The 53,028-nt window shown below is 67.2% G+C and carries 48 protein-coding genes (1 of these 48 cut by a window edge); 29 read left to right on the forward strand and 19 right to left on the reverse strand.

Annotation, left to right across the window (positions count from 1 at the left end):
* The 3 genes from E0T84_RS07365 to E0T84_RS07375 form a co-directional block, all read left to right on the forward strand.
* Positions 1–199 carry the final stretch of a YqjF family protein gene (locus tag E0T84_RS07365; RefSeq protein ID WP_138744123.1) on the forward strand. It extends 545 nt beyond the left edge of the window, so only the last 199 of its 744 coding nucleotides appear in the window; its start codon lies beyond the left edge, outside the window; its stop codon occupies positions 197–199.
* Positions 200–334: 135 nt separating this feature from the next.
* Positions 335–1,330 carry a nitrilase-related carbon-nitrogen hydrolase gene (locus E0T84_RS07370; RefSeq protein ID WP_138744124.1) on the forward strand — a complete coding sequence of 332 codons (996 nt, stop codon included), beginning with the start codon at positions 335–337 and terminating at the stop codon, positions 1,328–1,330.
* On the forward strand, positions 1,327–2,358 hold the full coding sequence (locus E0T84_RS07375) for an agmatine/peptidylarginine deiminase (protein WP_138744125.1): 1,032 nt from the start codon (positions 1,327–1,329) through the stop codon (positions 2,356–2,358). Before E0T84_RS07370 ends, E0T84_RS07375 begins: the two co-directional genes overlap by 4 nt.
* 52 nt (positions 2,359–2,410) lie before the next feature.
* Here E0T84_RS07375 and E0T84_RS07380 read toward each other — a convergent pair whose 3' ends face one another.
* Entirely contained in the window at positions 2,411–2,680 is a 270-nt protein-coding gene (locus tag E0T84_RS07380; protein WP_249383588.1) for a hypothetical protein, read from the reverse strand.
* A gap of 345 nt (positions 2,681–3,025) precedes the next feature.
* Between E0T84_RS07380 and pafA the strand changes: the two genes are divergently transcribed.
* From pafA to E0T84_RS07415, 7 genes are all read left to right on the forward strand, one after another.
* On the forward strand, positions 3,026–4,384 hold the full coding sequence (gene pafA / locus E0T84_RS07385) for a Pup--protein ligase (protein WP_138744126.1): 1,359 nt from the start codon (positions 3,026–3,028) through the stop codon (positions 4,382–4,384).
* An 18-nt stretch (positions 4,385–4,402) separates the two neighbouring features.
* Complete coding sequence (locus E0T84_RS07390; RefSeq protein WP_138744127.1) at positions 4,403–5,392, forward strand: YafY family protein; 990 nt, start codon at positions 4,403–4,405, stop codon at positions 5,390–5,392.
* The gene (locus E0T84_RS07395) at positions 5,389–6,345 is read left to right on the forward strand and encodes a YafY family protein (protein ID WP_138744128.1); all 957 of its coding nucleotides are present in this window, start codon (positions 5,389–5,391) and stop codon (positions 6,343–6,345) included. Before E0T84_RS07390 ends, E0T84_RS07395 begins: the two co-directional genes overlap by 4 nt.
* Positions 6,346–6,375: 30 nt before the next feature.
* The gene (gene tatA, locus E0T84_RS07400) at positions 6,376–6,621 is read left to right on the forward strand and encodes a Sec-independent protein translocase subunit TatA (RefSeq protein ID WP_070188734.1); all 246 of its coding nucleotides are present in this window, start codon (positions 6,376–6,378) and stop codon (positions 6,619–6,621) included.
* Positions 6,622–6,697: 76 nt separating this feature from the next.
* Entirely contained in the window at positions 6,698–7,654 is a 957-nt protein-coding gene (gene tatC / locus E0T84_RS07405; protein ID WP_138744129.1) for a twin-arginine translocase subunit TatC, read from the forward strand.
* Positions 7,644–10,448, forward strand: a complete 2,805-nt coding sequence (locus E0T84_RS07410; RefSeq protein WP_138744130.1) for an RNA helicase — start codon at positions 7,644–7,646, stop codon at positions 10,446–10,448. The genes tatC and E0T84_RS07410 overlap by 11 nt, the downstream gene beginning before the upstream one ends.
* Before the next feature lie 39 nt (positions 10,449–10,487).
* The gene (locus tag E0T84_RS07415; protein WP_138744131.1) at positions 10,488–11,279 is read left to right on the forward strand and encodes a DUF4333 domain-containing protein; all 792 of its coding nucleotides are present in this window, start codon (positions 10,488–10,490) and stop codon (positions 11,277–11,279) included.
* Positions 11,280–11,300: 21 nt separating this feature from the next.
* Here the strand turns inward: E0T84_RS07415 and E0T84_RS07420 are convergent, their stop codons facing one another.
* Together E0T84_RS07420 and E0T84_RS07425 are read right to left on the reverse strand one after the other, a co-directional pair.
* Positions 11,301–12,263: a 5'-3' exonuclease gene (locus tag E0T84_RS07420; RefSeq protein WP_138744132.1), complete on the reverse strand. Its 963-nt coding sequence runs from the start codon at positions 12,261–12,263 to the stop codon at positions 11,301–11,303.
* Complete coding sequence (locus tag E0T84_RS07425; protein WP_138744133.1) at positions 12,260–13,111, reverse strand: hypothetical protein; 852 nt, start codon at positions 13,109–13,111, stop codon at positions 12,260–12,262. The genes E0T84_RS07420 and E0T84_RS07425 overlap by 4 nt, the downstream gene beginning before the upstream one ends.
* Before the next feature lie 42 nt (positions 13,112–13,153).
* On the opposite strand from E0T84_RS07425, the gene E0T84_RS07430 reads away from it, so the two are divergent.
* Positions 13,154–14,281 carry a Xaa-Pro peptidase family protein gene (locus E0T84_RS07430; RefSeq protein WP_138744134.1) on the forward strand — a complete coding sequence of 376 codons (1,128 nt, stop codon included), beginning with the start codon at positions 13,154–13,156 and terminating at the stop codon, positions 14,279–14,281.
* Here the strand turns inward: E0T84_RS07430 and E0T84_RS07435 are convergent.
* Positions 14,278–14,703, reverse strand: a complete 426-nt coding sequence (locus E0T84_RS07435; protein ID WP_070188740.1) for a F420-dependent biliverdin reductase — start codon at positions 14,701–14,703, stop codon at positions 14,278–14,280. The two genes, E0T84_RS07430 and E0T84_RS07435, sit on opposite strands and share 4 nt — an antisense overlap.
* Positions 14,704–14,738: 35 nt before the next feature.
* Here E0T84_RS07435 and E0T84_RS07440 point away from each other — a divergent pair, with 35 nt between their 5' ends.
* The 4 genes from E0T84_RS07440 to E0T84_RS07455 are packed head-to-tail and all read left to right on the forward strand — an operon-like array spanning position 14,739 to position 18,179.
* Positions 14,739–15,497 (forward strand): SDR family NAD(P)-dependent oxidoreductase, encoded by a 759-nt coding sequence (locus E0T84_RS07440; RefSeq protein WP_138744135.1) that lies wholly within the window; start codon positions 14,739–14,741, stop codon positions 15,495–15,497.
* Between the two features lie 29 nt (positions 15,498–15,526).
* On the forward strand, positions 15,527–16,708 hold the full coding sequence (cbiE, locus tag E0T84_RS07445; protein WP_138744166.1) for a precorrin-6y C5,15-methyltransferase (decarboxylating) subunit CbiE: 1,182 nt from the start codon (positions 15,527–15,529) through the stop codon (positions 16,706–16,708).
* On the forward strand, positions 16,705–17,460 hold the full coding sequence (gene cobM / locus E0T84_RS07450; protein WP_138744136.1) for a precorrin-4 C(11)-methyltransferase: 756 nt from the start codon (positions 16,705–16,707) through the stop codon (positions 17,458–17,460). Before cbiE ends, cobM begins: the two co-directional genes overlap by 4 nt.
* Complete coding sequence (locus E0T84_RS07455; protein ID WP_138744137.1) at positions 17,460–18,179, forward strand: cobalt-precorrin-6A reductase; 720 nt, start codon at positions 17,460–17,462, stop codon at positions 18,177–18,179. Before cobM ends, E0T84_RS07455 begins: the two co-directional genes overlap by 1 nt.
* Here E0T84_RS07455 and E0T84_RS07460 read toward each other — a convergent pair.
* From E0T84_RS07460 to cobG, 5 genes are all read right to left on the reverse strand, one after another.
* Positions 18,169–19,242: a phosphotransferase family protein gene (locus tag E0T84_RS07460; protein WP_070188744.1), complete on the reverse strand. Its 1,074-nt coding sequence runs from the start codon at positions 19,240–19,242 to the stop codon at positions 18,169–18,171. The two genes, E0T84_RS07455 and E0T84_RS07460, sit on opposite strands and share 11 nt — an antisense overlap.
* Positions 19,239–19,877, reverse strand: coding sequence for a TetR/AcrR family transcriptional regulator (locus E0T84_RS07465; RefSeq protein ID WP_070188771.1), 639 nt, complete (start codon positions 19,875–19,877; stop codon positions 19,239–19,241). The genes E0T84_RS07460 and E0T84_RS07465 overlap by 4 nt, the downstream gene beginning before the upstream one ends.
* Before the next feature lie 100 nt (positions 19,878–19,977).
* Complete coding sequence (locus tag E0T84_RS07470; RefSeq protein WP_138744167.1) at positions 19,978–21,489, reverse strand: precorrin-2 C(20)-methyltransferase; 1,512 nt, start codon at positions 21,487–21,489, stop codon at positions 19,978–19,980.
* A gap of 11 nt (positions 21,490–21,500) precedes the next feature.
* Positions 21,501–22,127, reverse strand: a complete 627-nt coding sequence (locus E0T84_RS07475) for a precorrin-8X methylmutase (RefSeq protein WP_070188772.1) — start codon at positions 22,125–22,127, stop codon at positions 21,501–21,503.
* Between the two features lie 9 nt (positions 22,128–22,136).
* Positions 22,137–23,255 (reverse strand): precorrin-3B synthase, encoded by a 1,119-nt coding sequence (gene cobG / locus E0T84_RS07480; RefSeq protein ID WP_138744138.1) that lies wholly within the window; start codon positions 23,253–23,255, stop codon positions 22,137–22,139.
* 355 nt (positions 23,256–23,610) lie between these two features.
* On the opposite strand from cobG, the gene cobN reads away from it, so the two are divergent.
* The 7 genes from cobN to E0T84_RS07515 are packed head-to-tail and all read left to right on the forward strand — an operon-like array spanning position 23,611 to position 32,897.
* On the forward strand, positions 23,611–27,246 hold the full coding sequence (cobN, locus tag E0T84_RS07485; protein ID WP_171054936.1) for a cobaltochelatase subunit CobN: 3,636 nt from the start codon (positions 23,611–23,613) through the stop codon (positions 27,244–27,246).
* Positions 27,247–27,274: 28 nt separating this feature from the next.
* Positions 27,275–27,658 (forward strand): PPOX class F420-dependent oxidoreductase, encoded by a 384-nt coding sequence (locus E0T84_RS07490; RefSeq protein ID WP_138744140.1) that lies wholly within the window; start codon positions 27,275–27,277, stop codon positions 27,656–27,658.
* Positions 27,659–27,663: 5 nt separating this feature from the next.
* Positions 27,664–28,089, forward strand: coding sequence for a PPOX class F420-dependent oxidoreductase (locus E0T84_RS07495; RefSeq protein WP_138744141.1), 426 nt, complete (start codon positions 27,664–27,666; stop codon positions 28,087–28,089).
* A 6-nt stretch (positions 28,090–28,095) separates the two neighbouring features.
* Entirely contained in the window at positions 28,096–28,590 is a 495-nt protein-coding gene (locus tag E0T84_RS07500; protein ID WP_138744142.1) for an FxsA family protein, read from the forward strand.
* A 17-nt stretch (positions 28,591–28,607) separates the two neighbouring features.
* The gene (locus tag E0T84_RS07505) at positions 28,608–30,203 is read left to right on the forward strand and encodes an amidohydrolase (protein WP_138744143.1); all 1,596 of its coding nucleotides are present in this window, start codon (positions 28,608–28,610) and stop codon (positions 30,201–30,203) included.
* Complete coding sequence (gene lnt, locus E0T84_RS07510) at positions 30,193–32,115, forward strand: apolipoprotein N-acyltransferase (protein WP_249383589.1); 1,923 nt, start codon at positions 30,193–30,195, stop codon at positions 32,113–32,115. Before E0T84_RS07505 ends, lnt begins: the two co-directional genes overlap by 11 nt.
* Positions 32,112–32,897, forward strand: coding sequence for a polyprenol monophosphomannose synthase (locus tag E0T84_RS07515; RefSeq protein WP_070188750.1), 786 nt, complete (start codon positions 32,112–32,114; stop codon positions 32,895–32,897). The genes lnt and E0T84_RS07515 overlap by 4 nt, the downstream gene beginning before the upstream one ends.
* Before the next feature lie 56 nt (positions 32,898–32,953).
* Here the strand turns inward: E0T84_RS07515 and rbpA are convergent, their stop codons facing one another.
* The gene (gene rbpA, locus E0T84_RS07520; protein ID WP_070188776.1) at positions 32,954–33,292 is read right to left on the reverse strand and encodes an RNA polymerase-binding protein RbpA; all 339 of its coding nucleotides are present in this window, start codon (positions 33,290–33,292) and stop codon (positions 32,954–32,956) included.
* A gap of 123 nt (positions 33,293–33,415) precedes the next feature.
* On the opposite strand from rbpA, the gene E0T84_RS07525 reads away from it, so the two are divergent.
* On the forward strand, positions 33,416–33,754 hold the full coding sequence (locus E0T84_RS07525) for a hypothetical protein (RefSeq protein WP_070188751.1): 339 nt from the start codon (positions 33,416–33,418) through the stop codon (positions 33,752–33,754).
* Here E0T84_RS07525 and E0T84_RS07530 read toward each other — a convergent pair.
* Positions 33,751–34,467, reverse strand: a complete 717-nt coding sequence (locus E0T84_RS07530) for a hypothetical protein (protein ID WP_171054937.1) — start codon at positions 34,465–34,467, stop codon at positions 33,751–33,753. The genes E0T84_RS07525 and E0T84_RS07530 overlap by 4 nt on opposite strands.
* 76 nt (positions 34,468–34,543) lie before the next feature.
* Here E0T84_RS07530 and E0T84_RS07535 point away from each other — a divergent pair, with 76 nt between their 5' ends.
* The 3 genes from E0T84_RS07535 (at position 34,544) to E0T84_RS07545 (ending at position 40,107) form a co-directional block, all read left to right on the forward strand.
* A complete protein-coding gene (locus tag E0T84_RS07535) occupies positions 34,544–36,058 on the forward strand; it encodes a carboxylesterase/lipase family protein (RefSeq protein ID WP_138744144.1) in 1,515 nt (504 codons plus the stop codon).
* A gap of 65 nt (positions 36,059–36,123) precedes the next feature.
* The gene (locus E0T84_RS07540; RefSeq protein WP_138744145.1) at positions 36,124–38,061 is read left to right on the forward strand and encodes a primary-amine oxidase; all 1,938 of its coding nucleotides are present in this window, start codon (positions 36,124–36,126) and stop codon (positions 38,059–38,061) included.
* Positions 38,062–38,106: 45 nt separating this feature from the next.
* Positions 38,107–40,107 carry a phosphotransferase gene (locus E0T84_RS07545; RefSeq protein ID WP_138744146.1) on the forward strand — a complete coding sequence of 667 codons (2,001 nt, stop codon included), beginning with the start codon at positions 38,107–38,109 and terminating at the stop codon, positions 40,105–40,107.
* On the opposite strand, the gene E0T84_RS07550 is transcribed toward E0T84_RS07545, so the two are convergent.
* The 7 genes from E0T84_RS07550 to E0T84_RS32680 form a co-directional block, all read right to left on the reverse strand.
* Positions 40,100–40,321 (reverse strand): DUF167 domain-containing protein, encoded by a 222-nt coding sequence (locus tag E0T84_RS07550; protein WP_070188756.1) that lies wholly within the window; start codon positions 40,319–40,321, stop codon positions 40,100–40,102. The two genes, E0T84_RS07545 and E0T84_RS07550, sit on opposite strands and share 8 nt — an antisense overlap.
* Positions 40,322–40,391: 70 nt before the next feature.
* Positions 40,392–41,594, reverse strand: coding sequence for a lipid-transfer protein (locus E0T84_RS07555; RefSeq protein ID WP_070188757.1), 1,203 nt, complete (start codon positions 41,592–41,594; stop codon positions 40,392–40,394).
* Positions 41,591–42,028, reverse strand: a complete 438-nt coding sequence (locus E0T84_RS07560; RefSeq protein WP_070188758.1) for a Zn-ribbon domain-containing OB-fold protein — start codon at positions 42,026–42,028, stop codon at positions 41,591–41,593. The genes E0T84_RS07555 and E0T84_RS07560 overlap by 4 nt, the downstream gene beginning before the upstream one ends.
* Before the next feature lie 226 nt (positions 42,029–42,254).
* Positions 42,255–42,602: an FAD-dependent monooxygenase gene (locus tag E0T84_RS32635; protein WP_171054938.1), complete on the reverse strand. Its 348-nt coding sequence runs from the start codon at positions 42,600–42,602 to the stop codon at positions 42,255–42,257.
* Between the two features lie 190 nt (positions 42,603–42,792).
* Complete coding sequence (locus E0T84_RS07575; RefSeq protein ID WP_138744147.1) at positions 42,793–43,623, reverse strand: hypothetical protein; 831 nt, start codon at positions 43,621–43,623, stop codon at positions 42,793–42,795.
* Positions 43,610–44,485 carry a hypothetical protein gene (locus E0T84_RS07580; protein ID WP_138744148.1) on the reverse strand — a complete coding sequence of 292 codons (876 nt, stop codon included), beginning with the start codon at positions 44,483–44,485 and terminating at the stop codon, positions 43,610–43,612. The genes E0T84_RS07575 and E0T84_RS07580 overlap by 14 nt, the downstream gene beginning before the upstream one ends.
* A 490-nt stretch (positions 44,486–44,975) precedes the next feature.
* Complete coding sequence (locus E0T84_RS32680) at positions 44,976–45,527, reverse strand: SAV_915 family protein (RefSeq protein WP_371725700.1); 552 nt, start codon at positions 45,525–45,527, stop codon at positions 44,976–44,978.
* 568 nt (positions 45,528–46,095) lie between these two features.
* Between E0T84_RS32680 and polA the strand changes: the two genes are divergently transcribed.
* Positions 46,096–48,756, forward strand: coding sequence for a DNA polymerase I (polA, locus tag E0T84_RS07590; protein ID WP_171054947.1), 2,661 nt, complete (start codon positions 46,096–46,098; stop codon positions 48,754–48,756).
* Between the two features lie 7 nt (positions 48,757–48,763).
* Positions 48,764–49,981, forward strand: a complete 1,218-nt coding sequence (locus E0T84_RS07595) for a threonine/serine exporter ThrE family protein (RefSeq protein ID WP_138744150.1) — start codon at positions 48,764–48,766, stop codon at positions 49,979–49,981.
* A gap of 5 nt (positions 49,982–49,986) precedes the next feature.
* Here the strand turns inward: E0T84_RS07595 and E0T84_RS07600 are convergent, their stop codons facing one another.
* Positions 49,987–51,177, reverse strand: a complete 1,191-nt coding sequence (locus E0T84_RS07600; RefSeq protein WP_371725701.1) for a PrsW family intramembrane metalloprotease — start codon at positions 51,175–51,177, stop codon at positions 49,987–49,989.
* 239 nt (positions 51,178–51,416) lie between these two features.
* Here E0T84_RS07600 and rpsA point away from each other — a divergent pair, with 239 nt between their 5' ends.
* Positions 51,417–52,856: a 30S ribosomal protein S1 gene (rpsA, locus tag E0T84_RS07605; protein WP_070187137.1), complete on the forward strand. Its 1,440-nt coding sequence runs from the start codon at positions 51,417–51,419 to the stop codon at positions 52,854–52,856.
* Positions 52,857–53,028: the final 172 nt, after the last annotated feature.

Here is a 53,028-nt window from a genome sequence, read left to right on the forward strand (position 1 = left end):
CTGGTACGTGCCCAACGAGCACCCGGCCTGGTCGTTACGGTCTGCCGAGCTGCTGGGGTTCGATGAGTCCGGACTGTTCGCCTCGGTCGGCCTCGACGGGCTGTGCGACGGGCCGCCTGCGCACGTCGCGTTCAGCGACGGCGTGCCTGCCCAGTTCGGGTGGCCGCTGCGGGTCGGCACGCCCAACCGATCCCGTTGACCACGGTTTCGGCGGTGCCGCCAACACCGGCGTCGGCGCAGCGAACCGGGTCGACCGCCGCCTCACGTCGTGCTTTACAACGGATGTCAGCTGGGTCACAATAAAACGAACGCCATTCGTTTTAGGAGACGACAGATGATCACCCTGACTGCCGCCGCGCCGGAGTCGCTGTCCCGAAGCGCCGACTCGACGCGTCCCCTTCTGCGGGTCGGGCTGGTGCAGCACCGGTGGCGGCCCGATGCGGGCGAACTGGTCAAGGTGCTGCGGAACGGCATCGATCGCGCGGCCGGCGCCGGTGCCGCGCTCGTCTGCCTGCCGGAGATAACCCTGTTGCGGTACCCCGCGGATACCCCGGCCGCATCGAATCCCGGCGCATCGGCGGAGGATCTCACCGAAGGTCCGACCTTCGCCCTGGCCGCTGAGGCGGCCCGCGCCAACGGCGTCTTCGTGCACGCCTCTCTGTACGAAAAGGAGCCGGCCGAAGACGGATTGGGCTTCAACACGGCAATCCTGGTGACCCCGTCGGGGGAGTTGGCCGGGCACACCCGCAAGCTGCACATCCCGATCTCGGCCGGCTACTACGAAGACACCTATTTCCGTCCGGGTCCCGGACCGTCCACCGGCGAGGCCGCCCCCTATCCGGTGTACAACCCGGAGGGTCTTGGTGCCCGCGTCGGCCTGCCGACCTGCTGGGACGAATGGTTCCCGGAAGTGGCGCGCAGCTATTCACTCGGCGGTGCCGAGATTGTCGTCTACCCGACGGCCATCGGTTCGGAACCGGTGTTCCCGGCCTTCGACACCCAACCGCTGTGGCAGCACGTGATCGTCGCCAACGGCATCAGCAGCGGCCTGTTCATGGTGGTGCCCAACCGCACCGGTGACGAGGGCAAGGTCAGCTTCTACGGCTCGTCGTTCATCTCCGACCCGTTCGGCCGGGTGCTGGTACAGGCTCCTCGTGACGAAGAAGCTGTGCTGGTCGCCGATCTGGATCTGGATCAGCGCCGGGACTGGCTGGAGCTGTTCCCGTTTCTGCTCACCCGGCGGCCGGACACCTACGCCGCGCTGACCGCGCCCGTCGACGTGGCGCATCCGTATGGGCTCGGCCACGAAGCCACGGCGGTCGTGAAATGACCACCTACCGGATGCCGGCCGAGAGTGCACCGCAGGATCGGGTGTGGATGGCGTTCCCGTCCGCAGGCTATTCGCTCGGCGACAGCGCGGCCGAACATCACGAAGCGCGCAGCACCTGGGCGGCAGTCGCGCACGCGGTGCTGGAGTTCGAGCCGGTGACGATGGTGGTGGATCCCGCCGAGATGGCCGCGGCCCGGCGCTACCTGTCCGCTGCTGTCGACATCGTCGAGGCGCCGCTGAACGACGCCTGGATGCGCGACATCGGTCCCACCTTCGTGCATACCGGGGACGGCTCGGTGGCTGCGGTGGACTGGGTGTTCAACGGTTGGGGGGCCCAGGATTGGGCGCAGTGGGATCGGGACTCGAAAATCGGTGCCGCCGTGGCTGACTGGTCTGGCGTGCCGGTGGTCGATTCGCGCCTGGTGAATGAGGGCGGCGGAATCCAGGCCGACGGGCTGGGCAGCGTCCTGCTCACCGAAACCGTGCAACTGGATCCCGGCCGCAACCCCGGATCCACCAAGGCCGATGTGGAAGCCGAGTTGGCCCGCACCATCGGTGCCGACCACGCGGTCTGGCTGCCGCGCGGGCTGACCCGCGACTCGCAGCGCTTCGGCACCCGTGGGCACGTCGACATCGTGGCGGCGATCCCCGCGCCCGGGCGGTTGATGCTGCATACGCAACGCGCGGCCTCACATCCGGATCACCTGGTGTGCAAGGAAATTCGGGCAGCGATTGAGCAGACGCACGATGTCGCCGGGCGGCCGTGGGAGATCGTGGAGCTACCCGCTCCCGACCAGTTGACCGATGCCGGAGGGTTCGTCGACTACAGCTACATCAATCACCTGGTGGTCAACGGCGGGGTGATCGCCTGTGCGTTCGGCGATCCGAGGGACGCGGACGCAGCGGCGATACTGGCCGAACAATATCCGGGCCGCCGGGTCCTCAGCGTCGATGCCCGTCCGCTGTTCGAACGTGGCGGTGGCATTCACTGCATCACCCAGCATCAGCCTTCGCCCTTCCTGCGGTGATCAGATTGCCGGCCCGCCGGCGGTGACCAGATTGCCGGCCCGCCGGCGGTGATCACACGGTGACGGCGCTGACGTCCGGCGTGTGTTCGCGCCGCCGGCCGACGTAGGTCAGCCACAGGCCCATGGCGGTCAGCAGCGGGAAGAAGATGCGGGCAGCCATGGCCAGCCCGCGCAGCGCCACGAACCAACCGAACAGGGAGATGAGTGCCGCCGTGACGCGGTACCAGTACTGGTGGAACGCGATCACGATCAGACCCATCATCAGCATCACCGCGCAGGCTGTGGTCGCCGACGACAGCCTCGACGCAGTCGCCAGCTGCATGCCTATTTCGGCGCGTCGGCCGCCTGGAAGGCCGACAACCCGGAGATCGTGGCCGTCCTGGTCAACCTGTGGCGGGACGAGAACGCGCTGTTCCGTCAGAAGCCGGCCAAGGAATCCATGCGCACGCGGTCGCGGCCGAGGGCGACGGATCCAGTGGTGTCGAGGCCGGCGGTCCGCGCGCGCAGCGGGTGGTCGGCGCATAGCCGGTCACACCACGTCGGCCCGGCTCGGATCGGTGATGCCGGTGCCGATCAGCCCGAGCATCTGCGCGATGTGCAGATTTTGCCGCACGGTCACCGCGCGCTTGTCCACCGTTGCGGTGAACCACCCCGTAAGCTCGTTAGCGTGCAGCGACGAATCATGGGTATCGAGACGGAATTCGGTGTGACCTGCACGTTCCATGGCCATCGCCGGCTCAGCCCCGACGAGGTTGCCCGCTATCTGTTCCGGCGGGTGGTGTCGTGGGGCCGCAGTTCCAACGTGTTCCTGCGCAACGGTGCGCGGTTGTATCTCGACGTGGGCAGCCACCCCGAGTACGCGACCGCCGAATGCGACAACCTGACCCAGCTGGTCACCCACGATCGCGCCGGCGAGCGCGTCCTGGAAGACCTGCTGATCGATGCCGAGCAGCGGCTCGCCGACGAGGGCATCGGCGGGGACATCTACCTGTTCAAGAACAACACGGATTCGGCGGGCAACTCCTACGGCTGCCACGAGAACTACCTGATCGTGCGGGCCGGTGAGTTCTCCCGGATCTCCGATGTGCTGCTTCCGTTCCTGGTCACCCGCCAGCTCATCTGCGGTGCGGGCAAGGTGCTGCAGACGCCCAAGGCCGCCACCTACTGCCTGAGCCAGCGTGCCGAGCACATCTGGGAGGGCGTCTCCAGCGCGACGACCCGGTCACGTCCGATCATCAACACCCGCGACGAGCCGCACGCCGACGCCGAGAAATACCGTCGGCTGCACGTCATCGTCGGTGACTCGAACATGTGCGAGGCCACCACGATGCTCAAGGTGGGTACCGCCTCGCTGGTGCTGGAGATGATCGAGGCCGGCGTCCCGTTCCGCGACTTCTCCCTCGACAACCCGATCCGGGCCATCCGCGAGGTGAGCCACGACCTCACCGGGCGGCGCCCGGTCCGGCTGGCCGGCGGGCGGCAGGCCAGCGCACTGGATATCCAGCGCGAGTACTACAGCCGGGCCGTGGAGTATTTGCAGACCCGTGAGCCGAGCAGCCAGATAGAGCAGGTGGTCGATCTGTGGGGCCGCCAACTGGACGCGGTCGAGAGCCAGGACTTCGCCAAGGTCGACACCGAGATCGACTGGGTGATCAAGCGCAAGCTGTTCCAGCGCTACCAGGATCGCTACAACATGGAGCTGTCGGACCCGAAGATCAGCCAGCTGGATCTGGCCTACCACGACATCAAGCGTGGTCGCGGGGTCTTCGACCTGCTGCAGCGCAAAGGACTGGCCGCTCGCATCACCACCGACGAGGACATCGACGCCGCGGTCGACACCCCGCCGCAGACCACCCGAGCCAAGCTACGCGGCGAGTTCATCAGCGCCGCACAGGAAGCGGGCCGGGACTTCACCGTCGACTGGGTGCACCTCAAGCTCAACGATCAAGCCCAACGCACCGTGCTGTGCAAGGATCCGTTCCGGTCGGTCGATGAGCGGGTCAAGCGCCTGATCGCCAGCATGTGAGCTCTAAGCTTTCATCTCGTGGCGGTATCCAAAGTCGAGCGGTTGATGAACCTTGTCATCGCCCTGCTGTCCACCGATCGTTTTCTGCCGGCAGAAAAGATCCGCAAGATCGTCCAGGGCTACGACGACAGCGCCAGTGACGAGGCGTTCTCGCGAATGTTCGAGCGCGACAAGAACGAATTGCGCGATCTGGGAATTCCGCTGGAGACCGGCCGGGTGTCGAAGTTCGATCCCACCGAGGGGTATCGGATCAACCGCGAGGCGTACGCGCTTCCGGCCGTCGAGCTGACCACCGACGAGGCCGCTGCCGTCGCGGTGGCCACGCAGCTGTGGCAGTCACCGGAGTTGATCACCGCGACCCAGGGGGCGGTGCTCAAGTTGCGGGCGGCCGGTGTGGACGTCGAGGGTGGTGATCCGGCGGTCGCGATCACCACCACCGCGGTGTTACCCGGCATCCGGGGTTCGGAGAAGGTGCTGGGAACCTTGCTGTCGGCCATCGACACCGGCCGGGTGGTGCAGTTCGACCATCGCTATTCGCGCAGCGATCCCTACACCACGCGCACCGTCGAACCGTGGGGAGTGGTGACGCATCGGGGTCGTTGGTACCTCGTAGGTCATGACCGGCTCCGTGACGACACCCGTACCTTCCGGCTGTCCCGGCTCGGTGAGGCGGTCGCCGCGATCGGCGAGGCCGGTGCCGTGCAGAAACCCGACGGCGTCAACCTGCGCGAGGTCGTCGAGCGCGTCGTTGCCGAGTCGCCGACCGGGGAGCAGGCCCGGGTCTGGGTGGCTGACGGGCGGGCCACCGCCTTGCGGCGCCAGGCCACCGCGACCCAGGCGCGAACGCTGGCCGGTCGCACCGGGGAGGAGATCACCGTCGACGTCGGGGGATACGACAGATTGGCCAGAGAGATCGCGAGTTACGGGGCCGACGCCGTGGCGCTGGCACCGCAATCGCTGCGCGAGGACGTGTTGGTGCGGTTGCGGGCGCAGGCGGGCCGCGCATGAGCCAGGTGTCGACCCGGCTGGTCCGGATGCTGAACATGGTGCCGTACTTCCAGTCGAACCCGAAGGTCACGCGCGCGGAGGCGGCCGGGGCGCTGGGGGTGACCCCCAAGCAGCTCGACGACGACCTACGGCAGTTGTGGATGTGTGGGCTGCCCGGATACAGCCCCGGCGATCTCATCGACTTCGATTTCGAGGGTGACACCGTCGAAGTCACGTTCAGTGCCGGCGTGGATCGCCCGCTGCGGTTGACCTCTACCGAGGCCACCGGCATCTTGGTCGCGTTGCGGGCTTTGGTCGATGTGCCCGGCATGGTCGATCCGGAGGCCGCACGCAGCGCGATCGCCAAGATCGAATCCGCCGCCGGCAGCAAGCTGGCGGCCGTCGACGAGCCGGCGCCGTCCGAGAGCGTCGCCGCCGCTGCCGTGCGGGCTGCGGTGCGCGACGGGCGGGCGGTGACACTGGAGTACTACTCGGCGTCGCGGGACTCGTTGAGCCGTCGCACTGTCGATCCGATCCGGGTCGCACTCGTGGGCGACAACAGCTATCTGGAGGCGTGGTGCCGCACTGCCGAGGCGGTGCGGTTGTTCCGTTTCGACCGCATCGTCGACGCACAGGTGCTCGACGAGGCGTCGGAACCGCCGCCACCGGCGGTGCAGGCCGGCCCCGACACGTCATTGTTCGACGCCGATCCGGCGCTGCCGTCGGCCAGCCTGCTGGTTGATGCGACTGCGGCGTGGGTGTTCGACTATTACCCGCTGCGGGTGGTCAACGAACTGCCCGGCGGAGCCTTCGAAGCGGCGATGACCTACGCCTCCGACGAGTGGATGGCCAGGTTCGTCCTCGGTTTCGGCTCGGCGGTCACGGTGTTGGCCCCGCAGTCGTTGGCGCAGCGCGTGCGTGACGCGGCCGCTGAGGCGCTGCGTGTCTACGACGCCGACGACGCACGCGGGTAGACTCGGCACGGACGTCTGGAGGTAACCAAATTGGGTGGTCTACAACCCTGGCACTGGGTCATTGTCATCGCGGTGTTCGTGCTGCTTTTCGGCGCCAAGAAGCTGCCGGATGCCGCGCGGTCGCTGGGCAAGTCGATGAGGATCTTCAAGTCGGAGATCAAGGAGATGCAGTCGGATTCCTCCTCCTCGGCCGAGGCCCCGCCGGCCAAGCCGATCGCCTCCGAGCGGGTCGACGCTCCGGCTCCCGAGCAGTCTCCGGACCGCCACACGGCCTGACCGGTCCGGCACCTCATCGCGGCCATCGCCCGCGATGGACGTGCCGTGTCTACGACCAGGCCGCTAGAACACGCCCGTGACCTCCGGATTCATCAAGAAACTCGATCCCCGTCGCCGCCGTTCCCGGGTCAATCCCGACGGCACGATGTCGTTGGTCGACCACCTACACGAGCTGCGCAATCGTCTGTTGATCAGCGTGCTCGCCGTTGTCCTGACGACAATCTTCGGCTTCCTCTGGTACACCAACGGCTTTTTCGGCCTGAACAGTCTGGGGGAATGGCTGCGCGGCCCGTACTGCGCGCTACCTGACTCGGCGCGGGCGACCATCGCACCCGACGGTGAATGCCGACTACTGGCCACCGGCCCGTTCGACCAGTTCATGCTGCGCCTGAAGGTGGCGCTGGCCACCGGGTTGGTGCTGGCCTGCCCGGTATGGCTCTACCAGTTGTGGGCGTTCATCACCCCAGGCTTGTACAAGAAGGAACGCCGCTTCGCGATGGCGTTCGTCGGTGTCGGCGCGGTGCTGTTCATCGCGGGTGCCATCCTGGCCTACGTGGTCCTGGCGACCGCGCTGGGCTTCCTGCTCACGGTCGGCAGCGATGTGCAGGTCACCGCGCTGTCGGGTGAGCAATACTTCGGGTTCTTGATCAACCTGTTGCTGGTGTTCGGCATCAGCTTCGAGTTCCCACTTCTGATCATCATGCTCAACCTGGTCGGCATGCTCAGCTATGAGCGGCTCAAGGTCTGGCGCCGCGGACTGATCTTCGGCCTGTTCGTGTTCGCGGCGTTCGCCACGCCGGGCTCTGACCCGTTCACCATGCTGGCGCTGGCCTGCGCGCTCAGCCTCCTGCTCGAGTTCGCCATCCAGATCGCGCGGGTCAACGACAAACGCAAGGCCCGGCGCGCGGCGCTGGAGGTGCCCGAGGATGAGGCCGCGCCGATCCCGACGGCGGAATCGATTGGACGGCCCGAACCGGTGACAGAGCCGGATTTGGGGGCGGCAAGGATCGACATCGACGACGATGCCACCTGATTCGGGTGACCGACCCGGCGTTGAGCTGACCAGGTTCACCGCCGAATATCCGTTCGCCCTCGACGATTTCCAGCTGCGAGCGTGCCGCGCACTGGAAAACGGCCACGGCGTATTGGTGTGCGCACCGACCGGGGCCGGCAAGACGGTGGTCGGTGAGTTCGCGGTGCACCTGGCGCTGGCGGCGGGCGGCAAATGCTTCTACACCACACCGATCAAGGCGCTGAGCAACCAGAAGCACAACGATCTGGTGGCTCGCTACGGCGCGGAAAAGATCGGGCTGCTCACCGGCGACCAGTCGGTCAACGGTGACGCCGACATCGTGGTGATGACCACCGAAGTGCTGCGCAACATGTTGTATGCGAATTCGCCTGCACTGCAAGGACTTTCCTATGTGGTGATGGATGAGGTGCATTTCCTGGCCGACCGGATGCGCGGTGCGGTGTGGGAAGAGGTCATCCTGCACCTGCCCGAGGACGTGCTGCTGGTCAGCCTGTCGGCGACAGTCAGCAATGCCGAGGAGTTCGGCGGCTGGATCCAGACCGTCCGCGGCGACACCACCGTCGTCGTCGACGAACACCGGCCGGTGCCACTGTCGCAGCACATGCTGGTCGGCCGTCGGCTGTTCGACCTGTTCGAGGGCACCCACAGCTCGCTCGTCGACCCGGAGCTGTTGCGTCACATCAGCCATCGCCGCGAGGCCGATCGACTGGCCGACTGGCAACCGCGCGGGCGGGGCCGTGGACGTGGCACCGGAGGCCGCCCGCACCTGTACCGCCCGCCCAGCCGGCCCGACGTCATCGCCACCCTCGACGCCGCTGGGCTGCTGCCCGCCATCACTTTCGTGTTCTCGCGTGCCGGTTGCGATGCGGCGGTCCAACAGTGCCTGCGGGCGCCGCTGCGGCTGACCACCGACGAAGAGCGCGCCCGGATCGCCGATATCGTCGAGCGTCGCTGCGCCGACCTGGCCGAATCCGATCTCATCGTCCTCGATTACCACCAGTGGCGCGAAGGCCTGCTGCGCGGGCTGGCCGCCCACCACGCCGGCATGCTTCCGGTGTTCCGGCACACCGTGGAAGAGCTGTTCACCGCAGGCCTGGTCAAGGCGGTGTTCGCCACCGAGACCCTGGCACTCGGCATCAACATGCCCGCCCGCACCGTGGTACTCGAGCGGCTGGTGAAGTTCAACGGCGAGCAGCATGTCCCGTTGACGCCGGGGGAGTACACACAGCTGACCGGGCGCGCAGGCCGCCGCGGCATCGACGTCGAAGGTCATGCCGTGGTGCTGTGGCGGCCCGACGACAGCAACGCCGAACCCGCCGAGGTCGCCGGGCTGGCCTCCACCCGAACCTTTCCGCTGCGCAGCTCGTTCGCCCCGAGTTACAACATGACCATCAACCTGGTGCAGCAGATGGGTCCCGAACAGGCCCACAAACTGCTGGAGCGTTCCTTCGCCCAGTACCAGGCGGACCGGTCGGTGGTCGGGTTGGTGCGGGGGATCGCGCGCGGCGAGCGGATGATGGGCGAGCTGGCCGCCGAACTCGGTGGGGCCGACGAGCGCTCGCGCGAGGAGCCGTGGACTGAGCCGCCCATCCTTCAATACGTCCGGTTGCGGACCAAGATCGGTGAACGCGAACGCGCGCAGTCGCGGGCATCGAGGCTGCAGCGGCGCAGGGCCGCCACCGACGCCTTGGCCGCGTTGCGGCGCGGCGACATCATCACCATCACCCACGGCCGCCGCGGCGGACTGGCAGTGGTGCTGGAACCTGCCCAACGCGACAGCGACGATCCCCGGCCGCTGGTGCTCACCGAACATCGTTGGGCCGGCCGGATTTCGTCAGCCGACTACTCGGGGGCCTCGGCCCCGCTGGGAACGATGACCCTGCCCAAGCGCGTCGAACATCGGCAGCCCCGCGTACGCCGGGACCTGGCTTCGGCGTTGCGGTCGGCCGCCGCCGAACTTTCGGTGCCTTCCAAGCGCGCGACCCGGGGCGCCCCGGCCCCGGAACGAGATGTCGACCCCGAGCTTGCCGGACTGCGTGAACAGCTGCGCAGTCACCCGGCGCACCAACTACCGGACCGTGAGGCTCAGGCCAGGATCGCCGAACGCTATCTGCGCATCGAGCGCGACAACGCCCAGATCCAGCAGAAGGTGAACGCGGCGACGAACTCGCTGGCACGCACCTTCGACCGGATCGTGGCGCTGCTCAGCGAACGCGGCTTCGTCGGAGTGCACAACGAGGGCGAATCCAAGCCGGATCTCAAGGTCACCGATGCCGGCCGGTTGCTGGCCCGCATCTACAGCGAGAGCGACCTGTTGGTGGCCGAGTGTCTGCGTGCCGGGGTGTGGGACGGTTTGCAGCCCGCCGAACTGGCAGGCGTGCTGTCCGCTGTGCTCTTCGAATCGCGCGGGGACACCGCGGGCGGCACCGTGGGAGTCGACATTCCCACCGCGGGCCTGCGCCGCGCACTGGCCCAGACCCGGCGAGTGTCGGCGGACCTGCGAGGTGACGAACAGCGGCACCGGTTGGCTCCCGGCCGCGAACCCGACGAGGGTTTCGTCACCGCGGTCTATCGCTGGGCTACCACCGGTGACCTGGGCGCCGCGCTCGCGGCCTCCGATGTCGGCGGTTCAGGTTCGGCGCTGTCGGCCGGCGATTTCGTCCGGTGGTGCCGGCAGGTACTCGATCTGCTCGACCAGGTGCGCAACGCCGCGCCCACGCCCGCGCTGCGCAATACCGCGAAACGCGCCGTCAACGATGTTCGTCGCGGCGTTGTTGCTGTTGATGCGGGGTAGGGTGTTTTTGGCTACACCCGAACAGGATCAAGGAGAACCATGAGCGGACCGCAGGGACCTGACCAGGGACAGCAATGGCCCGGTCAGCAGCCTGAGCCCGGAGGGGACCAGGCGCAGGGTGCCGAGGCGTGGCAACCGCCCACCCCCGCATCCGAGGACCCCACGCCTCAAGCTCCGGCCTGGCAGCCGCCGGCATACACGCCGCAGCAGTATCCGTCGTACCAACCGCCTGCCCAAGGCGTGCAGCAGCCGGATTACTCGCAGCCCCAGCAGCCGCAGTACCCGGGAACCGAGCAGTACGGCCAGCAGGCGTACCCGGCTCCGGGCCAGCCGCAGTACGGCCAGGTTCCGGGCTACGGTCAGCAGCCGCAGTACGGCCAACCCGGCCAGCCCCCGCAGTTCGGTCAGCCGGGGCCATACGGCCAGCCGGGCCCGTACGGCACTCCCGGCCAGTTCGGGCAATACGGTATGCCGGGTGCCGAGGCGGGCTCCAAGCGCTCGCTGGCGATGGTCGGCGGCATCGTCGGCGGCCTGGTGGGTCTCTTGCTGGTCATCCTCGCGGTGACCGCGTTCTGGCTGCCGGGCTGGGCGATGACGACCAAGCTCGACATCAACAAGGCACAGAGCGGCGTCGAGCAGATCCTGACCGACAAGACCAATGGCTACGGCGCGACGAAGGTCACCGGCGTCAAGTGCAACGACGGTGAGAACCCGACGGTCAAGAAGGATTCGACCTTCGACTGCGAGGTCACCATCGACGGCACCAAGCGCAAGGTCACGGTGACGTTCAAGGACGACAAGGGCACCTACGAGGTCGGTCGACCCCGGTAGCCCTGCGGTCCCGCCGCCGGGCTAGGGGTTGGGCAGTAGGTCCAGGGCCGACTGCAACCGGCTGATCGAGGAGGCCACCCCGTACGCCGCGGCAAGTTCGGCGACCCGCGCCGGGTCCTTGGCGGCCAGCGGCAGCGCATCGGTCGCACCGGACAGTGTCACCGGCGCATCCGTGGCCACCCGGACCACCGGTTCGGCGGCGGCCACGTAGTCGGCGGCGGCCAGCAGTTTGGCCCGGTGCGCTTTGGACAGTGACGATTTCGGGTCCTCGGCGGCCGCCTGGATACCCCGCAGCGAGCCGTGTTGGGCCAGCAGCGTCGCGGCCGTCTTCTCGCCGATCCCGGGCACCCCGGGCAGTCCGTCGGACGGGTCACCGCGCAGCAGGGCCAGCTCGGCATATGCCGGCCCGGCCCGGTCGACGGGCACACCGTAGGTCTCGGAGACCTCCGCCGGGCCGAACTTCGTCGCCTTGGCCAGTCCACGGCCGATGTAGAGCACACGCACGGCAGGCGCCGGCTCGTCGCGCACCAGTTGCAGTAGGTCACGGTCCCCGCTGACGACCACCACCGGATCGTGCTGCTCGCGCGTGGCCAGCGTGCCGAGCACGTCGTCGGCTTCGAACCCGGGCGCCCCGGCGGTCACGATGCCGAACGCGTCGAGCAAATCCATGATCATCTCGACCTGGGGGGTGAGGTCGTCGGGAACCTCTTCGACATCGGGGAGTCCGTCAGGCTGGGGTTGCTCCACCCGATGTGCCTTGTACGACGGCACCAGGTCGACCCGCCACTGCGGCCGCCAGTCATCGTCGCGGCACACCACCAGCCGACGCGGCCGCTCCCGGGTGACCAACGTGGCGATCGAGTCCAGGAATCCGCGTACCGCGTTCACCGGTCTGCCGTCGGGTGCCTTGATCGACGACGGCACACCGAAGTACGAGCGGAACCACATGCTGGCACCGTCGAGCAGCAGAACCGGGTCGTTCACTGGATCCTCCCGAACACATATGAGGCAGCGGTGACGGCTTTGTTGCCGGCACCCTCGTCGTACAAGGTGGCCCGCACCGCCATGGTGCCGCTCGCACCAGCCAGCAGCTGCGTGTCGACACGGAACGGTCCGGCCTTGCCGCGCGCCAGAAACATTACGTGAGACGAAATACCTTGCAGCGCATCGGTATCAGAGGCGGCAACCGCTGCCTTCATTGCGGCAGTTTCCAGGATCACGAACTGCGGGCCGATGTGCAGCGCCGCGTCCGGCGAGGCCATTTCGACCGCCAGTTCCGGCAGCGCCCAATGCCCGTCAGATCGCTTCTGGCCGCCGAACACCTGCCACAACGACGGCAGGTCGGGCCCGTCGATGATGTCGATCGGGTCGACCGGCATCTTCTCCAGCCCTTCCGGGGGCGTGCCGATCGAGATGCCCTGCCCCTCGGTGAGCGCAATGACCCGCTCCGGGTTGTCGGCGTCGACGATCACCGACCGGCTGTAGGCCAGCTGCCTGCCTTGCTTGAGTACCTCGGTGTCGACCCGGATGCGCGCGACATCCGCGGCCGGGTCCAGCACCTGGCAGGAGTGGATGACCGGGTTGGGTACGGCCTCCAGATCGCTCACGCCACCGCTGTCCGGCGACGAGATGCCCAGCACGGCCAGCAGCACACCGCCTGCCGGGTTGCGCATGTCGCGGCGCAACGTCACCGTGTCGTCGACCGGACCCAGGTCCATGGAGGAATACGAGCGCCCGAGGTAGCGGTAACTCAACAGGCCGCCCCAACGCCTGCGCAGCTCAGCGGCATACGCCTCCGGATCGTCGGTGAGATCCCGGATATCGCGCAACATTCCAGCGACAGTAGTAGACGGGCACCGATTAGCCTCGATGCCATGACCGTCAGCCGATTCAGCACCGATGTCTACGCCCACCGACTTTCCGCAGCCGCCGCAGCCGCGGGTGAGGCCGGTTTGGCCGGGTTGGTCATCAGCCCCGGCTACGACCTGCGGTACCTGGTCGGCTCCCGTGCGCAGACCTTCGAGCGGTTGACGGCGCTGGTGTTGCCCGCGAAGGGGGACCCCACCATCGTTGTGCCGCGCCTGGAGTTGGCTGCGCTGCGTGAGTCGGCCGCCACCGAACTGGGTGTGGCGGTGCGGGATTGGGTGGACGGCGAGAATCCATACCAGATGGTGGTCGATGCGCTCGGCGGACCCGGTGCCGCGGTCGCGGTGACCGACGCCATGCCCGCGCTGCACCTGCTGCCCCTGGCTGACCTGCTCGGCGTGGTTCCGGTGCTGGCCACCGACGTGCTGCGCCGCCTGCGGATGATCAAAGACCCCGCCGAGGTCGACGCGCTGCGCAAGGCCGGCGCGGCGATCGACCGCGTGCACGCCCGGGTTCCGGAGTTCCTGGTGGCCGGCCGCACCGAAGCCGACGTGGCCGCCGACATCGCAGAAGTCATTGTCGCCGAAGGACATTCAGAGGTGGCGTTCATCATCGTCGGCTCGGGTCCCAACGGTGCCGATCCCCACCACGAATGCTCCGACCGCGAGCTGAGCGCCGGGGACATCGTGGTCGTCGACATCGGCGGCCCGTACGAGCCCGGCTACAACTCCGACTCGACCCGCACCTACTCGATCGGTGAGCCCGATCCCGAGGTGGCGCGTCGCTATGCGGTGCTGCAGCGCGCCCAGCAGGCGGCCGTTGCCGCCGTGCGTCCCGGCGTGACCGCCGAACAGATCGACGCCGCCGCCCGCGACGTGTTGGCCGCCGAGGGACTGGCCGAGGCGTTCGTCCACCGCACCGGGCACGGGATCGGGCTGTCGGTGCACGAGGAGCCCTACATCGTGGCCGGCAACGATCTCCCGCTGGAGGCCGGGATGGCGTTCAGCGTGGAGCCCGGCGTGTACTTCCCTGGCCAGTGGGGCGCCCGGATCGAGGACATCGTCGTGGTCACCGCCGACGGTGCGGAGTCGGTCAACAACCAGCCGCACGATCTCGTCGTGGTGCCGGTGAGTTAGCCCTCGCTGCGGTCCAGCAGCTCCGAGGACCCCAGCACGCGCTCGATGCGTACCTCGATCACCACGCGACGGGGGTTCACCCGCGGGGTGCGGTAGCGCTGGGCGTAGCGCAGCTCGGCGTCACGGACGGCGTCGGGCTCGCTGCTCACCGTCGACTTGCCCTCCAGCGACAGCCAGCGTGCCCCGTCGACCTGGCTGAGCACCGCGATGCCGCGCTCATGCGCATTCACGGCTTTCTGCGAGCCGCCGTTGGTGATGACCCGCGCGATGTGCGTCTTGGGATCGAAGGTGAACCCCACTGCCACGACGTGCGGGGAATTGTCCGAGCGCAGCGTCGTGAGCATCGCCAGGTGACGTTCGGTGAGGAACGCCAGCGCCTCGTTGGTGAGCTTGGTGGTTGCCTTGCCACGAGATGTAGCCATCGGGGTCCACGCTAGCGCAGGACATAATCGCTGCCATGGATGACACGGCTGGCACGGATCCCCGTGTCGTGGTGATTTTCGGTGGCCGCAGCGAGATCGGTGTCGAACTCGCGGCCCGGCTCGCCTCCGAAGCGGTTGTCGTGCTGGCCGCGCGCCGCACCGATCAGCTCGTCGAGCAGGTCGCGGCGGTGCGGGCGGCCGGTGCCGCCGCCGTCCACACCACCGAGTTCGACGCCGACGACGTTGCCGGCCACGCCCACGTCGTCGACGCGATCGAGGCCGCACACGGACCCATCGACACCGCGGTGCTGGCCTTCGGGGTGCTGGGAGATCAGGACCGGGCCGAGGTCGACGCCGCCCATGCTGTGGCCGTCGTACACACCGACTACGTGGCCCAGGTCGGCCTGCTCACCGTGCTGGCCCAGCGCATGCGTGCCCGGGACCGAGGCCGGCTGGTGGTGTTCTCCTCGATCGCCGGGGCCAGGGCCCGACGCGCCAACTACGTCTACGGTTCGGCCAAATCAGGCCTGGACGCATTCGCCACCGGGCTGACCGATGCCCTGCACGGAACCGGGGTGCAGCTGCTGATCGTGCGGCCCGGATTTGTGATCGGCCGGATGACCGAGGGCATGGACCCGGCACCGTTCTCCAGCACACCCGCTCAAGTGGCCGACGCCACGGCCAAGGCCTTGCGCAAGGGCAAGCACGCGGTGTGGGTGCCGTGGGTGATCCGGCCGATGATCTTCGTGACCCGGTTCGTGCCACGGCCGATCTGGCGCAGGATGCCGCGGTGATGAGCGCGCGCGCGAAGATCAGACCGCAGATGAGCGGGACCATCACCGTCGTCGGCATCGGGGCCGACGGGATGGCCGGGTTGTCGCAGACCTCACGCGACGAACTGGCACGTGCCGTCGTCGTGTACGGCGCTCCGCGACAGTTGCAACTGCTCGACGACAGTGTGACGCGCGACCGCCGGGAGTGGCCGTCTCCGATGCTTCCTGCCCTGCCGGAGCTTTTCGGTGACACCGACGTACACGTGGTGGCCAGCGGCGACCCGCTGCTGCACGGCATCGGCGCGACGCTGATCCGATTGTTCGGTGCGCAGCGGGTGCGGGTGCTGCCGCATGTGTCGAGTGTGGCGCTGGCTTGCGCCCGGATGGCCTGGACGGTGCCCGACACCGAAGTGATCAGCCTGGTCACCGCCGTGCCGCACACCGCGGTGCGCCGTGGTGGGCGCGCGATCGTGCTGTCCCGCGACGCTCAGACCCCGGCAACGCTGGCCCGGCTGCTGAACGAATCCGGTAGGGGCGACTCGGAATTGACCGTGCTGGAGCAGCTGGGCGGTGCGGGGGAGCGGCGCCACGACGGCACCGCCCGGGACTGGGCGACGGCACCACCGACAGGCATCGACGACCTCAACGTGGTCGCGGTGACATACCGTCCCGATGAACGCCGGGCGCAGGCCCTCCCCGATGACGCATTCGCCCACGACGGGCAGCTGACCAAGCAGTACATCCGGGCGGTCACGCTGGCCGCGCTGGGGCCGCGGCCAGGGGAACTGCTGTGGGATGTCGGCTCCGGTTCGGGCAGCATCGCCATCGAATGGTCACGCAGCGCCCCGGGTTGCTCGGCGGTGGCGTTCGAACGCGATGTGCAGCGGCGCGACCGAATCCTGAGCAACGTCACGGCGTTCGGGGTCCGGGTGGACGTCCGCGGCGGCGCGCCCGAATCCCTTGACGGTGCGCCGGAACCCGCGGCGATCTTCGTCGGCGGAGGCGCGACCCAGCCCGGTTTGCTGCAGGCCTGCTTTGAGCGTCTGTCCTCAGGCGGGCGACTGGTCGTCAATGCGGTCACGTTGGAATCAGAAGCAGTTGTGGCGCAATGGTATTCGAAGGAAGGCGGCGAGGTGCGGCGTTATCAGCACTACCAGGGCGGTGCCATTGGTGGATTCACGGGTTGGCGTCCAGCCCTTCCGGTCACGCAGTGGGCGGTGGTCAAGCGATGACGGTGTACTTCATCGGAGCCGGCCCGGGAGCCGCCGACCTCATCACCGTGCGTGGTGCGAAACTCGTCGGCCGCTGTCCGGTGTGCCTGTACGCCGGGTCGATCATGCCCGACGATCTACTGGCGCTGTGCCCGTCCGACGCCAAGGTCGTCGACACCGGACCGTTGAATCTCGACCAGATCATCGACGAGTTGGTCGCCGCGGACAACGCGGGTCTGGACGTGGCGCGGCTGCATTCCGGTGACCCGTCGATCTACAGTGCGCTGGCCGAGCAGTGCCGTCGCCTGGACGAGCTGGACATCGAATACGAGATCGTCCCGGGCGTACCGGCATTCGCCGCAGTGGCCGCTGCGCTGGGCCGCGAGCTCACCGTCCCCGGCGTGGCCCAGACCGTCACCCTGTCGCGGGTGGCGACGCTGTCCACCGCGATGCCCGAGGGGGAGGACCTGCGTACGCTGTCGGCGCCGGGAGCGACGTTGGTGCTGCATTTGGCCGCCGCCCAGATCGACAACATCGTCCCGCAACTCATCGACGGTGGATATCTTCCCGAAACCCCTTGCGCTGTGGTCGCATTCGCCAGCTGGCCGCAGGAGATCGTGTTGCGCGGCACGCTGGCCGACATCGCCGAGAAGATGCGTGCCGCCTCGGTGACCAAAACCGCGGTGATCGTCGTCGGCGACGTGCTTGCCGCCCAGGGATTCTCCGACAGCTACCTGTACTCGTCCGGGCGACGCCGCGGAGCCACCCACTGATGAAAGTCCTGCTGCTCGGTGGCACCGGTGAGGCCCGCGCGCTGGCCGCGGCCCTGCATCCGCAGGTCGAGGTGATCAGCTCGCTGGCCGGGCGGGTTCCGGATCCGGCGCTGCCGGTCGGGCCGGTGCGTATCGGCGGGTTCGGCGGAGTGGACGGCATGCGGCAGTGGCTGCAAGATGCCGCGGTGGACGCAGTTGTCGATGCCACCCACCCCTTCGCGGCCACCATCACCGCACATGCGGCGCAGGTGTGCGCCGAACTCGGTCTGCCGCACTTGATCTTGGCCCGGCCGGCCTGGTCGCCGGGTACCGCGATGGTCGTGGCATCGGACACCGAAGCCGCCGAAACCGTGGCGGACAGAGGCTATTCACGGGTGTTTCTGACCACCGGACGTTCCGGTACCCGGGCCTTCAAAGACGTCGAAGCCTGGTTCCTGATCCGTGCGGTCACTGCGCCGGATCCAGACACGCTGCCTGCCGATCACCAACTGCTGCTGTCGCGTGGCCCGTACGACTACGGCGGAGAGCTCGCCTTGCTGCGCGAGCACCGGATCGACGCGTTGGTGACCAAGAACAGCGGCGGCGCCATGACCGAGCCCAAGCTGCGGGCCGCCGAGGCAGCGGGGGTGCCGGTGGTGATGGTGGACCGACCGCCACTACCGCCAGGCGCTCACGCGGTAGCCACGGTCGAGGAGGCGGTGGGCTGGGTCAGACGCTGATCAGATCGAGCGTGCCCAGCTCTCGGATCGCCTGACACCCGCGTCGGGCCATCACCACCATCATGTCGTCTCCGCGCTCGGTGGAGCTGGCGAAAGCGGTGCCGAGCACGGTGATCAGCGGCGCCTGCAGCATGCCCAGCCGGTAATCCTGCCAACAGGTTTCGCGATCGTATCCGGTGACGCCATGCGACACCAGCCGGTCATGGTAGGCCGTCACCAGGTCGGCTTCGGCGGCGGCCCGGACGGTCGGATCCAGGCTGGTCGCGGTGAAATACGACAGGTCGCGGGCGGGCAGACCGGATCCGAGGGTCTGCCAGTCCACCACGGTGATCCGGGTGCGGTCGGGGTCGAACAGCATGTTGTCCAGGCGGTAATCGCCGTGCAGGATGGCGAACCGGTCCGGTTCGGCCAGCAGCCACGGGGTGACCACCGACATCGCCGCCCGCATGGTGTCGTGGTCCTCGGCGTCCAGCCGCGCGCCGATCTTGTCCAGGGTGATGTCGGTCGCCATCTTGGCGACATCACCGAATCCTTTGGCGGAGTCGGGTTCCGGCTTGGGCATCGCGATACCGGGGAAGTTCGCCCACTGCGGGTCGGCCCAGGTCGGCCCGTGCAGATCGGCGAGTGCCAGGACGGCCAACGTGGCTTCCTCCGGTGTGCACCCGGCGATCTGATCGCCTTGTTCGGCGGGCGCCATGTCCGCCAGGAGCAGCACGAAATCTGTTCCGTCACCATCGATCTCACAGTGGTGGCAGCGCGGCACCGGAATCTGAACGTGATCGGCCACCTTGGTGTAGAAGGCGTGCTCCGAACGGTAGCCGATGGTGACGCGGTCACGGACGGTGTCGTCCTGCGACGGTAGCTTGATCGCGAATGTCTGTGGAAGTCCGGTGTTCTCGCGGTAGGTGACCGACACCCGATAGGTGGCACCGGTCTGGCCCGTGCCGATGGGCGCGCTCTGCGCCGAATCCACCTCGGCGCCAAGGATCTGCGACAACCACGCGGCGGTTACCTCGGCGGGTGTGCTCGGAATGGACTTGGGGATCGACCCCGCCGCGGTCATCGAACTGTCCCGTAGATCGATCCCATCCACATTGCCTCAGCACCTTCCGATAGTTGTTGTCGTGACAGCGGCCCACCCAGGATGAACCGTTCCACAAGACGGTCGTTGAATTCGATGAGCAGGCTCGCGAGCACCACCGGGTCGGCGCCGTCGGGCGCACGTCCTGCGGTCCGCTCGTCGGCGATCACCGCTGAGACAGTGGGAACAAAGGACTCGCGCGCCTGGTCCCACAGATCGCGGATGGCCACACTGGAGCCACGCGCCTCCAACATGGCCTGCACCAGGTAGCGATGATCCTCGGCCGTCTGCAGCACGGCCTCGATGGTGTCGCGGATGCGGTTACGTGGTGGACGGGCGGCATCGGCCAGGATGTGGTTGGCGGCGAACAACGCGTCGTACATGGGCTCGAGCAGTGCTGCGACGGCGGCCGCCTTGTTCTCGAAATAGAAATAGAACGCTGAGCGGCCCACCCCGGCCTGACGAGCCACCTCGGCGATGTTCAGCGCGTCGAACCCGGTTCGCCGTAGGTGTTCGTTGAGCGCCTCCAGGATTGCGGTACGACGCTGATCACTGCGTTGGGGTTGACGCCGGTCAAGGGGCGACCGCGCGGGTGCACCCTGTGGTGCCGTAGGCATGCTGGCCGGCCCTCCCATTTTCAACGGGTGTGACGCCGGACACTATCGACCCGTCTGACAACTGTCAACAAAAATCGACGCGAGTCAGTGCGTGGCCGTCTCAGCCGGGGTACTGGCGCGGCGTGAACACCCGGTCCTCGGTGGTGTCGCCGGCAGCCGAACCCGTGTACCACTGCGTCTGCGACGAGCCGATGATCAGCATCGTGCGCATGTCCACCTGCGTCGGATCCAGGTCTGCCAGCCGCACCACGGTCACCCGCTCACCCGGGCCGGGGTGCGCACCGGAGACGGCGCGGGCGATGACCACCGGGGTGCTCGGATCCCGGTACTCGAGTAGCAGTTCGCGCATGGCGCCCACCTGCCAGGTCCGGCTCCTGGAGGCCGGGTTGTAGATCGCCAGCGCCAGATCGGCTTTGGCCGCCGCGGTGAGACGCTCGACGATCACCTCCCAGGGCTTGAGGCGGTCCGACAGCGAGATCACGGCGTAGTCATGGCCGAGCGGGGCGCCCACCCGGCTTGCGACGGCCTGAGCCGCCGTCATCGCGGGAACCACCCGGACCTGGACGCCGGGCCACTGCTTGGCCTCTTCGAGCACCGCGGTGGCCATCGCGAACACACCCGGATCACCGGAAGACACCACGGCGACCGTCCGGCCCTCCTGAGCCAGCTTGCAGGCCAGCTGAGCGCGGGCCGGCTCGTCGGTGTTGTCGCTGGGGTGGTGGTGCTGCCCGGCGCGGGCCCCGACGCGGTCGAGATAAGGGCCGTAGCCGATCAGGTCGGTGGCCGCGGCGAGTTCGCGGCGGCTCTGCGGGGTCATCCAGTCCGAGTCGCCCGGGCCCAGGCCGACCACCACCACGCTGCCCTGCGGCGAGGTGGACCGGGGCCGGCCGGGAACCATGGCCAGCGAGAAGTACGGCACCTTGATGTCCGCGCCGCCTTCACTGCCCACCTCGCCGGCCGGCGAGACTCGCTGCCGATCCGTGCTGGCACGCTCGACGTAGTAGGCCTCGTCCAGCCGACCGGTCGACTCGAGGGCTTCTCGCACCCGGGTGTAGGACCGGCCGAGCTTGAGCACGACGGCCGCATCGGTGTCGGCCAAGCGCCGTTCCAGCTCCGCCGTGGGCAGCGTGCCGGGCAGGATCGTCAGCACGTCGTCGCCCTGCACCAGTGGGGTGCCCGTGGCGGCCGAGGCCGCGCTCACCGAGGTGACACCGGGGACGATGACGGCGTCGAACCGCTCCGTGAGCCGGGTGTGCATGTGCATGTAGGAGCTGTAGAACAGGGGATCGCCCTCGGCCAGCAGGGCCACGTCGCGGCCGGCCTCCAGGTGCGCGGCGATGCGCTCGGCGGCGGCGGCGTAGAAATCCTCCATCGCGCCGACGTAGCCGCCCGGATGGTCGGTGGTCTCGGTGGTCACCGGATAGACCAGATGCTCTTCGATCTGGTCCTCGCGCAGGTAGGGCGCGGCGATGCCCCTGGCGATGCTGTGCCCGTGCTTGGCGCTGTGATACGCCACCACGTCAGCCGCACCGATCAGCCGGGCCGCCTTGACCGTGACGAGCTCCGGATCGCCCGGGCCGAGCCCGACGCCGTACAGGGTTCCGCGGTTGATCGACTCGGTGTTCACTCGCGCTCACTTGCAATCGAATTGACGGCGGCCGCGGCCATGGCGCTGCCACCGCGCCGGCCGGTCACCACCAGATATGACATCCCACGCGGACGCTCGATCAGTTCCTGCTTGGACTGCGCGGACCCGACGAATCCGACCGGCCCGCCCAACACCGCGGCCGGTACGGGCGCACCCTCGTCGAGCAGCTCCAGCAGCCGGAACAGGGCGGTCGGCGCATTGCCGATCGCGACCACCGCGCCGCCGAGGCGCTCGGCCCACAGATCGACCGCGGCTGCCGAGCGGGTGAACCCCAACTTCGCCGCCAACTCCGGGGCACGCGGATCGGCCACCAGCGAGACGACCTCGTTGTCGGCAGGTAATCGCGAGCGGGTGATCCCGGCCGCGACCATCGACGAGTCGCACAGCACCGGGGCGCCCGCGGCGAGTGCGGCATGCGCCCTGGCCACCACGTCTTCGGTGTAGGAGACATGATCGGCGACGTCGACCTGGCCGCAAGTGTGGATCAGGCGCACCACCACCCGCGACACATCGTCGGGGAAGCGCGACAGGTTCGCCTCGGCGCGGATCGTCGCGAACGACTGCCGGTAGATCTCGGCGGCGTCACGGATGTAGTCGAGCACCCGCATACCCTACGGGGGCGCGATACGCAGCCGGTATCCGTCCTCACCCGCGATCAGGACCTCCCCGCCGGGAGGGCTGCCGCAGGCCCGCTCACAGCCCACGAAATGCCGGTGCGCGTCCGTGGGGGCGTTGACCGCCTCAGCAGCATCGGCGCGCACATCGGCGGCGGACTTGGCGCATCCGGGGCTGCCGGTGCAGGCGCTGATCCGCAGCCACGGCGAGTTCTCGTCGAACACCAGTCCCAGCGGTGCCAGCACGCGCAGCGCGGTGTCCGCGACCCCCTCCGGCACGTCGCACACCAGGACCGAGCGCCATGGGGTGATCACCAGCGGAGCCTCGACGGCGGCCAGGAAGCGGGCCACCCGGGCCTGCAGCACCCCCAGTGGCAGCGCGGCCCCGAGTGCGACGTCGCCATCGCGTTGCTCGATCCAGCCCACCGGCGGGGTCATCGTCGCCGGCCAGGTGGCGCCGGCCGGTGCGGCGGCGGTCAGGCCCTCCAGCAGCGCTGAATGATCGTCAAGTTCGGTTATGCGCCAGGCTTTTCCACGTATTTCGGTGAATCTTCTGGCGATCTCGATCAGGGTGGCCACCACGTCACCGGCATCCAGTCGCACCCCGGTGTCGCGCCCGGCCAGCAGGAGAGCGAATGTGCCGTCATCGTGGGCGTGCACCCCGGCGTCGGCATCGATTCCGGACATGTCGCCGCGGCCGTCGTCCAGGCTGAACCAGAATCTGCCCGGCAAGGACGCCAGTGCCTCGTCGGCCTGGATGGCGTGGTCGAGGTCGACGACGAGGGGACGGACATCGCTGACGCCACCCGAGCGCCCGGACAGGGGCGAGGCGACGATGTTGCGGGCGCGCTCATGGGTCGGTGAGGGCAGCAGGCCCGCTGCCGTCAACGCCGTGGCGGCCCCGTCGGTATCGGTCACCGCGCGGATCTGGATGTTGCCTCGAGAGGTCAGTTCCATTGCGGGAGAGCCGAACTGCTCGGCCACCTGGGCCAGTGTCGTCAGCTGGGCCGAGGTGACCATCCCGCCGGGGAGGCGGACCCGCACGAGGGCGCCGTCGGCGGCCTGGTGCACCGTCAGTGCACCAGGGCAGGCGTCCTGGTCTCGGGTCCTGGTCATCTCGCCCGCCATCTTACTTTCGGGGATGGATGTGACATCGGTCACTGACTCGGAAACCTGTTCGGTCGCTTACAGATCGGCGATTTCGACCGGCTGAGGACGTACCGTTTACGGGGATTCCCGGAACCGCCGGTACCGGGAACATTGGAAGCAACACCCAAACCTCTGGCGGAAGGAGCGATCCATGCTTGCCTTCGGTGCATTCGCCGCATTCGTCCTTGTGCTCGTCGCAACGGCGGGCTCGCCGTACCGGCAGTCTTGGCACGACCGTTTCGGTGAGACCCAGCCCTGACCCTGATGACCTCGGACCGCACCGACTGCCCCGATCGGGCAGTCCGTGCGGTACGAATGGGGGGTGTTTGCTCCCACCGTCCTGCTGCTGTCGACCTCGGACACCGACCTGATCACTGCCCGCGCCAGCGGGGCCCGGTACCGCTGGGCCAACCCGTCGCGGCTGATCGACGGTGAACTCGAGGAGTTGCTCGAGGGCGCCGACATCGCGGTGATCCGGATCCTCGGTGGCTACCGCGCCTGGCAGGACGGCATCGACAGTGTGGTGGCCAGCGGGGTACCGACGGTCGTGGTCAGCGGTGAGCAGTCGCCGGACGCCGAACTGATGGGGCATTCCACCGCCCCGCAGGGTGCCGCCCTGCAGACGCACATCTACCTGGCCCAGGGCGGGGTCGACAATCTGGCGAACCTGCACTCGTTCCTGTCCGACACCCTGCTGATGACCGGGTTCGGATTCGCGGCCCCGGTGACCACGCCGAATTGGGGAGTGCTGGAGCGGCCCACTGCCACCGTGCCGGATGGGCCGACCATCGCGGTGCTCTACTACCGCGCCCAGCAACTGGCCGGGAACACCGCCTACGTCGAGGCGTTGTGCGACGCCGTCGAGCAGGCCGGAGGGCGCGCGTTGCCGGTGTTCTGCGCTTCCCTGCGTACCGCCGAACCCGAGCTCCTCGAGCTGCTCGGCACCGCCGATGCACTCGTCACCACCGTTCTCGCCGCCGGCGGTGCAACCCCGGCAGCGGTGGGTGCGGGAGGCAACGACGATTCCTGGAACGTCGCTCACCTTGCCGCACTGGACATTCCGATCCTGCAGGGACTGTGCCTGACCAGTTCGCGGGACCAATGGTCGGACAACGACGACGGGATGTCGCCGCTGGACGTCGCCACCCAGGTGGCCGTTCCCGAGTTCGACGGCCGCATCATCACCGTGCCGTTCTCGTTCAAGGAGATCGACTCCGAAGGGCTGATCTCCTACGTCGCCGATCCCGAGCGCTGTGCCCGGGTGGCCGGCCTGGCCGTGCGCCACGCCCGGCTGCGCGCCATCCCGGCTGCCGAAAAACGTGTGGCCGTCGTGTTCTCGGCCTACCCCACCAAGCATGCCCGCATCGGAAATGCCGTCGGCCTGGACACACCGGCCAGCGCTGTGGCGCTGCTGCGCGCCATGCGCGACGCCGGCTACGACATCGGCGAGGCAGCCGGCTCCGGCGACCTCGCCGAAATCGGCGGCTCCGGCGACCTCGCCACAATTGTCGCCTCCGGCGACGGTGACGCCCTGATCCACTCACTCATCGAACGCGGCGGGCAGGACCCGGACTGGCTGACCGACGAAGCGCTGGCCGCCAATCCGATTCGGGTGTCGGCAAAGGACTACCGGGCCTGGTTCGCGACGCTGCCCGCCGAGCTCGCCGATGCCATCGTCGAGCACTGGGGTCCGCCACCGGGCGAGCTCTTCGTGGACCGCAGCCGCGATCCCGACGGCGAGATCGTCATCGCGGCAATCCAATCCGGCAACGTGGTGCTGATCGTCCAGCCGCCCCGCGGCTTCGGCGAGAACCCGGTAGCGATCTACCATGACCCCGACCTGCCGCCCAGCCACCACTATCTGGCCGCTTACCGCTGGCTGGATTCGTCGTTTCCCGGTTCGTTCGGTGCGCACGTGCTGGTACACCTGGGCAAGCACGGCAACCTGGAATGGTTGCCCGGCAAGACCCTCGGCATGAGTGCGGCCTGCGGCACCGACGCGGCGCTCGGCGACCTGCCGCTGATCTACCCCTTCCTGGTCAACGACCCGGGGGAGGGCACCCAGGCCAAGCGCCGGGCCCACGCCACCCTGATCGACCACCTCATCCCGCCGATGGCGCGCGCAGAAACCTACGGCGACATCGCCAAACTGGAACAGCTGCTCGACGAGCACTCCACGGTCTCGGCACTGGACCCCGGCAAGCTTCCGGCCATCCGCCAGCAGATCTGGACGTTGATGCGCGCCGCCAAGATGGACCACGACCTGGGCTTGGAGGATCGTCCCGACGAGGACTCCTTCGACGACATGCTGCTGCACGTCGACGGCTGGCTGTGCGAGATCAAGGATGTCCAGATCCGTGACGGTCTGCACGTCCTGGGACAGAAGCCCACCGGCGAAGGCGAACTGGACCTGGTGCTGGCCATCCTGCGGGCCCGCCAGTTGTTCGGCGGCGAGCAAACCGTTCCCGGGTTGCGGCAGGCGCTCGGACTCACCGAGGACGGCAGCGATGACCGCTCAGCCGTTGACGCGGCCGAGGCCGGCGCCCGCGAACTGGTCTCGGCACTGCAGGAAACCGGTTGGGATGCCGGCACAGTCGACACGATCACCGACAACCCGGAGGTGGCCCGGATCCTGCGGTTCGCCGCCACCGAGGTGGTGCCGCGACTGGCCGGTACCGCGGGCGAGATCGACCAGGTGTTGCGTGCCCTGGCCGGTGGTTTCATCGCCTCCGGGCCGTCCGGGTCGCCACTGCGCGGCCTGGTCAACGTGCTGCCCACCGGGCGAAACTTCTACTCGGTGGATCCCAAGGCGGTCCCGTCCCGGCTGGCCTGGGAAACCGGTGTGGCGATGGCGGATTCGTTGTTGGAGCGCTACCGGACCGATTACGGCCGCTGGCCGCAGTCCGTCGGCCTTTCGGTATGGGGCACCTCTGCCATGCGCACCGCCGGTGACGACATCGCCGAAGTGCTGGCCCTGCTCGGGGTGCGGCCGGTGTGGGATGACGCCTCGCGCCGCGTGGTCAACCTGGAGCCGATCGAGTTGTCCGAGCTCGGCCGTCCGCGTATCGACGTCACGGTGCGGATCTCCGGGTTCTTCCGTGACGCCTTCCCACACGTGGTCACCATGCTCGACGATGCGGTGGCCTTGGTGGCGGGCCTCGACGAGTCGGCCGAAGACAACTACGTGCGTGCCCACTCCCAGGCCGACCTGGCCGACCACGGTGACCAGAGGCGTGCCACCACAAGGATTTTCGGATCCAAGCCGGGGACCTACGGGGCGGGCCTGTTGCAGCTGATCGACAGCCGCAACTGGCGTGACGACGCCGACCTGGCCGAGGTGTACACCGCCTGGGGCGGATTCGCCTACGGTCGTGGACTCGACGGCGCACCCGCCGCCGACGACATGAACCGGGCGTACCGGCGAATCGCGGTGGCGGCCAAGAACACCGATACGCGCGAACACGACATCGCCGACTCCGACGACTATTTCCAGTATCACGGCGGCATGGTGGCCACCGTGCGGGCATTGACCGGGCAGGCCCCGGCGGCCTACATCGGAGACAACACCCGCCCCGACGCGGTCCGCACCCGCACGCTGTCGGAGGAGACCAACCGCGTCTTCCGGGCCCGCGTGGTCAACCCGCGCTGGATCACCGCGATGCGCAGGCACGGCTACAAGGGTGCGTTCGAGATGGCGGCCACGGTCGACTACCTGTTCGGCTACGACGCCACCGCGCACGTGATGGCCGACTGGATGTACGAACGGCTCTCGGCCGAATACGTGCTCGACGACGAGAACCGAAAGTTCATGTCCGAGTCCAATCCGTGGGCGTTGCACGGCATGGCAGAGCGATTGCTGGAGGCCGCGGGCCGGGGCATGTGGGCCCAGCCCGAGCCGGCCACGTTGGACGGGCTGCGCCAGGTGCTGCTGGAAACCGAAGGTGAGCTGGAAGGCTGAGTGCGGCCGAGGACAGTAGATTGAGTCAATGGCTCTCACTTTCGCCGATGTCGCCAAGGCCAACTACGTTCTGCTGACCACCTTCACCAAAGACGGCAGGCCCAAGCCGACCGCGATCTGGGCCGCTCCGTCGGCCGACGGGCTCGTCGTGATCACCCAGGAGGCGTCCTGGAAGGTCAAGCGCATCCGCAACACCCCGCGGGTCACCGTTGCGGTGTGTGACGTGCGCGGCAATCCCAAGAGCGAAGCGGTCGAGGCCATGGCCGAGGTTCTGCCCAAGTCGGCCAACGGTGCCACCTATGACGCGATCGGTAAGCGTTACGGTCTGCTGGGCAAGACCTTCAACCTGTTCTCCAAGTGGCGTGGCGGGATGGAGAACAACGTTTCATTGCTGCTCAAACCGGTGAATTGAGCAACATGGCACCTACGTTCGAAGACGTTTACCGTGAGAAGTACCTGCTGCTGACCACATTCACCAAGACCGGAAAGCCCAAGCCGACGGCTGTGTGGGGCGTACCCGACGGCGACAAGTTGCTGATCATCACCGACGACGGATCGTGGAAGACCAAGCGCATCAACAACACTCCGCGGGTAACGATCCAAAAGTGTGGTGTGCTCGGGGCGCCCAAGGGTGAGCCGGTAGCGGCAGTGGCGCGCAATCTGCCCAAGACCGAGACCCGCCGCGTGTTCAACGCAATCATCAGACGGTATTGGAATCACGCCTGGTACTTCATCCCACGGGCACTTTTGCGGGGTGGCATCGACAAGGTGCACAGCGCGATCGAGGTACACGCAGCCGACGGCCCGGCAGATCAGGAACCGAACCGCCCACCCGATCGTTGAGCAAGCATGGCTATGCGGCTGTTCCTCATCTACGCCGTCCTCGAGATGGCAGTCGTCGTCGCGCTGACGGCGACGATCGGTTTCGGGTGGACGGTCTTGGTGCTCGCGGCCTCGTTCGTGATCGGGCTGGCGTTGGCAGGTTCGCAGCTCAACCGGCACATCCGCCGATTGCGGGCGGGCCTGTCGGGTGGGTTGTCCCACCCGCAGGGCGCGGTGTCGGACAGCGTGCTGGTGGCGCTGGGCACCGTGTTGGTGGTGATTCCCGGGTTGGCCAGCTCCGTTCTCGGCGCGTTGTTGTTGCTGCCGCCGACGCGGGCGGCGGCCCGGCCGGTGCTCACGGGGCTGGTCGCCCGGCGGATCCCCATCATCGTCGCGGCGCCTGCCGGTTTCGGCGCGGCCACTGGTACCGCTGGTTATCGGCATGGGAGGGGCGACTACATTGACGGCGAAGTAATCGACGTCAACGACGTCGATCCGTACCGCCTGCCTCCCAAGGCCTAACCGCCACCTGAAACAGCTTGACCACACTTCTGATCAACGGGCGAATCCACAGCCCCAGCTACCCCGACGCGACCGCTTTCGCGGTACGCGACGGGGTAGTGGCGTGGCTGGGTACCGACGACATCGGCCGCGCGCAGTTCCCCGAAGCCGAGGTCGTCGACCTGGATGGCGGCTTCGTCGCACCCGCGTTCGTCGACAGCCACGTTCACCTGACCGCCACCGGCCTCAGCCTGGACGGCCTGGACCTCCGTGGGGCCACCTCACTGCAACACTGCCTGCACCTGGTGGGCCAATACGCGCGCAGGCACCCTGACGGTCCGGTATGGGGACACGGCTGGGACGAGTCGGGGTGGCCCGAGCGCACCGGCCCGAGCACCGAGGATCTGGACGCTGTGCTGGGCGACCGGCCGGCGTATCTGGCCCGGGTGGACGTACATTCGGCCGCCGCGACCACCGCTCTGCGCCGGTTGGTGCCTGCCCTCGTCGAGGTCACCGGGTTCGACCCGCAGCGTCCGCTCAGCGCGCAGGCACATCACCTGGTCCGTGCGGCCGCGCGTGAACAGCTGACCCCGCAGCAACGGCACGCCGCCCGCGTCGCGGCACTCGATCACGCCGCGGCGTCGGGCATCGCCGCGGTCCACGAGTGCGCGGGACCACAGATCGGCGGTTTGCTCGACTGGCAGGAACTTCGTGCGCTGGAGCACGGCGTAGAGGTCGTCGGTTACTGGGGCGAGCAGGCTCGCGACGCCGAACACGCCCGTCATCTGATTGCCGAGACCGGCGCCCGAGGCCTGGCCGGAGACCTCTTCGTCGACGGTGCCCTCGGCTCGCGTACTGCCTGGCTGCATGCGCCCTACCACGACGCTCCCGACACCTGTGGCAACTCCTACCTCGACGCAGGTGCCATCGCCACGCACGTGTACGCCTGCACCGAGGCCGGAATCCCGGCCGGGTTCCACGTGATCGGCGACGCTGCCGCGTCGGCGGTCGTCGCGGGATTCGCCGCAGCGGCAGAGCGATTGGGCGGCCCGGCCCTGGCCCGCTGCGGCCACCGTCTCGAACATCTGGAGATGGTCAACCCCGAACAGGCCGCCCAGCTGGGGGCCTGGGGTGTGATCGCCAGCATGCAGCCCAACTTCGATGCCCTATGGGGTGGGGAAGAAGGCATGTATGCCCAACGCCTCGGGCTTGATCGAGTTCACCAGCTCAACCCGTTTGCGCTGTTAGCATCCGAAGGCGTGCCCCTCGCGTTCGGCTCCGACACCCCGGTCACCAGCATGAACCCGTGGCAAACCGTGCGTGCCGCGGTTTCGCACCGGAGTGCGGGCAGCGCGATCTCAGCTCGTGCGGCGTTCGCTGCGGCCACTCGCGGCGGTTGGCGTGCCGGCGGTGTGCGCGATGGCTCCACCGGGACGCTCACCCCCGGAGCTCCGGCCAGTTACGCCGTGTGGGATGCCGAAGACCTGGAGGTCAGTGCGCCGGCCAACGCCGTGCAGCGGTGGTCGACCGATCCGCGCTCACGGGTGCCGGCACTGCCGCGGCTGGCCGCCGATGCGGAGCTGCCGCGTTGCCGTCAGACCGTTCACCGGGGTGTCGTCATCCATGGGCACTGACCTTCCCGGAGACAAGTCGGCCCGTCCGCGGCCGGGCCGCGCAGACCGTTTCGGTCTGCGGCGGCCGGGTCCGAACGAGACCACCGAGGTGATCCCGGCCATCGAGAAGGACGAACTCGCCGAGCTCGATGAACTCGACGACGAGTCCTTCGACGAACTCGATGAGAATGCCACCGGCGATCCGGTGGCCGACATCGATCCCGACGATGATCCCGAGGCGCGCGAATACCGCCTGACCGCGGCGGGCACACCCGACCGGTGGTCGGTGGTGACCGTGTCGGCCTCACGCCTGGGCCGGGCCGCGGTGGCGCGGTGGGCGCAGCTGAGCGCGACGGTCGGCGGCGGTCTCGCGTTGTGCCTGAGCTATCCACCGACCGGCTGGTGGTGGGCGGCCTTCGTCGGGCTGGCGTTGATCGGGTGGGTGCTGACGCTGCGCTCCACCACCCGCGCGGGTGGCTTCGGCTACGGATTCTTGTTCGGCCTGGCGTTCTACATACCGCTGCTGCCGTGGATCAGCGGCCTGGTCGGCGCGATGCCGTGGCTGGCCCTGGCCGCCGTGGAAGCGCTGTTCTGCGGGCTCTTCGGCCTGTCTGCGGTGGTGGTCAGGCGGCTACCAGGGTGGCCGGTGTGGTTCGCCGCGCTGTGGGTCACCCAGGAGTGGCTCAAATCGACCGTACCGTTCGGTGGGTTCCCTTGGGGCGTCCTCGGATTCGGTCAGACCAACGGACCACTGCTGGCCATCGCGCGGTGGGGCGGTGCACCGCTGGTGTCGGCCGCGGTGGCGGTCGTCGGCTTCAGCGTGACATTGCTTGCGCTGGAGATCGTGCAGTGGTGGCATCACGGACACAAGCCGGGTTTCCCGGCGCCGGCGGTCATGCTGCCCGGCCTCAGCATCACGGTGGTGCTGTTGGCCACTGCACTGATGTGGCCTCAGGTCCGTCATTCGGGAACCGGTGCCGGCGACGAACCGGCTGTCACCGTGGCCGCCGTGCAGGGCAACGTGCCCCGGTTGGGCCTGGAGTTCAACGCGCAACGCCGCGCCGTCCTCGACAACCATGTGAAGGAAACGCAGCGGCTGGCCGGCGATGTCCGTGCCGGGCGGGCCCCGCAACCCATGTTCGTGGTCTGGCCCGAGAACGCCTCCGACATCGATCCGCTGGCCAACGCCGATGCCGCGGCCCAGATCACCGCGGCGGCCGACGCCATCGGCGCGCCGATCCTTGTCGGAGCCGTCACCAAGGCCGACGGCTACACCGCCGACAACCCGGTGGCCACCAACACCGTGATCGTGTGGGATCCCGAACACGGGCCCGGAGAGCGCCACGACAAGAAGATCGTGCAGCCGTTCGGCGAGTATCTGCCGTGGCGCAGCTTCTTCAAACATCTGTCGTCGTACGCGGACCGGGCCGGCTATTTCGTGCCGGGTGAGGGCAACGGCGTCGTGCACGCGGCCGGGGTGCCGATCGGGGTGACCACCTGCTGGGAGGTGATCTTCGACCGGGCGGCGCGGGAGTCGGTGCTCAATGGTGCCCAGGTGCTGACCGTGCCGACCAACAACGCGACGTTCGATGCCAACATGAGCGCGCAGCAGCTGGCCTTCGGCAAACTGCGGGCAGTGGAGCACGATCGGTACCTCGTGGTCGCCGGCACCACGGGTATCAGCGCGGTGATCGCCCCCGACGGGCGTGAGTTGGCCCGGACCGAGTTCTTCGAACCCGCCTATCTGGACAGTCAGGTGCGGTTGAAGTCGGATGTGACGCCGGCCACCGAATGGGGGCCGGCCCTGCAGGTGGTGCTGGTCACGATTGGATTTGGGGCGTTGCTGGCCGCAATACTGCACAATGGAGGGTTCGTGCAAAAAATTTTGAGGCGTCGCACCGCGAAGGCCCGCGACGATGAAGGAGCCACATGACAGTCCCTGGTGACGGAGCGCGCCCCCAGGACGGTGAACGCCCGAGTCAGCGCAGCCTGGTGATCATTCCCACCTACAACGAGCGGGAGAACCTGCCGTTGATCGTCGGGCGCGTGCATCATGCCTGCCCCGAGGTGCACATCTTGGTGGTCGACGACGGCAGTCCCGACGGCACCGGTCAGCTGGCCGATGAGCTGGCGCTGGCCGACCCGGACCGCGTGCACGTGATGCACCGGACCAGCAAAGCCGGCCTCGGTGCGGCCTATCTGGCCGGTTTCGCCTGGGGGCTCGGCCGCGGGTACTCGGTTCTGGTCGAGATGGACGCCGACGGCAGTCACGCACCCGAGGAACTGAACCGGCTGCTCGACGCCGTCGACGCCGGGGCTGATCTGGCCATCGGCTCGCGTTATGTGTCCGGCGGCACGGTGCGTAACTGGCCGGTTCGCCGGCTGGTCCTGTCGAAGACCGCCAACACCTATTCTCGGCTGCTGCTCGGGGTGGGGATCCACGACATCACTGCCGGGTACCGCGCGTATCGGCGCGAGGTGTTGGAGAAGATCGACCTGTCGGCGGTCGATTCGAAGGGCTACTGCTTCCAGATCGACCTGACCTGGCGGGCCATCAACAACGGCTTCAACGTCGTCGAGGTACCCATCACGTTCACCGAACGCGAGCTCGGGGTCTCCAAGATGAGCGGTTCCAACATCCGCGAGGCGATGTTCAAGGTCGCGGAGTGGGGCATCCGTGGGCGTCTGGACCGCGCCCGGGGCGTGGTGCGCTAGCCGGCGACAAAAAACCGCGATATGCCTACGGCATATCGCGGTTTTTCATGCGCGGTTCAGCTGCCGCGGCGCTTGCTCTTGATCAGGTCGAGCCGCTCCTTGAGCAGCTCTTCGAGCTCCTCGACGGACCGGCGCTCCAGCAGCATGTCCCAGTGGGTACGCGGCGGCTTGACCTTCTTGGGTTCCGGCACCTCGCCCTCGATCAGGGTGCCCTCGAGCCCGTTGCGGCACAGCCAGGTGCCGGGGATCTCGGCGTCGTCGGCGAACGGGACGTCGAATTCTTCACCGTTCTCGGTGCGGTAGCGGGCCACCTGACGCGGCGCAAGGTCATGGTTGCGGTCGGTCTCGTAGCTCACGGCTCCGAGGCGACTGCCTCTCAGGACGCGATCAGCCATCGTCAACACTCCTTATTTGGCGTTTTTGTCCGGATGTATCAACGCTGCTCGGCGTTGCCAAGTTCCCGACTCGACCATTGATGATACGCGGGTCACCAACCAGCTCCGTCTACAGTCTTGAGCATGGCGCGCCACCACAGACGTGATCGTCCGCAGCCGTGTCGGTGGTGTGGGCGCGAGGTCGCAGATGCGCAGATGGGTCGCCGTCGCCAGTACTGCAGGCAGTCCTGCCGGCAGCGGGCCTACGAACAGCGCGCCATGGTCAGGGGCACCTCGCTGGCCCCGGATTCGGTGGTGCTCAGCGCTGACGAGGCCACTCAGCTGTCCGACCGGGTGTACCAGGTCAGGTGCGCCGCCGAGGATGTGGCCATCGCGGTCGACGAGGGCGCCGGGGCAGACGAATTGCGGCAGTTGTGTGACGCGCTGATCCAGGCTGCGAAGGCCGCCGACGGCTGGCGCTAGTCGGGCGGGCAGCTGAGCTGACGCCCCACGCCCACGGGCGGCGGGACCGGCTTCAGGCAGCCCAGCGGTTCCACACCGGAGGAATTCAGCAGCACCCCGGACTGGTGTGCGTAGTTGACGCACACCAGTGAGGTGGCATCGGCCCGGCAGCGGTAGTCGCCGAAGGCCAGTGCCTTGCCCTCGGCCAGTTCGGCGCCGTCGCCATAGCCGAATCGGCCCGGATCTCCGTGCAGTGAGCCCACATCCACGGTCTCCCCGGCGAAATCAACCCAACCGGGGATCCACTGACCCTCGACGTCAGCCGGTTTCGACGGCAGGTCATCGGCCTTGATCAGACATGCCAGTTGGCCGCCGAGATTCTTGTCGGTGGCGCAGCGGGCGGTGCCCGAAGGTGCGACGAACGAGATGTCCTCGCCGAGGTTGGTGGATTGGCCGTCGCGCGTGGCGGTGTGGAAGCCGGACGGCTCGGCCGGGGTGCCTGCCTCGACCCACTTGATCACGCGGCTCATCGGCGTCCCGGCGGCCGGCGCCGTGGTCGGCATGGGAGAGGTCGTCGTAGTGGTGGGCGTGGTGGTCTTGGTGTGTGGGGCGCCGGCCGGCATCGACATCCGGGGCTTTGAGCTCGGTTGCGACTCGTGCCCCCCTCCCGACGAGCAGGCAGCCACCAGAGCCACCGAAAGCACAGCAGCCCCAACAGTCACAACGGTGCGCATACCCGCAAGGCTAGCGGGCGCGTGTCGCGCCCACCGCATGTCCGTCGACACCCGTCCAGTTCGATACGGTCGGTGCATGCACGAGCGGACCGTCCGGGCAAAGATCAGCAGCGGCATCGTCGAGGGATTCACGCGCGACGGTGCACACCGCTGGCGTTCCATTCCTTACGCCAAACCGCCGGTCGGCCGGCTGCGCCTGCGCGCACCCGAACCGGCCGAGCCATGGCCCGGCGTCCGCTACTGCCACGGATTCGGCTACTGCGCCCCCCAGCAACGTCGCTACACGCTCGTCGGCCTCGGCAAGCACCAGCCGATGAGCGAGGACTGCCTGACACTCAACGTGGTCGCGCCGGAGAAGCGCGACGACGCCGACGGCCCACTGCCGGTGATGTTTTTCGTGCACGGCGGCGGTTACATCCTGGGCAGCTCGGCCACACCCATCTACGACGGCGCCGCGCTGGCCCGGCGCGGCTGCGTGTTCGTCTCGGTCAACTACCGGCTCGGCATGCTCGGGTGTGTCGAACTGTCGTCGCTGTCGACACAGGAACATCCCATCGACGACAACCTGTTCTTGCGTGATCTGGTGTTGGCGTTGCGCTGGGTACGCGACAACATCGCGGTTTTCGGCGGCGATCCCGACAATGTGACGATCTTCGGTGAGAGCGCGGGCGCGCACGCGGTCACGACCCTGCTCGCCGTACCCGACGCCGCAGGACTGTTCGCCCGGGTGATCTCGGAGAGCCCCGCCAGCGGAATGGTCAGCTCCGCGGAATCTGCCGCCCGAATCGCCGGTCAGCTGGCCGAATTGATCAGTCCCGATGGGGGATCGGCGGCCGCAGCGCTGATGTCGGCGCGCCCGGCCGAGCTCGGCCGGGCACTGGAAGCCCAGATCATGCGGGGCCAGACGGACATCCCGGGTGCGTTTCCGGTCGGCCCGACCTTCGGCACCGACTATCTGCCGGTCGATCCGGCTACCGCGATGGCCGAGGGCCTGGCTCAACAGGTTCCGTTGATCGTCGGCAACAATGCCGACGAGGGACGCCTGTTCACCCGCTTCCTCCAGTTGCTGCCCACCAACGAGCCGATGATCGAAAAGCTTTTCGCCCGTGCCGATCCCGAGGAGCGGCGGCGGATCGTGGAGGCCTATCCGGACTATCCGAGCAGCGCGGCCTGCGTGCGGCTCGGCGGAGATTTCGCGTTCGCCTCGGCCACTTGGCAGATCGCCGAGGCGCACAGCCGGCACGCACCTACGTATGTGTACCGCTACGACTACGCGCCGCGGACCTTGCATTGGGCCGGGCTGGGGGCGACGCACGCAATGGAGCTGCTGGCCGTGTTCGACACGTACCACACGACATACGGTGCGGCGCTGACCGCTGTGGGCGATCGTGCATCGGCCCGGCGGGTCAGCCGGGACGTGCAGCGGCGATGGCGTGAGTTCACCCGGACCGGGAACCCGGGGCCGGGCTGGCCGGCCTACAACACCGACGAGCGGGCGGTGTTCGTGTTCGACCGCCGGCCACGCGTCGAGTACGACCCGCGGTCGGTGCGGCGTCAGGCCTGGGAAGGGTTCACCCTCGCCGGCAGCTGAGTTCGCCTCCTCCACTCTGCGCGATTTGCTGCAGGGAATCGGCCGGATGTGGTTGCGTATCCGGTGTGGACTACCCACTGGATCCGCTGTCCGCCGACGAGTTTCGCGCGGTGGCAGCGATATTGCGGCGTGAGCACGGGGTCGGGGAGGGCTGGCGGGTCGCCTCGGTGGAACTTGTCGAGCCGTCCAAGGCCGAACTGGCCGGCTTCGACGGCGGCGGCGCGCGGCCGGCCCGGAGCGCGGCGGTCATCTGTCTGGATCGCTCGGCGAACGCCACCTACAAGGGCGTGGTGTCGCTGACCGACGACCGGGTCGAGAACTTCGACCATGTCCCGGGTGTCCAAGCCAACTTCACCGTCGACGAGTTCGTGGAATGCGACCAGGTGCTGCGTCGGCACCCCGAGGTGATCGCCGCGCTCGCCAAACGCGGCATCACGGACCTGGACAACGTGTTCATGGATACCTGGACCTACGGTGACGCGGTTGCTCCGCCGGAATACCGCGACCGCCGCATCGGATGGTCGGACACCTGGTACAAGCAGGCTGCTGGGGCCAATCCTTATGCCCACCCGATCAGTGGCCTGCACTGCGTGATCGACATCAACACCATGGAAGTGCTGCGCGTCGAAGATGACGGTAGTTCCGAAATGCCCGACGTGATGGGCGAATACGTGCCGCATCACATTCCCGAGCGGATCTGGTCCGGATCGCGCCGCGAGCCGCTCAAGCCGCTGAACATCGCCCAGCCCGACGGCCCATCGTTCACCTTGGACGGCAACCTGCTGCAGTGGCAGAACTGGTCGCTGCGGGTCGGCTTCAACCACCGCGAGGGGATGACCCTGCATACCGTGCGATACCGCGACGGTGAGACGGATCGCTCTGTGGCACATCGCATGTCGTTCGCCGAGATGGTGGTGCCCTATCGGGACTCCGCGGTGGACCACTACCGCCGCACCGCGTTCGACATCGGGGAGTGGGGGCTGGGGTTCATGACCACCTCGCTGGAGCTCGGCTGCGACTGCCTCGGTGAGATCCGGTATCTGGATGCGGTTCTGCACGACAGTGCCGGCGAGCCGTACACGATCACCAACGCGATCTGCGTCCACGAGGAAGACAACGCCGTGCTGTGGAAGCACGTGGACCACGACGCCGGCGCCCAGGTGCGCCGGATGCGCAGGCTCACACTGTCATTCCACGTCACGGTGGCCAACTACGAGTACCTGGTGTACTGGCGGCTCTACCAGGACGGCAACATCGAGTGTGAGGTCCGCGCCACCGGGATCATGGTCACCACACCGTTCCCCGCCGGGCCCACACCCAAGAACGGCACGCTTGTCGACGAGCGCACGTATGCGCCGTTCCATCAGCACTTCCTGATCGCCCGCTTGGACTTGGACGTCGACGGCACCGACAACACCGTCTACATGACCGAGTCATACGCCGAAGAGATGGGCCCCGACAATCCGTACGGCCTGTCGCTGGTGGTGCGTAACCAGCCGCTGCGCACCGAGCAAGAGGGGAAGCAGGACGTCAGCTTCGACACCCAGCGGGCCTGGAAAGTGGTCAACACCAACGTCGTCAACGGGTTGGGCACGCACCCGTCCTACAAGCTGGTACCGACCGGGGCGATCCCGGCGATGTTCGACCCGTCCTCGCCCGTGGTGCAACGCGCCAACGTCATCACCCACACGCTGTGGGTGACCCCGAACCGGCCCGACGAACGTTGGCCGGCGGGGGAGTTCGTCAACCAGTCGGCGGCCGACACCGGGTTGGGCGAGTGGACCAAGGCCAACCGCTCGATCGAGAACACCGATGTAGTGCTCTGGTATGTGTTCGGTATTCACCACATCACCCGTCCAGAGGACTGGCCCGTCATGCCGGTGGACGTGGTGTCGTTCTGGCTCAAGCCGTTCGCCTTCTTCGACCGCAATCCGGCGCTGGACGTGCCGGCCACTCCGCCGGGAGCCTGCGCACACGGGCATGCCACGGCGGCACACCATTAGTTGACACCTGTCATATGTGATGCGGAACACTGCTAGGTTGCCTTTGTGCAACCGACTCAGACCGCCGTACTGGAGCGCCCCGAAGACCTGACCTGCGATTGGCTGACCGCCGCCCTGGACGTCGGCCCCGTCAGTGGATTCCGTTTCGAGCGGATCGGAACCGGCCAGATGAGCGAGTGCTACCGCGTCTCGCTGAACTACGCCGGGGACGCGAACGGACCGGCATCGGTGGTGCTGAAGGTGGCCGCCACCGATCCCAGCAGTCGCCAGACCGGACTGGCGTTGGGCCTCTACGAGCGTGAGGTGCGGTTCTACACCGACATCGCACCTGCCCTGGTGGCCGGGCCGGTGGCGCCCTGTTACCACGCCGCAATCGATACCCAGACCGGCGCCTTCGACCTGTTGCTCGGCGACGCCGTGCCCGCCGTGGTGGGTGACGAGATCCGCGGGGCGACAGCCGTACAGGCCGCGGTGGCGCTCGGCGAGCTCGGCCGTATCCACGGGTCGGCGGCCGGTGCCGAGGCGCTCGAGCGGGCTGAATGGCTCAACCGTGAGGCGCCGGTCAACCAGGCGCTGATCGCCGGACTGTACGCGGCGTTCGTCGAGCGCTACGCGGACGTGATCACGCCGCAGCAGCGCCAGGTATGCCAGCGGCTCGTCGAGAGCTTCGACACGTACCTGGCCGACGAGAGTGCGCCCGAGCGGCCGACGGGTCTGGTCCACGGCGACTACCGGCTCGACAACATGCTGTTCGGCGACGCGGGCGCGGACCGGGCCCTGACGGTGGTCGACTGGCAGACTGTCACCAAGGGACCGGCGTTCACCGACGTCGCGTACTTCATCGGTTGCGCCCTGCCCGTCGAACAGCGTCGTGCCCACTACGACGAGTTGCTGACCACCTATCACCGGGCCCTCGGGCCGGACTCGACGCTCACACTCGACCAGGTGCGTGACGGCGTACGCCGGCAGAGCTTCTTCGGTGTGATGATGGCGATCATCTCGTCGATGTTGGTGGAGCGCACCGAACGCGGCGATGCGATGTTCATGACGATGCTCGAGCGGCACTGCAGCCATGTGCTGGACACTCAGGCGTTGGATGTCCTTGCGTCACCGGAGGTTCCGGAGCCACTGGTGCCTGCTGCCGAGGATGAGCTTGCGCACCCGCCCACCGATGAAGCGCTGTGGAACGAGAGCTGGTACTTCGACTTCGTCGATGCCGAGGCGGACTTCGGCGGCTGGGTCCGGCTGGGCCTGATCCCGAACCAGGAGACAGCGTGGATCAATGTGCTGTTCTGCGGCCCGGGGATGCCGACCGTGGCGCTCAACGACTTTCACGCGCCACTGGCCGAACCGTCGTCGGTCAAGGCTGACGGGGTCGAGCTGAACCTGCACCCCGACGAGCCGCTCGAGACGTATCGCCTGACGGCTACGGGCACCGGCGAGGCGTTCGACGACCCGTCGGCGTTGCTGCGGGGTGAGTCGGGACAGGCCACCTCGGTGACGCTGGACCTGACCTGGACCACCGTGGGCACGCCGTACCAGTACCGCGTCACGCCCCGGTACGAGATTCCGTGCGTGGTGTCAGGAACGGTGATCATCGGCGATCACACCCACACCGTCGAAGCCGTCGTCGGTCAGCGCGATCATTCGTGGGGAGTGCGTGATTGGTGGGCGATGAACTGGGTGTGGAGCGCGATCCACCTCGACGACGGCACCCATCTGCACGGTGTGGACGTTCGAATCCCCGGTATGCCTCCGATGGGTATCGGCTATTCGCAGCGCGAGGGGGAACCGCTCGTCGAATTGCAGAGCATCACAGCGGATTACGAGCTCGGCGCCGACGATCTGCCGGTATCGACGACGTTGGTTCTGCAACCCGGCGACATCGAGGTGACCGTCGACATCGCGGCTCATGCACCCGTGCTGTTGGTGGCCCCGGGAGAAGACGGGCGCGTCAGCCAGTTCCCGCGGGCCTGGGCGAAGGTGCGCACGGCGGACGGTCGCAGCGGGGTGGGCTGGCTGGAGTGGAACCGCAACCTCAGCTGACCCGGAAACGCTTGAGCCGCGCAGTCGCGCCGGAGATCAACTCCACGCGGCTGCGCGGCACACCCAGATGCTGGGAAAGCAGTTTGGTGACGGCATCGTTGGCCTTGCCGTCGACGGCGCGCTCCTGGACGTAGATGGTGAGCGCGCCGTCGTCGTCGACCTCGACCAGCGGGCCTTTGCGGCTACCGGGCTTGACCCGGACGGTGATTACCACGCGCCGAACCTGAAGAAATGTGCGAATTTTCGAGAGGAACTCGACATCTATCTCAGATTCGGCGTCCGGGTCAGCGGGCGACGATCACCGAGGAGCCGTGGCCGAAGAGGCCCTGGTTGGCGGTGACGCCCACCTTGGCGCCCTCGACCTGCCGGCCGGTGGCCTGGCCCTTGAGCTGCCAGGTCAACTCGCACACCTGCGCGATGGCCTGCGCCGGGATGGCCTCGCCGAAGCAGGCCAGACCGCCGGACGGGTTCACCGGAACGCGGCCGCCGATGGTGGTGGCACCGGAACGCAGCAGCTGCTCGCCTTCGCCCTTGGCGCACAGGCCCAGGTGCTCGTACCAGTCCAGTTCCAGCGCGGTGGACAGGTCATAGACCTCGGCCAGGCTGACGTCCTCGGGGCCGATGCCCGCTTCGGCGTAGGCCGCGTCGAGGATCTGGTCCTTGAACACCCGCTCCGGTGCCGCTACGACAGCGGTGGAATCGGTTGCAATATCTGGCAATTCGGGCAGATGCTGCGGGTATTGCGGGGTCACCGTCGAGACCGCGCGCACCGAGGGGACGCCTTCCAGCGAGCCGAGGTGCTTTTCGGCGAACGACTTCGACGCCACGATCAGAGCGGCGGCGCCGTCGGAGGTGGCGCAGATGTCGAGCTGACGCAGCGGGTCGGACACCACCGGGCTGGCCAGCACGTCCTCGATCGCGGATTCCTTGCGGTAGCGCGCATTCGGGTTCTGCAGGCCGTGGCGCGAGTTCTTCACCTTCACCTGGGCGAAGTCCTCGGCGGTGGCGCCGTAGAGGTCCATCCGGCGCCGGGCCAGCAGGGCGAAGTACACCGGGTTCATCGCGCCGAGCAGATGGAAGCGCTGCCAGTCCGGGTCGTTCTTGCGCTCGCCGCCGACGGGCGCGAACGCACCCTTGGGCGTGGTGTCGGCGCCGATCACCAGCGCGACGTCGCAGAAGCCGGCCAGGATCTGGGCCCGCGCGCTCTGCAGCGCCTGCGAGCCGGACGCGCAGGCTGCGTAGCTGGACGACACCGGCACGCCGTTCCAGCCCAGCTTCTGGGCGAACGTCGACCCGGCGATGAAGCCCGGGTAGCCGTTGCGGATGGTGTCCGCGCCGGCGATGAACTGGATCTGTTGTGCGTTCAGCCCGGCCTCGGCCAGGGCGGCGCGGGCGGCGACGACGCCGTACTCGGTGAAGTCACGGCCCCACTTGCCCCACGGGTGCATGCCCGCGCCGAGGATGTACAGCGGTTCGGGAGTGCTCATGCGATCCTCCAGGCGTGGGTGGTGCGCTCGACGCCCTCGTCGTCGGTGTAGAGCGTCATGGTGGTCAGCTCCATCTCCATACCGACCTTGAGATCGGCGGCCAGCGTGCCTTCGACGACCTTGCCGAGCACGATCAGCCCTTCATCGGCGAGCTCCACCGCGGCGATCGCGAACGGCTCGAACGGGTCGGACTTGGGATACGGTGCGGGCGGGAGGTACCGGTTTTCCGTGTAGCTCCACACCTTCCCGCGGCGCGACAGCCGAACCAGGTCGAGGGTGTCGCTGTCACAGGCCGGGTTGGGGCAGTTGTTCTCGCGCGGCGGAAACACGTAGGTGGCGCACTGGGTGCACTTGCCGCCGATCAGGTGAGTGGCACCGGCGTCGTCGGTGGCGAACCATCCGTCGATCGCGGGTTGCGAAGATGCTGCTGGCACGCGGCCCAGCCTAGACGATCGAGACCGCAAAACTGAAACGTGTTGCAGTTTTGTCCCGCGGGGCGGGAGTGGACGAGGTCCGATCCTATTTGAGGTGACGGCGCAGTTGATCGGGGGGCCACAGTGTCAGGCGGAACCTGCCGTCGCGAATGACGGCGACGGGCACGGGCGGCAACGCGACCTGGGCTACCGCTCGGTCATCGGGAACTCCTGTCGGCGCGGGTGTTCATCGGAATTCGGAGGCGACGCGGGCCAGCTCTTCGGGACTTCCCGCGCGCATCTCGCGATCGGCGTGCACGACCGCCGTGGTCTCGGGGATCCGGCGGGCCTCATACCCGGCGACGCCGCGGCCGGCGGCCAGTTCTTCGGCGAGCGTGTGGGCGTCGAGGATGGCCTGTGATCCGCCGTTGGCGCCGACGGGATACATCGGATGCGCGGCGTCGCCGAGCAAGTTAACCCGCTCAGTTCCCCAGTGGGAGAGCGGTTCCCGGTCGACCATCGGGAATTCGAACACGGCGTCGGATTGGCTGACCAGCTCGGCTGGATCCAGCCAGTCCAGGTGCCAGCCGGACATGAGAGCAGCGACGGCTGAGGGTTCGGTCGGGGTGGTCCAGTTCGCGTATCGCTACCGATCACCCCCCGAGATGCGTGGCCGGTTGTTTTCGCCTGGCGGGCGCAGGGGCCGATGAGCCCGGCCGCCAGGTTCTGGTTGAGATGGCTCGTCGCGGTCTGCGCGTCACTGGCCCCGCTGCGACGCAGCAGTACTAGTGGGCGGGTTGCATGTATCGAGCGCGGGAGAGGGCCGCTTCGGTGCCGAGTTCCGCACGTAACTCCGGGTTGTCGGCGTAAGTCCGCACGTAGGCATACAGGACGTGGGGTCCGACATCGAGCTGTCGGAAGTCGAACACGATCATCGGTACCGGTGGCAGGCGGTCTATGCGCCAGAACCGCGTGGTGTAGCGGCGATTCCAGTCGGCATTGGCATACCCGATCATCAGGATGTACGGGTGTCCGTCGGTTGCCGCCTTGACGTCGGCAATGGCCGACCAGTCCAGTCGCGACTCGAAGCTGCGTCCGCGTTGAATAATTCCCTGACTCGTCAGTGTGACGCCGCCACGGCGGACGCGTGCGGAGGCCACGACTGCGATGAAGGTCGCGAAAACGATACCCAGGGTGCCGATCACCACGGCGAAGCCGGGAAACCCCTCATCTTGGTAGATAACTGTCTCGATCGCGGCCGTCGCGCAAAACAGAGTGCCGCACCCCATAAAGGCAACCAGGATCGTGAATTGCCAGCCTGAGTATCGGATTTCCGTACCCGGAACACCATCCCGGTCTATCGTCCGGATCGCCGACGAAAGGTACACGCGGCGATACCGGCTCACGAGGGCGAATGCGACGATGAGGGCAGTGAACAATGCGAAGAGCAAGAAATATTTTAGTGCAATAACGTTGCCTGCCGCGGCGATCATAATCCCGAACAGGAACGAAAAGGCGGATATGGCACTCAGTCCGACGGCGGAGAGGTGGAACTTGACACCGTCATGGGTGTCCGTCCATCCTGCGGGAATGTCTTGATGTTCAGAAGATTGCATCCCACGCCCCTTTGGCAAGTCCACCAATGGCCTTCCCAGTGTCGGCAACCGCGGTTGCCCCATCGGTGATGGCGTCGCCGAGGCTGCCTATGCCGTTCTGATAGAGGGAGTCGACGGCGCCGGACGTGAAAATCCCGACCGTTGCGCCAACCAGAGCGCCGCCGACTGTTCCGACTCCGGGAATGGGAATCGCGGTGCCGATAATCGCACCAGCGCCAGCTCCCGCCAGGATTGAAGCACCGAAGCCAGCAGCGCCGGACACGATTGCCTGGTCAACGTCTTTGCCGTTGGCGATGTCGTAGACAACGCCAGCGGCCGCGAGTGCCCCGCCGACCTTGAGTCCGACCCGACCCGCATTTGCCTTGGTGGCCTCTGCCTTCGTCGCTATGTCGTCGGCTTGTCTGGCAAGAGCCTTACCATCATCGATGTCCCGATAAATCGTGGCGGCGGGAGTGCCGGGGGTTGCTGACCTTGCCCTGCTCAGAGATTTCGCCGACTCTTCGGCGAAGAAATTCGACTGTTTCAACATCGTTGAGACGTTTATATCAACAAGTGCAGCGGCCCCGCCGTTGATCAGATCGGCTACCACAAAGAACCATTTAGTCCGGAGGTCTGTCCAGGCATTTTTGAGGGTGTCCGCACCGAGCTTTTCCATGGTACGGGCGGCCTCTGCGGCGTGGAAAGCTGAATTGTACGCGTCGATTAATGCTTCTTCGGCGGCATCCTGAATTATCGCGCCGTCCACGGTCAAACCGGCACTCATTGCATTGTTGCGAACTGTTTCCATTTCGGACTGAGCCCGCTGGAGTTCCAGGCCAAAGGCATCTATTGCCAGGGCGCCTTCGTTGATGGCAATTGTCAACCCCTCAACCTTCGTTGCGCCACTTCCCATTCGCGCAGCGAAGGCGTCCCCTGCCTCGCCGTGCCAGTTGGCCATTGCGGTCGTTCGGGCAGTTTGGATCTCATCGCCTGTGTGTGAAACCTTGCTCGCGAGGGACGCCCGAAGCCAGTCGGCTGCTGAGCGGACAGAATTTGGATCGCCCTCAATTTTTGTGTCGATTGGCACGTAATTTACTCCGGTCGCATTGCTGCGTTTAGTGCATCAGCGCCTGCTTCGTCGTGCTTGAGATAGCTGGCGCTGGCCGAAGCGACCCCATTCGCAACTGCGTTGACCGCTACGACAAGCTGACCGGCGTTGTCGGTTAATTGTGCCAGAATTCCGAGAATCGCTGGTGTTCCCCACCCGCCGTCAACTGACGTCGGCGCCGAGGCGCTTGCGCTGTCGAGGTCGGTGCTGGCAGTCGACAAGGACTGAGAGATCTTGTTGAGTGATTCGTGGTTAACGTAAAGTGTCAATTTTGCCCTCGGCGTTGTTCGACAGGAATTTCAATATCGAGCATCAGCAGTTGAAACGGATGCAAACTCTGCAACTGGGAAAGGATGGGCGTCGGCACCACAATCCATGCCTGGTCTTCGCCGCAGCATTCGTGCAGTCGGTCAAGGGCCGAATACGCAAGGAGTGCCGTCCTACCATCGCGTGTCTCACGCATGTCGATTCGCGCATCATTGGGATCGTCGACAGCCTCAGCGCACGGCAGATAGACGACAGGCGGAAAGTCGCGCGGAATCGGTTTGGGCTCCGCTCTTTTCTCGCTAACACCGTCAGAAACCTTGGCTTTGTGGCGAACCGGTGGCCCTTCGGCTCGGTCCCGCGCACGTTGAGGGGCGCCGTGATACTTGGGCTGCTGGACAGGGGCTGTTTGCGCAGGTGTGGCGCCGGGAGGGGGTTCCCACTGATGCCGCGGGCGGCTTTCCGACTGTGAATCGACCGGTATATGACCCGCAGGTCGCCCGGGTCCATTTGCGGATCCCGCACCGCGATTCGGTGGCTCCGGATAGTCCATCGGCCTTGATCCCCCTTGCGTAGGCCGCTAATACCGACGGGTACCGCTTCCTGGAAAGCGGTACCCACATCTGTCCCCTGTTGTCAGGCCGGCGATCCCAGGCTAGCAGCCCGTTGATGCCCAGTTGCGCAGCAGTTTTGGTCCCATGGCATGTTATCGGATCCTGGGCGATCAGCGTCGCGACCTGCGCGTGGAGACCACGACAACCGCGGTTTTGTGGCTGGGCGTGTGGATCCCGCATGGACATCGGCAGTGCGAGGGGTTTCGCAGCTTGTCATGTTGCAGCCGTTGGTATCTCGCCCAGCCGGCCCGGGGGTCGCGAGGCGGTGATTCGACGGCAGAGACGCCGGCCCGCCCAGAAACGCTTTAGGTGGCGGATTGCAGCCACGATCCAGCAGTGATCCGCCGCGTAAGTGCGCGGCGGCCCGCGTCGTGATCGAGATGGCTCGTCGCCGTCTGCGCGTCGGTGGGCCCGCATAGAGTGAGGGCCGTGAGCCCCGCGAAGACCGAGACGAAAAGCGCACCGAACACCACCGCCGATCCAGCGACGGCCGGAAAACCCACCCTGATGCTGCTGGACGGCAATTCGCTGGCTTTCCGGGCGTTTTACGCGTTGCCCGCCGAGAACTTCAAGACGCAGGGCGGGTTGACCACGAACGCGGTCTACGGGTTCACCTCGATGTTGATCAACCTGCTGCGCGACGAGCAGCCCAGCCACGTGGCCGCCGCGTTCGACGTCTCTCGCCAGACCTTCCGCAAGGACAAGTACCCGGAGTACAAGGAAGGCCGGTCGGCCACACCCGACGAGTTCCGTGGGCAGATCGACATCACGAAGGAGGTGCTCGGCGCCCTGGGCATCACGGCACTGGCCGAGGCCGGCTTCGAGGCCGACGACATCATCGCCACCCTGGCCACCCAGGCCGAGCAGGAGGGCTACCGGGTGCTGGTGGTCACCGGTGACCGGGACTCGCTGCAGTTGGTCACCGACAACATCACCGTGCTCTACCCGCGCAAGGGTGTCAGTGAACTGACCCGGTTCACACCGGACGCGGTGGTGGAGAAGTACGGGCTGACTCCCGCGCAGTACCCGGATTTCGCCGCCTTGCGGGGCGACCCGAGTGACAACCTGCCCGGCATTCCCGGAGTGGGGGAGAAGACCGCGACGAAGTGGATCGTCGAGTACGGCACTCTGCAGTCATTGGTGGACAACGTCGAGAAGGTCAAGGGCAAGGTGGGTGACTCGCTGCGGGCCAACCTGTCCAGCGTGGTGCTCAACCGTGAGCTGACCGATCTGGTCCGGGACGTCCCTCTGGCGCAGACGCCGGACACGCTGCGGATGCAACCTTGGAACCGTGACCAGATCCACCGGCTGTTCGACGACCTGGAATTCCGGGTTCTTCGCGATCGACTGTTCGAGACGCTGGTGGCTTCCGAACCGGAGGTTGAACACGGGTTCGACGTGCGCGGCCGGGCGTTGGAGCCCGGTGAGCTCGCAGCGTGGCTCGCCGAGCACAGCCTGGGCAACCGGTTCGGGTTGGCCGTCGTCGGCACGCACCTGGCCTTCGACGCCGACGCCACCGCGCTCGCCATCGTCGCGGCCGACGGCGACGGGCGTTACATCGACACGGCAACGCTGACGCCCGAGGATGAGGAGGCCCTGGCGCGCTGGCTGGGTGACCCGGGCCCGCCGAAGGCGCTGCACGAGGCCAAGCTGGCCATGCACGACCTCGCCGGCCGGGGCTGGACGCTGCGCGGTGTCACCTCCGATACGGCGCTGGCCGCCTACCTGGTCCGGCCCGGGCAACGTAGCTTCGCCCTCGATGATCTGGCGGTGCGCTATCTACGCCGTGAACTCCGCGCTGAAAGCCCCGAGCAGCAACAACTTTCGTTACTCGATGATTCCGACGGCGTCGATGAGCAGGCGGTGCAGACGCTCATCCTGCGGGCCTGCGCGGTCTTGGATCTCGCCGATGCACTCGATGAGGAGCTGGCCCGGATCGACTCGTCGTCCCTGTTGGGCCGGATGGAGTTGCCGGTACAGCGGGCGCTGGCCGAGATGGAGTCGATCGGCATCGCCGTCGATATCGACAAGCTCCAGGAGTTGCAGAGCGAGTTCGCCGATCAGATCCGCGACGCCGCCGAGGCCGCCTACGCGGTGATCGGTAAGCAGATCAATCTCGGGTCGCCCAAGCAGCTGCAGGTGGTGCTGTTCGACGAGCTGGAGATGCCCAAGACCAAGAAGACCAAGACGGGTTACACCACGGATGCCGATGCGCTGCAATCGCTGTTCGACAAGACCGGGCACCCGTTCCTGCAGCATCTGTTGACCCATCGCGACGTCACCCGTTTGAAGGTGACCGTCGACGGGCTGCTCAACGCGGTGGCCTCCGACGGGCGCATACACACCACGTTCAACCAGACCATTGCCGCCACCGGCCGGTTGTCGTCCACCGAGCCCAACCTGCAGAACATCCCGATCCGGACCGAGGCGGGCCGGCGTATCCGAGACGCGTTCGTCGTCGGCAGCGGTTACGCCGAGCTGATGACGGCTGATTACAGCCAGATCGAGATGCGGATCATGGCGCACCTGTCCCGCGACGAAGGCCTGATCGAGGCATTCAACACCGGTGAGGATCTGCACTCGTTCGTGGCATCACGGGCCTTCTCGGTACCGATCGACGAGGTCAACGCGGAGCTGCGTCGCCGCGTCAAGGCGATGTCGTACGGCCTGGCCTACGGGCTGAGCGCCTACGGGTTGGCCAGCCAGCTCAAGATCTCCACCGAAGAGGCCAAGGTGCAGATGGAGCAGTACTTCGACCGGTTCGGCGGGGTGCGTGACTATCTGCGGGATGTGGTCGATCAGGCGCGCAAGGACGGGTTCACCTCGACCGTGCTGGGCCGGCGCCGTTACCTGCCGGAACTGGACAGCAGCAACCGGAACGTGCGCGAGGCGGCTGAGCGGGCCGCGCTCAACGCCCCGATCCAGGGCAGCGCCGCCGACATCATCAAGGTCGCGATGATCAACGTCGACGCAGCCATCAAGGAAGCCGGGCTCACGTCACGCATGCTGCTGCAGGTGCACGACGAGCTGTTGTTCGAGGTGGCCGAGGGGGAGCGGGACACTCTGGAGGCTTTGGTGCGCGAGCACATGGGCAACGCCTATCCGTTGGATGTGCCGTTGGAGGTGTCGGTCGGGTATGGGCCCAGCTGGGACGCCGCGGCGCACTGAGCTCACCATGACGGAACAGCAGATCCGGTTCGTTGCCCGGCTGGGCGCCGCGATGAGTGCATCGAATTATCCGGTGACGCTGGTCCGCGACATGTTGGAACGCAGCTCCGGCAAGTACGGCGTCATCACCGACGTCGTGGCACTGCCCAACCACGTGCAGGTGGTCGGACCGGTGGGCGCGGGCGGTTCGGTCGTCAAGACCGCCCACGTCGAGAAGCCGTTGCGGTTCGACCAGGTGTTCCCGCTGGCCCGACTGGTGTCCGCGGCACGGTCGGCACGGGTGAGCCCGGCCGACGGCGAGGCCCTCCTCGACGAGATCCTCGACCGCCCGGCGCCGTACCCGGCCTGGGTGACGATCCTCGGTTACGGGATCCAGAGCGCGGGTCTGGCCCTGGTACTTGAGCCCACGTGGTTGAACACGCTGACGGCCTTCGTGCTCGGCCTGCTGGTCGGCGTGTTCTGGACGACGGGGCAGCGGATGGACGGTCTGGCGGCCCTGACTCCGGTGGTCAGCGCGTTCGTGGTCACGGCGATCTGCGTGATCGGCGCGCAGCATCTGGGCCTCGACCATGTCGGCCTGCGCGCCCTGATACCCCCGCTGGCGATGTTTCTGCCAGGGGCGGCCATCACCCTGTCGGTGATCGAGCTGACCTCCCGCGACGTCATCTCCGGGTCGAGTCGCCTGATCGCCGGGTTCATCCAGCTGATCCAGTTGGCGTTCGGCATCCTGATCGCGGCGCAGCTGTTGCGCATGACCGAAGACCACCTCAGCGCGGTGGCGGTGAACCGGATCGGTCCGTGGGCGCCGTGGCTGGGTGTCGCGGTGTACTCGATCGGAGTGATGCTCTTCCTGGCGCCACCGCGGAGTTTCTTGCCGTGGCTGCTGTTGATCACCTATGCCGCCTATCTCGCCCAGTTCGTCGGAGACCTCACCCTCGGCAGTTACGCCAGCGGGTTCTGCGGTGGTCTGGTGCTGACGGTGGCGGCCCTGGTGATCTCGCGGCGTCAGACGGCACCACCGGCGATCACGCTGATCCTGCCGGGCTTCTGGCTTCTGGTTCCCGGATCCATGGGTCTGATCGGCATTACCGAGTTGTTCGGTGCCGAGGGAGACTCCGCACTGCCGGCCACCTTGATCTCGATGATCTCAGTGGCATTCGGTCTGCAGGCCGGGTTGGTGATCTGGCAGCTGACCAGGCGTAAGGCAGCTCGTCGCAGCGACTGAGCGGCTCAGTCGCGAACCGGCGCCTGGTAATGCGCCATCCAGTGCAGGATCGGCGCGGCTGACCGGGCAGCGGTCAGGGCATACACCTCTTCCTGTTGCAACGCGTATGCCTGTGCATCGCCGAAGCCGCGGTCGATGCGGTCGCGGACGAAGGCGAGCTCGACGACGGCGGCGGCGAACGCCGCGACTGCTTTGCCTGCGGGGCGTCCACCGGCCAGCGTGGCCTGCTTGATGGCGCCGTGGCGGGTCTTCAACGACCCGAGCCAGGTGGCCTCGTTGTGGGTGATCAACCCGGCGGCGACCATGCCGGGCAGTTTGGCGGCCACGACGCGTTGCTCCCGGTGGCGGCTGGTGATGCCGACCACGATCATCGCGATGAAGATCGGCACCATCCACACCGCATAGACGATGAAGTAGGTGCCCGCGCCCAGCAGCGACGAACCGTTCCACAATCCGTGCATGAACACCGCACCGAGATAGCCGGGGAGGATGCACAGCACCTTGGCCCCGCTGCTGCGCCGTTGCAGGGCGAAGTACACCCCGATGGCGGTCATGGTGGTGAACAGCGAGTGGGCGAACGGGGCCATCACTAGGCGCATCGCGGCGGTGACGAGCGAACCGGCCAGCGAGTCGGCGCTGGAGATGTACATGATGTCTTCGAGCCAGGCGAAACCGAGGCCGACCAGGCCGGCGTAGACCAGGCAGTCGGTCAGCGAATTGAGCTCGTTACGCCGCCGCCCGGTCATCATGACCAGCAGGAACAGGCCTTTGGCGGCCTCTTCGATGAACGGGGCCCGGACCGCCACCGAAGCGAAGCTGTGGGCCGATTCGGCCGAGTCGACGCCGGGTGCCAGCAGCGCGTCGGTGAACAGGCTCAGCACCAGGGACAGCACGACGGCGACGGCGGCGCCCCAGCCGAACGCCAGTAGCAGTAGTCGGGGAGGTTCCGGCTCCCAGCGGTCCAACCACAGGTAGGCGAACACTGCCCCGGTCATCACGATGCTGGACAGCACAAATCCGATGATCGCTCCGACCGGATTGAGCGCGGTGAACAGAAGTACCAGCGCGCCGATGACCACGCCGCAGGCGATGATCGCGGCCAGCGGGGCGCCGACCTTGCGCACCGGCCTCGGCATGGGAGCGGTGACCGGGAACCACGGCCGGTGGACAGGGCCTGGGGTCGGGTAATACGCCACTGCAGCAGAGTAGCCGTGGGTAGGCTGCGGTCCCGGCACAAATTCGGACGACGGTCCGATGCGCCCCTGGCACTCCCGTCGCAGGGGCGGTTTGTCCTGCATGTGCCTGGTCGAGTACCCTCGTTACGTATCTGTGCGCACAGCTTGACACCGTCTGGTCACTGCCACGGATCTGCACGAACGCAATACACGCAACAGAATTGTCCCTACGAGTAAACCTGTCCGGAGCAACCCACCACATGCCCTCTCCCTCCGTCACCTCGCCGCAAGTAGCCGTCAACGACATCGGCTCGGCTGAGGACTTTCTCGCCGCCATCGACAAAACCATCAAATACTTCAACGATGGCGACATCGTCGAGGGAACCATCGTCAAGGTTGACCGTGACGAGGTCCTGCTCGACATCGGTTACAAGACCGAAGGTGTCATTCCTTCCCGCGAACTCTCCATCAAGCACGATGTCGACCCCAACGAGGTCGTTTCCGTGGGCGATGAGGTCGAGGCCCTCGTTCTCACCAAGGAGGACAAGGAAGGCCGCCTGATCCTGTCCAAGAAGCGGGCTCAGTACGAGCGCGCCTGGGGCACCATCGAGGAGCTCAAGGAAAAGGACGAGGCCGTCAAGGGCACCGTCATCGAGGTCGTCAAGGGCGGCCTGATCCTCGACATCGGTCTGCGTGGCTTCCTGCCCGCATCGCTGGTCGAGATGCGTCGTGTCCGCGATCTGCAGCCGTACATCGGCAAGGAGATCGAGGCCAAGATCATCGAGCTGGACAAGAACCGCAACAACGTGGTGCTCAGCCGCCGCGCCTGGCTGGAGCAGACCCAGTCCGAGGTGCGCAGCGAGTTCCTGAACCAGCTGCAGAAGGGCGCCATCCGCAAGGGTGTCGTCTCCTCGATCGTCAACTTCGGCGCCTTCGTCGATCTCGGCGGTGTCGACGGCCTGGTGCACGTCTCCGAGCTGTCCTGGAAGCACATCGATCACCCGTCCGAGGTGGTTCAGGTGGGCGACGAGGTCACTGTCGAGGTGCTCGACGTCGACATGGATCGCGAGCGGGTTTCGCTGTCGCTCAAGGCGACTCAGGAAGATCCGTGGCGCCACTTCGCCCGTACCCACGCGATCGGTCAGATCGTGCCGGGCAAGGTCACCAAGCTGGTGCCGTTCGGTGCGTTCGTCCGCGTCGAGGAGGGCATCGAGGGTCTGGTGCACATCTCGGAGCTGTCCGAGCGCCACGTTGAGGTCCCGGACCAGGTGGTCACCGTCGGCGACGACGCGATGGTCAAGGTCATCGACATCGACCTGGAGCGTCGTCGGATCTCGCTGAGCCTCAAGCAGGCCAACGAGGATTACACCGAGGAGTTCGACCCGTCGAAGTACGGCATGGCCGACAGCTACGACGAGCAGGGCAACTACATCTTCCCCGAGGGCTTCGACGCCGAGACCAACGAATGGCTCGAAGGCTTCGACAAGCAGCGGGAAGAGTGGGAGGCCCGCTACGCCGAGGCCGAGCGCCGGCACAAGATGCACACCACGCAGATGGAGAAGTTCGCCGCGGCCGAGGCCGAGGAAGCTGCCCGTCCGGTGTCCAACGGTTCCTCGCGTTCGGAGGAGTCGACCGGCGGCACGCTGGCCAGCGATGCACAGCTGGCCGCGCTGCGTGAGAAGCTCGCAGGCAACGCCTAACCACAAGTACGACAACGAACGCCCCGGCCCATTGGGTCGGGGCGTTCGTCGTGTACGCCCAGCATGGGCATTCGCTTGGAGGTGTGAGTCCTCTGGAGGTGAAGGTGGTTTAACTCCGAGTCGATGGCAACTGCGTCACTGTGAGGTGGGGTGGGAAGGAAGCCGGAGACGA

The organism is Mycobacterium sp. DBP42 (assembly GCF_005924235.1).
Classification (GTDB): domain Bacteria; phylum Actinomycetota; class Actinomycetes; order Mycobacteriales; family Mycobacteriaceae; genus Mycobacterium; species Mycobacterium syngnathidarum.

Bases quoted from the DNA above. Each gene is read 5' to 3' on its own strand.
- polA (WP_171054947.1), top strand. From the start codon at position 46,096: ATGCTGCTGGACGGCAATTCGCTGGCTTTCCGGGCGTTTTACGCGTTG.
- E0T84_RS32680 (WP_371725700.1), bottom strand. From the start codon at position 45,527: ATGGACTATCCGGAGCCACCGAATCGCGGTGCGGGATCCGCAAATGGA.
- E0T84_RS07515 (WP_070188750.1), top strand. From the start codon at position 32,112: ATGACAGTCCCTGGTGACGGAGCGCGCCCCCAGGACGGTGAACGCCCG.
- E0T84_RS07375 (WP_138744125.1), top strand. From the start codon at position 1,327: ATGACCACCTACCGGATGCCGGCCGAGAGTGCACCGCAGGATCGGGTG.
- E0T84_RS07490 (WP_138744140.1), top strand. From the start codon at position 27,275: ATGGCTCTCACTTTCGCCGATGTCGCCAAGGCCAACTACGTTCTGCTG.
- E0T84_RS07530 (WP_171054937.1), bottom strand. From the start codon at position 34,467: ATGCGCACCGTTGTGACTGTTGGGGCTGCTGTGCTTTCGGTGGCTCTG.
- E0T84_RS07465 (WP_070188771.1), bottom strand. From the start codon at position 19,877: ATGCCTACGGCACCACAGGGTGCACCCGCGCGGTCGCCCCTTGACCGG.
- E0T84_RS07460 (WP_070188744.1), bottom strand. From the start codon at position 19,242: ATGACCGCGGCGGGGTCGATCCCCAAGTCCATTCCGAGCACACCCGCC.
- E0T84_RS07410 (WP_138744130.1), top strand. From the start codon at position 7,644: ATGCCACCTGATTCGGGTGACCGACCCGGCGTTGAGCTGACCAGGTTC.
- E0T84_RS07525 (WP_070188751.1), top strand. From the start codon at position 33,416: ATGGCGCGCCACCACAGACGTGATCGTCCGCAGCCGTGTCGGTGGTGT.
- cobM (WP_138744136.1), top strand. From the start codon at position 16,705: ATGACGGTGTACTTCATCGGAGCCGGCCCGGGAGCCGCCGACCTCATC.
- E0T84_RS07425 (WP_138744133.1), bottom strand. From the start codon at position 13,111: ATGTTGCGCGATATCCGGGATCTCACCGACGATCCGGAGGCGTATGCC.
- E0T84_RS07535 (WP_138744144.1), top strand. From the start codon at position 34,544: ATGCACGAGCGGACCGTCCGGGCAAAGATCAGCAGCGGCATCGTCGAG.
- lnt (WP_249383589.1), top strand. From the start codon at position 30,193: ATGGGCACTGACCTTCCCGGAGACAAGTCGGCCCGTCCGCGGCCGGGC.
- E0T84_RS07595 (WP_138744150.1), top strand. From the start codon at position 48,764: ATGACGGAACAGCAGATCCGGTTCGTTGCCCGGCTGGGCGCCGCGATG.
- E0T84_RS07435 (WP_070188740.1), bottom strand. From the start codon at position 14,703: ATGGCTACATCTCGTGGCAAGGCAACCACCAAGCTCACCAACGAGGCG.
- E0T84_RS07500 (WP_138744142.1), top strand. From the start codon at position 28,096: ATGGCTATGCGGCTGTTCCTCATCTACGCCGTCCTCGAGATGGCAGTC.
- E0T84_RS07455 (WP_138744137.1), top strand. From the start codon at position 17,460: ATGAAAGTCCTGCTGCTCGGTGGCACCGGTGAGGCCCGCGCGCTGGCC.
- E0T84_RS07440 (WP_138744135.1), top strand. From the start codon at position 14,739: ATGGATGACACGGCTGGCACGGATCCCCGTGTCGTGGTGATTTTCGGT.
- E0T84_RS07415 (WP_138744131.1), top strand. From the start codon at position 10,488: ATGAGCGGACCGCAGGGACCTGACCAGGGACAGCAATGGCCCGGTCAG.
- rpsA (WP_070187137.1), top strand. From the start codon at position 51,417: ATGCCCTCTCCCTCCGTCACCTCGCCGCAAGTAGCCGTCAACGACATC.
- E0T84_RS07380 (WP_249383588.1), bottom strand. From the start codon at position 2,680: ATGCAGCTGGCGACTGCGTCGAGGCTGTCGTCGGCGACCACAGCCTGC.
- E0T84_RS07555 (WP_070188757.1), bottom strand. From the start codon at position 41,594: ATGAGCACTCCCGAACCGCTGTACATCCTCGGCGCGGGCATGCACCCG.
- E0T84_RS07430 (WP_138744134.1), top strand. From the start codon at position 13,154: ATGACCGTCAGCCGATTCAGCACCGATGTCTACGCCCACCGACTTTCC.
- E0T84_RS07395 (WP_138744128.1), top strand. From the start codon at position 5,389: ATGAGCCAGGTGTCGACCCGGCTGGTCCGGATGCTGAACATGGTGCCG.
- rbpA (WP_070188776.1), bottom strand. From the start codon at position 33,292: ATGGCTGATCGCGTCCTGAGAGGCAGTCGCCTCGGAGCCGTGAGCTAC.
- E0T84_RS32635 (WP_171054938.1), bottom strand. From the start codon at position 42,602: ATGTCCGGCTGGCACCTGGACTGGCTGGATCCAGCCGAGCTGGTCAGC.
- cbiE (WP_138744166.1), top strand. From the start codon at position 15,527: ATGAGCGGGACCATCACCGTCGTCGGCATCGGGGCCGACGGGATGGCC.
- E0T84_RS07370 (WP_138744124.1), top strand. From the start codon at position 335: ATGATCACCCTGACTGCCGCCGCGCCGGAGTCGCTGTCCCGAAGCGCC.
- cobG (WP_138744138.1), bottom strand. From the start codon at position 23,255: ATGACCAGGACCCGAGACCAGGACGCCTGCCCTGGTGCACTGACGGTG.
- E0T84_RS07575 (WP_138744147.1), bottom strand. From the start codon at position 43,623: ATGCAATCTTCTGAACATCAAGACATTCCCGCAGGATGGACGGACACC.
- E0T84_RS07495 (WP_138744141.1), top strand. From the start codon at position 27,664: ATGGCACCTACGTTCGAAGACGTTTACCGTGAGAAGTACCTGCTGCTG.